The sequence below is a fragment of the Mesorhizobium sp. B2-6-4 genome (genome assembly GCF_006441495.1).
Taxonomy (GTDB): domain Bacteria; phylum Pseudomonadota; class Alphaproteobacteria; order Rhizobiales; family Rhizobiaceae; genus Mesorhizobium.
On sequence record NZ_VFUE01000012.1, the window covers coordinates 1 to 55,424 of the forward strand.

The following is a 55,424-nucleotide window of genomic DNA, read 5'->3' on the forward strand; positions in this document are numbered from 1 at the left end:
TAGCGTCGGAATTGCCGCTCCGACATGCCAAGCAACTCCCCTGCCTCCATCATCGAAAGATCGCCGCCATTCCAGCGGCTCAATACGTCCCGAAACTTTTGCATTCTCCGGTCCTGTAGCCATGCCGTCCGCTTCATCCCCAGCCTCCATCCGCTGGCGATAAAACCGGACAACTCACGTGCTACCTAATCCGGACAACTCATGTGCTTACGACACGGGTGAGCCAAGAATTGACATGGCCGTTTAAATAGCTTACAAGACCTTTGTCGATATTTGTTGACTGACTTTTGTTATCCGCGCTTTGCAGCGCGCCTTTGACGAACTTCCCACATCAAAAATCGAGACAAACGACGTTGTGCATCCGCATGACGGCGAACGAGTATTTGCCATGGAAAGGGTTCGTCATGAGCACCGGCACAGTTAAATGGTTCAACGCCACCAAAGGTTTTGGTTTTATTCAGCCTGACGACGGCTCTGCCGACGTTTTCGTCCACATCTCGGCCGTAGAGCGCGCCGGCATGCGTGACATCGTCGAGGGCCAGAAGCTCGGCTACGAGATGGTCCGCGACAACAAGTCCGGCAAGATGTCGGCCGACCAGTTGAAGGCGGCCTGAAAAAGGATTCAGCCTTCCCGGTGACCACGGATGTACTGGCACTGGTGAATGGCGAATTCGGGCGCATGGCGGCGGAAACCTGAGTTTTCGCACGCTGCGTGCCGGAGCGTCCTGTGCATCCACTGGATGCGCGACGCTCTCATGGAAGGTCAGGCGGTGCCTGGCCTTTTTCACTTTGTGGGTCTCGCCGCCGAAAATGCGCTGCGCGTCGGCCTGAACGTGCTAAGGGACGCTCCAGCAAGTTGAATCCGCCGCCCCAATGCTTTTGTGCGTGGGTCCTGACTGAAGACCGGTCTTGCCCTATCGGCACGAGACTCCTGACAGGAGAAAGATTTTGACCGCCAATTCGAAAACAGCTGCTGATCAGGCAGTGCCCTTGTTCAGCAAGACGCAAACCCAGTCGATGTCGCTCAACCGCATCATTTCCGAACGCGATGCCCTTACCCAGGCGCGTGAAGCCAAGACCGCGCGTTTGCGCGAACTGCGCCTGGAAAAAGAGGCAGATGAAATGGCTGCGGCGGCCGCACAGGCGGCGTTGCCGAAACGGGCCGGAAGACGCTGATGGCGACGAAGCGTGTGCCGGCGACACCAATCGCCGCTGATGCGACCATCGCCGATATGGTCGAAACATTGGACAAGCCAGTCGAATATGTCCGGCGTGTGCTGGAAAAACTCGAACGCTGCAAGCGCGTCCATGGCGATGCACAGGTGCGCGTCGGCGTGCGGGGCCGCGCCGAGTGCCCGAACTATTTGATCGAATATGTCCGCCAAGACGCCAAGACCCGCGAGCCGGTGACCCATCAGGACGCCGCCTACAGCGGCAGCACGCATCGCGAACTGGCGCCGCATCACATCGCGGAGGCGAGGAACTGGTCGCCTGAGGAAATGAACATAACGGCGGTTTCGGCCCTGATCGGCCGTTTGCGCAGTCCGCGCGCACCATCGCGCTTCGCCGACGAGGACTGAGATGGCCATAAAATTCTCCGCCAAGGACCAACCGCCGGCGCCCGCCGCCGCTGCAAAGCCAGTCAAGCCGGCTGCCGCGCCGAAGGCCGATGCAGCTGCCGAGGCCGCGACCGATCTATTCAAGTCGCCGGCCGAGGCGCCGTCGCGCAAGGCAGGCAAGAAGAAATAGCGCCTTGCCGCAAGACGCCGACCGCAATCCTGCTGCGCAGGGGCTGTTCAACCCGGTGGCCGCAGCCAGCCTTTCATCGTCGCAACGAGGCACCGTCCCGGCATTTGATTGCCAGAGCTGCGGCGCCTGTTGCTCCTACTCGGCCGAGTGGCCGCGCTTTTCCACCGAGGACGACGCGCACCTCGACCGTATCCCGGACAAGTATGTCGCGACCGATCTGTCGGGTATGCGTTGCGAGGGCCCGCGCTGTTCGGCCCTCTGTGGCGAAGTGGGCAAGGCAACCGCTTGCGGCATCTACGAGCTGCGCCCGGATGTCTGCCGCGCCTGCATGCCCGGCGACGAGGATTGCCTGATGGCGCGTCGGGCGCACGGGCTGCCTGTCCTCTGATCTGACGGCGCCGCGGCTTGTGCGCGGGGATTTCGCTGCTACGCTGCCCGCCGGGCAGCACAGCGGAGGACCAAATCGTGAGCATCGAATTCTTGTTGACGTCGCTGATCGTGGTGGCTTCGCCCGGCACCGGCGTCCTCTACACGCTGAGCGCCGGGCTTTCCCGCGGCGCCCGCGCCTCAATCGTCGCCGCTTTCGGCTGCACGCTCGGCATCATCCCGCATATGGCTGCCGCCATCACCGGCCTCGCCGCGCTCCTGCACACCAGCGCGGTCGCCTTCGAGACGCTGAAATATCTGGGCGTCGCCTACCTCCTTTACATGGCCTGGAACACGCTGAAGGAGAGGGGTGGTCTGAACGTCGAGGACAATGTCGCGCCGCGCTCCACCGGCAAGGTGATTGCGAGAGGCATCCTCGTCAATGTGCTCAACCCGAAGCTGTCGATCTTCTTCTTTGCCTTCCTGCCGCAGTTCGTCAGCACGACCGAGCCGCACGCGCTGTCGAAGATGCTGGAACTGAGCAGCGTCTTCATGCTTTTGACCTTCGTCATCTTCGTCGGCTATGGCATCTTCGCCGCCTCGATCCGCAGCCATGTCGCGTCGCGGCCGAGGGTGCTGACCTGGATGCGCCGCACGTTCGCCGGCGCTTTCGTCATGCTCGGCGCCAAGCTTGCGCTGGCGGACAGGTAGAATTCGTTCGCCTCGCCTTGGCACGAAATCGATGCCGAACAATGAGAAGGCGAGCCTTGGCCCGCCTTCTTTTGTTCTTCAACTCCGGACTAGCCGGCAATCATTTGTTCGCGCCGCCGAGCGCCTTCAATTTTTCGCAGAACGGGGCATACGGCTTGCTCATCGCCGCATCCTGACATTCCTTCATCATCATGGCTTGGTCGTCCTTGGACATTTTTGCCCAGGCGGCTTTCATCTCGGCGTCGGATTTCATCGTCTTCATGCTCGCATCGGTGAAGAACGGTTCCATCATCTTGGGCGAGTCGAGCGCTCCGGCAAGTGCCGTGCCGCTGAGAACGGTCAACGCGAGTGCTCCAAAGCAGGCGGTTCTGATGTTCATGACATTAGTCCTCCCTATGGTCTTTCTCGATCGTCGAATGGCGGTCGGACTCTATTCCTAGCACAAACCGATGTGTATTAGGAGTAACTCATATGGTGAAGCCGGCCTATCCCTTGACGTAGCCCATCGCCTCGACGATCCGCCCGCCCTCGACGCGCATCAGATTGACGCCGCGCAGCGAATTGCCGTCCGCCATCCAGTAGCGCCAGCGGATCGTCGCCCGCTCGCCGGCGACGAAGGTCTCCTCGATGTCGAAGCGCGTGCCGGGCTGGGTCGCGATCGCCGTCCATAGCCCGACGCAGGCCGCCTTGCCGGCATGGCGCGCACCGTCCGGTGCCGGCACGGTGTTTTCAATCACGCAGTCCTCGCCCACCAACTCGGCAAGCGCCGACGGATCGTGCAACTGGAACACATCGTTGAAGCGCCGCATGATCTCGGCTGTCCGCCGCGACTCTGGATGACCGTCCATGATGCTGCTCATCTCGTACTTCTCCTGATTCATTGTTGCGCGGCGGTACCCACGAGGGTCGCCTTGAGGTTGATCTGGGCCACGCCGGCCAGCGCGCGCGAAACGAGACAGCTCGCCTTGGCGGACTGGGCAAGGCGCTCGAACTGGTCTTCGGCGAGCCCCGCGACGTCCACCGCCGTTTCAAGGTCGATGCGGGTGATGGTCGGCCCGGCCTCCGTCGCTCCGAGGTGCACCCTGGCGATGGTGCGGATGTCCCGGGGAATATGACCTCCCTGGCCAAGGATGAAGGTCAGCGCCATCGAGAAGCAGCCGGCATGCGCGGCCGCAATCAGTTCTTCCGGGTTGGTGCCGGGGCCGTTCTCGAAACGCGACGGAAAGGAATAGGCGCCTTCGAACACACCACTGCCGAGCCGCAGCCGGCCTGAACCTTCCCTCAGCGTGCCTTGCCACTCGGCCGAAGCTTCACGAATTGTCATTGCTGTTCTCCCTTCTGGTTCGATCGATATGAAAGATCAGGCTCCGTCGATGACGACCTTCCCGAACACGTCGCCTTGCTGGAAATAGCGGTAGGCGTCGCGGGCCTCGGCGAAGGGGAAGACCTTGTCGATGACCGGTCTCAACCGGTGCGCCGAGACGGCGTTGAGCATCGTTTCGAGGTTTGCGCGGCTGCCGACGAACAGACGGCCGATTGTGACGAGGCTGCGCTGATAGACGGCGCCCGGGATCTGCACCGTTGCGCCCTTCGCATCCTGAATGGTGAGCAGCACGATGCGCCCGTAAAGCGCGCTGGCGATCAGCGACTGCGCGAAGGTCGGCGGGCCGCCGGTTTCGACGGTAAGGTCGATACCGCCGGTCTCGCCACGCACCATCGCCCCCCATTCCGGCATGTCGGTCGAGGAGACGACGAGGTCGGCCCCCATCGCCCGCAGCTTGCCGACCTTCTCGGCGCGAGAGGTGACGGCGACGACGCGGCAGCCGAGCAGCTTGGCGAACTGCAACGCGAACAGCGAGACGCCGCCCGAGCCTATGACTAGAACCCATTGGCCGGGCTTGGGAATCTCCGCCCCGGTCAGTGCGTTCCAGGCTGTCAGGCCGGCGCAGCTCAGCGTTGCCGCCTCGCGCCAGTCGAGATGCTCGGGAACTCGCACCGCCCATTGCTCGTCAAGCACGGCGTACTCGCCGAGCATGCCATCCAGCGTGCAGCCGAGCTGGTCGATCAGTCCGGCATTGATGCGGCCATCGATCCAGCGGGCGAAATAGCTGCCGGTGACACGGTCGCCGACGGCAAAGCGTGTGACATCATCGCCGATGGCGACGACCTCGCCGGCGCCGTCGCTGAGCGGAACGATCCCGCGGCGCGGTGTCAGGGGGTAGGTGCCATTGAGGATCATCGTATCGCGTCGGTTGAGCGAGGTGGCGCGCACCCGCACCACGATCTCCTGGGGACTTGGCTCCGGTCGCACCTCTTCCCGCATCACCAGACATTCGGTTCCGCCCAAACCCTCAAGACGATAGCTGCGCATTTCGGCTCTCGATTATATAGACTGATCTACATATTATGTAGACCAGTTGTCATATTTCTGGCAAGGCTTATAAGGATCTCTCCTGACAGAGGTTGACATGGCCAACGATACGAGAGCCCGCATACTCGAAACGACCGGATTGCTGCTCAGGCGGCGCGGCTATCACGGCACTTCGCTCAATGACATACTGAGCGCCAGCGGCGCCCCGCGCGGCTCGCTCTATTTCCACTTTCCCGGTGGCAAGGATCAGCTGGTCGTCGAAGTGACGCGCGCCAGCGTGGCCGAGGTGACTGAGAGGCTTGGCGCCGAGCTGGCGGCGGAAAGCGATCCGGCGGTTGCCGTTCACCACATTTACCAGTCGGTCGCTCGCATGCTGGAGGACAACGAATTCTCGCTCGGCTGCCCGATCGCGCCGGTCGTGCTCGATGCGCCGAACGACGTGCCGGACTTGGAGGAAATCTGCCGCTCCGCTTTCGAGCAGTGGATCGGCCTGCTGCGCCAGGCGTTTGTCAGGGCAGGGGTGGTCGAGCGCCGCGCACGGGCGCTGGCGCTGTTGGTCGAGTCCTCGCTGGAAGGCCTGATGGTGATTGCCCGCGCCACCCGCGATCGCTCATCGATCAACGTCGTGGCCGATGAGGTGGCTACCCTGATCGAGCAGGCAGTCCTCGCCGGCAAGGCGACGCGGCAAGCGGAGAGCACTGCTGTCTGACGCTGGTTCCAACCGACTACGCTGAAGCAAGGCCTGAATGTGCAAAGAAAAGGGCGGCATCGCTGCCGCCCTTTCCACATGCATAAAGCAGATGGCTGGATTAGAAGTCCATGCCGCCCATACCGCCCATGCCGCCGCCGCCCATGCCGCCAGGCATGCCGCCGCCAGCCGACTCCTTCTTCGGAGCCTCCGCGATCATGGCTTCGGTGGTGACCAGCAGGCCGGCGACCGAGGCCGCGTCCTGGAGAGCCGTACGCACGACCTTGACCGGATCGACGATACCCATGGCGATCATGTCGCCATATTCGCCGGTCTGGGCGTTGTAGCCGAAGGTCGCGCCCTTGTTCTCAAGGATCTTGCCAGCAACGATCGATGCTTCCGCACCGGCGTTGGCAGCGATCTGACGGGCCGGAGCCTGCAGCGCGCGGCGCACGATGTTGATGCCGGCGGCCTGGTCGGAGTTGACGCCGGTGGCCTTGAGGTTGCCCGAAGCGCGCAGCAGGGCCACGCCACCGCCGGCAACGATGCCTTCTTCCACGGCCGCGCGGGTCGCGTTGAGGGCGTCATCGACGCGGTCCTTCTTTTCCTTCACTTCCACTTCGGTCGCACCGCCGACGCGGATCACGGCAACACCGCCGGCGAGCTTGGCCAGGCGTTCCTGCAGCTTCTCCTTGTCGTAGTCCGAGGTGGTCTCCTCGATCTGCTGCTTGATCTGGGCAACGCGGCCCTGGATCTCGGCCTTCTTGCCGGCGCCGTCGACGATGGTGGTGTTCTCCTTCGAGATCGACACCTTCTTGGCGCGGCCGAGCATGTTGAGGCCGACATTCTCGAGCTTGATGCCGAGGTCTTCGGAGATGACCTGGCCACCGGTGAGGATGGCGATGTCTTCCAGCATGGCCTTGCGGCGGTCACCGAAGCCCGGAGCCTTGACGGCGGCGATCTTCAGGCCACCGCGCAGCTTGTTGACGACCAGCGTGGCCAGGGCCTCGCCTTCGACGTCTTCCGAGATGATGAGCAGCGGCTTGGAGGTCTGCACGACCGCTTCCAGGACCGGCAGCATGGCCTGCAGGTTGGAGAGCTTCTTCTCGTGGAGCAGGATGTAGGCGTCCTCGAGATCGGCAACCATCTTATCGGGGTTGGTGACGAAGTAGGGCGAGAGATAGCCGCGGTCGAACTGCATGCCTTCGACGACTTCCAGCTCGGTCTCGGCGGTCTTGGCTTCCTCGACGGTGATGACGCCTTCGTTGCCGACCTTCTGCATCGCTTCCGCGATCATCTTGCCGACCGACTCGTCGCCATTGGCCGAGATGGTGCCGACCTGGGCGACTTCCTCGGAGGTCTTGATCTTCTTGGCGGCCTTGCCGAGAGCTGCGACCACTTCGGTCACGGCCAGGTCGATGCCGCGCTTCAGGTCCATCGGGTTCATGCCGGCGGCAACCGCCTTGTGGCCTTCCTGGACGATCGACTGCGCCAGAACGGTCGCGGTCGTGGTGCCGTCGCCGGCGATGTCGTTGGTCTTCGAAGCGACTTCGCGGACCATCTGCGCGCCCATGTTCTCGAACTTGTCCTCAAGTTCGATTTCCTTGGCGACGGTGACGCCGTCCTTGGTGATGCGCGGTGCGCCGAACGACTTGTCGATGACGACGTTGCGGCCCTTGGGGCCGAGCGTGACCTTCACCGCGTCGGCGAGGATGTTGACGCCGCGCAGCATGCGCTCACGGGCGTCGCGGGAGAATTTTACGTCTTTGGCAGCCATGTTCAACTCCTGGCAGGGGCTCGGATCGAGCCCGAAGATTTAAGATTCAGTTGATGGGAAGGCCGATATTCAGCCGATGATGCCCATAATGTCGGATTCCTTCATGATCAGAAGGTCTTCGCCATTGAGCTTGACTTCGGTGCCCGACCACTTGCCGAACAGGATGCGGTCGCCAGCCTTGACGTCCAGGGGCACGAGCTTGCCAGCTTCGTCGCGGGCGCCGGAGCCGACGGCGATGATCTCGCCTTCCTGCGGCTTTTCCTTCGCCGTGTCGGGGATGATGATCCCGCCGGCGGTCTTGGATTCGGATTCGACCCGGCGTACGACCACGCGGTCATGAAGCGGGCGGAACTTCGACTTTGCCATGTTTTCTTCCTCGATGAGAACGGTGAGAAACAGTTCCTCCGTCCGGCGAAGCCGGACAATCTACAAAGCCCGGCGGTACCGGACCTGTGGTTAGCACTCACCCAGGGCGAGTGCTAACGTGGCGGTGAAATAGGCTGCTGGCTGGCGAGAGTCAAGGCGCGCGCGAGCGGGCAGCGGCGCGAAATTTTGTTTTCCGCGAAAGCCCGCTCGCAGAACGTGCCAGTTGCCGCTGGCCTTTCATGCGAAATGCGCCGGTTCCTCCCGCAATCGACGGCGAAACAAGGCGCGGAGGGGTGCTCCGCCGCTACCGGTCAGAGATCCTGCCGCCCGACACTTCGATACGCAAGAGGTGTTGATGTCACGGGAGAGAGGGGCGCGAAAGCCGCCGCCGAAAACTATAGAAACAGTCTCAGCTGCGTGTGGATGATGGACCTGTAGTCGTCGATCGTGCGCCGGCCTTCCTTCTCGTCCTGCGTCAGCGCTAGCCGCACGACGCCGCCGGCAAGCTGGAAGATCAGGAACACCACGCGCGCGAAGTCTTCGCGCCGGTCGGGCCGCAGCATCGGAGCGACGTGGTCGCAGAACATCTTGGCCTGGTGCCTTGTCTCAGCAATGTCGAGGTTCTGCAGCGCCTTGTCAGCCTGTATCGCGTTCTGCAGATCCTGGATGGCCGGGTCGTCGGCCACGCGCCGGTAATAGTCCTCGATCATGCGGTCCGCGGCAGCCGTCACGTCCTCAAGCCCACTTATTTCGGCGATGATCTCGCCGAAGCGTGCGCGGCTTTCCTCCGAGAAGCGCTCATAGAGCATCGCCAGGATCGCCGATTTGTTGGGGAAATAATGGTAGACGGTGGCGATCGGTCCGCCCGCCAGTGCGCCCACTTCCTTCATCGTCACCGCGTCGATGCCTTTTTCGCCGATCAGCCGCATGGTCGTCGAAAGGATCGCGTCGATGCGTTCGCGGCTCCGCTCCTGCTTGGGCCTGCGCCTCGGCGCCGTCGCCATCCGGCTTGCTTCTGCCATGCGCCCAATCTCTCGCGAGAGCTTCAAAATTCCCGGTTGACAAGAAACATGATCAAGTATCAGTTTCGTAGTGCTGACAAGTTGTCAGCTTTTTTATCGCACTGCAAGGACGTTGGGAGGCGCCTCGTGACTGCGACGCAAGCCGTACAAGCGGAAAATGGCGATTGGCTGGTCGGCAACCCGACCGGCGTCGAGCTCGGCTCCGCATTATGGATCGGCTCGGTCGGGCTGCTGATCCTCGGGCTTCAGCCCGTGCTGCTTGGCGCGCTCTACACCGAGGGCCATGTCAGCGGCGATGAACTGGCGCTGGTCGCCACGGCGGAGATGATCGCAATCGCCATCGGTTCAGCCGTGGTGGCGATGCTGCTTTCCGCGCGCAACATGCGCTGGAAAAGCGCCGTCCTTTTGATCCTGCTGGCCCTGGCGAATGTATGGACCGCCCATGCCGCAAGCGCCAATGCGCTGATCGCCGCCCGCGCCATCGCCGGGCTGGCTGAGGGCGGCCTGGTCGCGATCGCCACTGAACTGATCGCCCGTTCGCGCCGGGCGGAGCGCATCGGCGGCTATTTCGTGACGCTGCAGACCCTGGCGCAATGTGCGCTCGCTCTGCTTTTGGCACTCTATGTCATTCCCGAGGCGGGGTCGTCCGGCGGCTTCATCGTGCTTGCCGTCGTCTGCGTCGTCTCGCTGGCGGCCGCTTTCACCGTACCCGGTGACTACGCCGACCTGCCGAAAGGGGAGAACCTGGCCAATGTGCTGACGGTTCCGTCGATCACCGCGCTATTGTCGGTCTTCTGCTACTTCATGTTCTTCGGCGCGATCTGGGCCTTCCTGGAACCGCTCGGTGCGCAATATGGGATTGATAGCTGGACCGTCGGTCTGATCGTCTCGGCCAGCCTGGCGACGCAGGTCCTGGGCGCGATGACGGCGACCGTGTTCGAGGCGCGCATCGATTACCGCATTGCCATTACGGCCATCGGTGCCGTCGCGCTGGTCTCCTCCCTTGTTCTTGCCAGCGCACCTGGCCTGACGACATTCTGGATCGCCGCCTTGGTCATGGGCTTCATCCTGTTGTTCATCGTACCCTATCAGATCCGGCTGGCGATCACGGCCGACGAGACGCGTACCGCCGTGCTGCTGGTGCCGGCCGCACAGCTCTTCGGCTTGGCGATCGGGCCGGTGGCGGCGTCGCTGCTCATCAATGGCAAGGATTTCCGGCCCGTGCCGGAATTCGCCGCGGCAAGCGCGTTTGCCAGCGTGGCCCTGCTTGGCCTGTTCGTGGCCACTATGCGCCGTCGGCGCGTCTGACGGGACGGCTGGATGTCGACGATCACCGCGCGGAACTGGAGCAACTGGTCGGGCTTCGTGCGCGCCGAGCCGAAGCTGATCGCCACTCCAACCGACGCCGGCGAGCTTGCCGATCTGGTGCGCACGGCACCTGGGCCGCTGCGGGTGGCGGGTGCTGGCCACTCCTTCACGGCGCTGGTGGCATCGCAAGGCTCGATCGTTTCCCTGGAGAAGATCGAGGGGCTGGTCTCGCACGATATACAAAGCCATCGCGCGCGGGTGCGGGCAGGGACCCGGCTCGGCCCGCTAATGCACATGCTGCACGGCATCGGCCAGGGCCTGCCAAATATGGGCGACATCGACCGCCAGGCGATCGGCGGCGCGCTGGGCACCGCCACCCATGGTTCCGGGCTGACGCTGGGCGCTTATCACACCCAGTTGGAGACGGTGCAGATCGTGGACGGGCGGGGCGAGTTGCGCGAATTCGATCGGACCCGCGACCAGGATATGATCCATGCGATGGGGGTCGCTCTCGGCGCCTTCGGCATCTTGAGCGAAGTCACGCTGAACAACATCGCGACCTACCGGCTGCGCCGCCGCAAGTGGGTGCTGCCGATCGCCGACATGCTGCGCGATTTCGAGACGATGATGGCCGCGCACCGGTCGGCCGAATTCTACTACATCCCGTTTTCCGGCTACGCGCAGTTCATCGCCAGCGACCTCAGCGACGCGAACCCGACCACCAGGCCTACCGAGCACGACGAGGCCGGCCTGGCGACGCTACGCAAGCTGAGCAGGGCGCTGCGCCGGCTGCCATGGCTGCGCCGCTCTTTGATCCGCGGCGCCGTGAAGAAGGTGCCGGCCGAGGATTATGTGCAGGACTGGCTCAACGTCTATGCCAGCGACCGCCAGACCAAGTTCAACGAGATGGAGTATCATCTGCCTTTCGAGGAGGGGCCGAAGGTGATCACGCAGATCATCGAGCTGACCGAGAAGCACTTTCCGGAAGTCTATTTTCCGATGGAGGTGCGCTCGGTGGCACCCGACATGTTCTGGCTTTCGCCCTTCTACAAGCGTCTGACCTGCTCGATCGCCATTCACCACGATGCCGCCAACGACCCTGAGCCCTTCATGCGGGCGGCCGAGCCGATCTTTCGCAGGCATGGCGGCCGGCCGCATTGGGGCAAGATGCACAGCCTGAAGGCGGCGGATTTCAAAAAGCTCTATCCGCGCTGGGATGATGCGATGGCTGTTCGGCGAGACATCGATCCCGAGAACCGTTTCGTCTCGCCCTACATGGCCGGCCTGTTCGGCATCGGTCGATGAGCGGCTATTTCACCACGCTGTCGGATGCGTTGAGGGCGGCCGGCGTCTTTCAGCCTTGTCTGGTGCTCGACCGCGACCGGCTGGACCGCAACATCGACCTGGTGAAGCAGAGACTGGCGCCCGGCCTTGCCATGCGGCTGGTCGACAAGTCGCTTGCTTGCCTGCCGCTGCTTTCGCACATCGCCGAGGCGCTCGGCACCCATCGCTTCATGACGTTTCATCCGCCGATCACAAGGGCCGTGCTCGACGCTTTTCCCGATGCCGACATGCTCTATGGCAAGCCGATGCCGGTCGGCGCGGCAAGGCAAGCGATTTCAAGCGGCACCGCCGACTGGTCGCGCGTCTGCTGGCTGATCGACAGCGAAGAGAGACTGGCGGAATACGGCGCTCTGGCCGCCGAACTCGACGTCGGGTTGCGCATCGCTTTCGAGATCGATGTCGGGCTGCATCGGGGCGGGTTCGCGGAACCGCGCGCGCTGTCGAAGGCATTGAACGCGCTGCCCGCCCGGCTGCGCTGCGAAGGCGTCATGGCCTACGAGGCGCACGCGCCGCACATTCCCGGTCTGTTCGGCGGTCCCCAAAAGGCGCTGGCAGAGGCGTCGCAGCGGGCCGCGGCATTCATCGCGGCTCTCGGCGAGGACCAGCACCGAACGCTGAACATCGGCGGCTCGAAGACCGCGTTGCTTCATCGTGGCGGCATGGCCAACGAAGTGTCGATCGGGTCGGCCTTCGTGCTGCCCGGGGATTTCGATACGCCCGGCCTCGACGGCTTCCAGCCCGCGGCCTTCATCGCCACGCCTATCCTCAAGGTGGTCGAGCCGATGCTGCCCGGCCCGCCGGCGGTCACCCGCCTGCTGCAGACGATCGGCCGGTTTCCGCGCAAGGGCTGCTATCTCTATGGCGGCAAATGGATGGCCGAACCGGTGTTTCCCGAAGGCATGGAGACCAATGGCCTGCTTGGCCTTTCCTCGAACCAGCAGTTCATGGGCCTGCCCGGCGATGCCACCACCAGGTCAGGCGACTACGCCTTCCTGCGTCCGACGCAAAGCGAGGCGGTGCTGCAGCAGTTCGGATCGATCGCGGTCTTTTCGGGCGACAGGCTCGTGGACCGCTGGCCCGCGCTGCCAATGGGGTAGGGCATGGTGCCTCGTTATGATGAGGCCAAACCAGACGCTTCGATGTAACAGACCGACCGTCAACCCAAAGCCACGATGCGCTGGCGGCCAGCAGCCGCATGCTTGGAACAGTCAGCGAGCCTATCCGCCTCCAGACGGGGTCATCGTTGACCGGCCTTCTCGGCGAGATATCGAGTAGCCAACGCGATTGAATTGGGGATCGGTGTCGATCCTCTATAGTTGGCAATTTGGCGCCTGGAGATTTCCAACTGGAGCGCCATCCCCTCAAGCGAGAATTTCAGCAGATCGTCCATGATATGGCGGAATTCCCGGTTCTCCATACCAATTGAGGGCAGGGTATCGATCCATTCGGCTGTCAACTCGACTCCCCCGTCCCACTCGATTGCATTGCCGTCTTCGTTAACCCGCATGGTTCCAAACAGCTCGTCATTGTCGCGAAGCGGAATGAAGTGTCGATGGCTATTCAATACTGGATTCAGGTCAACCGTATTGGAGCGGCCGTCTCGCCAGGTGATGCGCACGCGGCGGCCATCAATCATGGTGACCGAGGCGATCCTGGGGAGCGGATTGCCGACTGTTACGATGTCGTCAACCATTGAGGCGGGTCCATTCATTGCGCAACTCCTCTTCATGCGAGTTAGCCCAAGCGATTACGGCATCGAGGTCTTTGCGATGCATTTGGCCACGCAACACGTTCCATGAGCCAATCCTGATCAGGACTTCATACTCACCCTTCAACGCGTGAAAGTGAGGCGGGTTATGGTCATCCGCAAAGACCTGAATCTTGATGCCGTCGAGAACCTTCAAAGTGGGCATGTGGCTGTTCCATCGCGCCAAATTTAATGCAGAGGGTGCACTAAATCAAGCGAAAGTGCACTGGGTGCACCCAAAGCGTCGCATTTCATCAGTTTGATCGATATTGCGCGTGACGTAAATCGACGACCCCGGCCCTGCGTTCTCGTCCGCGCGGCCGCCGTTGTAGCTACCGGATTGAGCTCGGACGGTCGCGCCGAACGGCCGGCCTTGGGTAGCGTTTCAGCGGTAGCGCGCCTGGTTCCAGCGGTGGCCAAGCAGCGACAGGATGATGATCAGCCCGTTGAAGAACTGCACATAGAAGCCGCTGAGGCCGGCAGCGACGACGCCGGTCTGGATGAACGCCACCGTCAGCGCGCCGATAGCGCCGCCAAGCACGGTACCGATGCCGCCCCAGGTCGGCGTGCCGCCGACGAACACCGAAGCCAGCACCGGCAACAGATAGCCGTCGCCGGCGGTTGGCCACCAGGTGAAGTTGATCATCGTCGAGAAGGTGCCGCCGATCGCGGCCCCGATACCGACGAAGACGAACACCTTGACCTTCACCCGCTTGACGTCGATGCCCATCTGCTGGGCGCTGTCGGGATTGTCGCCGACCACCTTCACCTGCGCGCCGAAGCGGTGGCGGTTGTAGAGCAGCGCGGCGAACACGACGAAGGCGAGCGCCCACAGGATCTGTACCGGAATCCCGTAAACCTGGCTGGAGAAGATCGTATAGGTCCAGCTTTGCCCGAGCGTCGGCAGCGCGGTCGACTTGCCTTCGTTGATGATCTGGATCAGCCCGCGCAGCAGGAAGTTCATGCCGAGCGTGGCGATCAGCGACGACAGGCTGCCATAGACGACCAGCACGCCGACCAGGAAGCCGAGCAGCATGCCGGTGGCGAGTGCTGCGACGATGCCGAGGAAGGGATCGTAGCCGGCCTGAACGACCAGCGCGAAAACCCAGGAGGCAAAACCCATCGTCGCCGGAAACGACAGGTCGATTTCGCCGGCGGTAACGACAAAGACCAGCGGCACGACCACGAACAGCGCCACCGGCAGCGTGGTCAGCACCGAGCTGTAGAGGAACCAGGTGGTGAACACCGTCGGATTGGCGATGGTGAAGGCGACCATCATCACCACGAAAACGCCGAGCGTGCCCAGCGCCGCGCGATTGTCGAGAACGAAGCCGCGCAGCAAATGATCCGACGGGTGCTTCCACGCCGCTTCGCCCATTTCGGTATGGGGCGAGGGAGCCTGGCGATTGGGCTCGGCGATGTTGCTCATGGCCTTGTGTCCTCCGCGCGCTGGGCTTCGCCCAAGCCGGGCAGTCCGCCGGGATGCGCGAGGTCTTCCATGAAATTGACGAGCGTGTCGGCCGACTTGATGTCGCGCTTGTCGGCCTGCAGCGCCACAGTGCCACGATCGAGCACGACGAAACGGTCGGCGATGTCGAAGACATGGTGGATGTTGTGGCCGATGAACAGGATCGAGCGCCCGCTCGCCCGCACCTGGCGCACGAAGTGGAAGACCTTGGCGGTTTCGGTCAGCGACAGAGCCGTTGTCGGCTCGTCGAGGATGATCAGGTCGGCCTGCTTGTAGATGGCGCGCGCGATCGCCACGCCCTGGCGCTCGCCGCCGGAAAGCTGGCCGACGACGGACTGCGGCGTGAACACTTTCGAAGTGAAGCCGATCTCGCGCATAAGCCGGCTCGCCTCCCTGATTTCGGTGCCGACTTTCAGCCAGCCGAGGAAGCCGGTGAGTTCGCGTCCCATGAAGATATTGCGCACGATGGTCTGCTGCACGGCCAGCGCCCGGTCCTGGAACACGGTCTCGATGCCGGCGTCGCGCGAGCGCGCCGCGTTCCAGCCGGTGACCGGCTTGCCGCGAACGAGGATCTCGCCGTTGGTCGGCTTGACCGCGCCGGCGAGGATCTTGATCAGCGTCGACTTGCCGGCGCCATTGTCGCCGATCAGTCCGACCACCTCGCCGCGGTCGACGCTGAGATTGACCCCGCCAAGCGCGTAAACCTGGCCGTAGGATTTCGTGATGTCGCGCAGTTCGATGATGCGTTCGGCCATCGGGTCCTCGCTTGCTTGTCGCATGCCGGGCCTCGCCGGCGGTCCCGCCGGCCGGGCCTGAGCCCCCGGCCGGCGGCTTGGGAGGTCAGCGCAGTGCCTGCTTGGCCAGTTCGGCGACGATCTTGTAATTCTCAGGCGTGACGAAGCCGGCGCCGGTATCGACATTCATCGGTGCCAGCCCCAGCACCACTTGCTGGCAGAGGCTGAGGATCGGCAGATAGCCCTGCATGAACGGCTGCTGATCGGCGGTCAGCTGCACCCAGCCGCCCTTGAAGGCCTCGACGATCTGCGGGCTGGTGTCGAAGCCGAAATTGAAGATGTCGCCCGGCTTCCGGCCCGCCGCCGTCATATAGGTCTGGACGTTGCCGAGCATCTGTCCGCCGGGGTAGCCGACGGCCTTTACGCCGGGGTTGTTGAGCAAGGCGGCGGTGATCACCGGGATCGCCAGATTCGGATCGGCCGCCCATTCGGTTGCGGAATTGATTTGAACGACATCGATGCCGGCCTCTTTCAAGGCGGAGACGGTCCCACGCTCGCGGGCGCCGCGGCTCTCATTCTCGAACGGGCCGATCATGATCGCCTTGTCACCGGCCTTGAGCTTGGCCAGCTTGAAGGCTTCCGCGCCGAGCGCGCGGCCCTGCTGTTCCTGCTGCGCGCCGACATAGCCCCCGCCGAAGGCCGCCACCACCGTCGGCACCGGCACGTTCTGGTACATCATCTTGATGCCGTCCTTATGCGCCTGTTCGGCCAGCGGCATGATGGCGGCGTCGCCGGGGTGGCCCATCATGGCAATACCGTTGGGCTTGACGGCGACCGCCTCGCGCAGCTGCTGGACCATCTTCTCGATGTCCCAGCCTGAGAAGATGTAGTCGACCTTCGGTCCGAGGTCGGCCGCCGCCTGCCTGGCGCCATTGTAGACAATGGTGCCGAAGGCGTCGCCCTCGGCGCCGCCGACGAAGAAACGGATGTGGACGTCCTTGCACCATTGCGCGTCGAGCGCCTGTGCCGGCAAGGTGGAGATGGCGGCGGCGAGCGCCGTGGCGGCCGCCACGACAGTCGTGCGCAGAAGTGTCGTTCTCTTGGCGATGCTCATGCACGTTCCTCCCTTTTGTCCTCGCGAGCGAGGGTTTCGACATCTGCTTCGGCAATCGCGGCCGGCTCCTCCCGCCGGCCAATCCTCACGTCGGGTTCGGCAGGTAGCTGACGCCTCCCCTGCATTGCTGGAGGTATTCCAGCGCGCGGACCTGGCCTGTCATCTCGAGGTCGTCGCGATAGACCGGGTCGTGCCAGCCTTCGATGTCGATGGCGCCGCGATAGCCGGCCAGCCGCAATTCGCTGATCACCCGCGTCCAGTCGCTGTCGCCGAAGCCGGGCGTGCGCATCTGCACGAAGGGCAGGCGGCCGAAGACGCCGTGCTCGCGTATGACATCCCAGCGCACCGTCGCGTCCTTGCCGTGGATATGGAAGATGCGCGGCGCCCATTTGCGGATCTGCGGGATCGGGTCGATCAGATAGACCAACTGATGGCAGGGCTCCCATTCCAGACCCAGATTCTCATCCGGCAATTCGTTGAACATCAGCTCCCAGGCGTCCGGATTATGGGCGATGTTCCAGTCGCCGGCGGCCCAGTTGCCATCCATGGCGCAATTCTCGAAGGCGATGCGCACGCCCTTGTCGGCCGCGCGTTTGGCCAATTCGCCCCAGACTTCGCGGTAGCGCGGCAGGCTGTCGGTCAGCTGCTTGCCGCGGATGCGGCCGGTAAAACCGCTGACCAGATTGGTGCCGAACAGATGCGCGCTGTCGATCACCGTTTCCCAGGCCTTGAGCACGCCGCGGTCGGTGTCGCCGCTCTCGAGTGGATTGCCGAACACGCCGATCGAGCTGACGCTGACATCGGCATCGCCGATGGCGTCGCGGATCTCGCCGGCGAGCCGCCCTAGGTCCTTGCCGCCCAGCGTCTGCCAGAAGAAGGGCTGGACGCTCTCGAAACCGAGCGGCAGGATCTGCCTGACATAGGCGGCCGGATCTTCGAGATTGGCCCGCACCATGGTGCCGATCCTGATGTCGAGAAGCGGGTCCGCCATGGTCATCCTTCCTGCCTGGGGATTTCGATCCGGCGCCCGGTCTCGGCGCTTTCGATCGCCGCGAAAACCATGGCCAGGCTCTTGATATTGTCGGCGCCGCGCGTCTCCGGCTCGGTGCCGGTTTCCACGGCGCGGACGAAATCTTCCATGACGCCGAGATGCCCGCCGATGCGGTCGGCAGGGTCGAGCGGCGGCACCGCTACCGGCACGACCTTGTCGAGGAGGCCTTCGCGTTCCGGCAGCACGGCTTCGGCCTTCAACTCGTCATGACCATCCCAGGTCAGGCTGCCGCGTTCGCCGACGATGCGCCAACTGCCTTCCCAACTGGTGCGGAAACCGTCGGCGCACCAACTGCCGCGATAGGTGAACATCTTGCCCTGGCCAAGCTCGAAGGTGGCGCTTGCCGACGATCCCTGCCGGTACCAGGAATTGGACGGCTCCCATTCCCGGCAATACACTTCGGTCGGCTCGCCATCGACCATGTAGCGGGCGGCGTCGAATGTATGGATCGCCATGTCGAGCAGCAGCACATGGCGCATGCCTTCGCGGAAACCGCCGAAATGCGGCGCAATGAAAAAATCGGCATGGATGCTGGTCGCAGCGCCGATGGCGCCGGAGCCGAGGAAGCGCCGGATGCGCCGGACGTTGGCGACGTAGCGGCGGTTCTGCACCACGGCATGGACGCGTCGCGCGCGCCGCGCATCGTCGATGATGGCGCGCGCATTGTCCGGGCTGTCGGCCAGCGGCTTTTCCGTCAACAGATGACAGCCATGGGCAAAGGCCGAATTCGCCACGGCGCGACGGGCGGCAGGCACGACCACGTCGAACACCGCATCGGGTCTGGTCTGGGAGAGAACGACGTCGAGATCGGTCCCGATCGCGACCCCGGCGAGGTCGTATTCGCGTGCCCGCTGGCGCGCCCTGTCGGCGTCGAGGTCGACGAGACCGACGATCTTGACGGCAGGGGATTGGCTGATGGCCTCGAGCCAGGATTTGCTCATGGCTCCGCACCCGACCAGGACGACGTGCATCATCCAGCGCTCCTCCGGCCAACCCCTCCTGGCTGGCACCCACGGCAGTCCGTAAATAGCTTCCGTAAACGTTTACGATGACACACCCGATGGCGTATATTGTCAATCGGATTTGTACCGTCGGCTCTGAAACGCCTTGGCCGCAAGACCGGCTGGTGCTAGCCAGAAGCAGGAGGGGGAGGCCTTGGCGTCCAGCATTCACGATCTTGCACGGCACCTGAACATTTCGATCGGTACGGTCTCGCGCGCGCTTAACGGGCGCGCCGACGTGAACGCCGAGACACGCCAGCGCGTGCTCGAGGCGGCCCGGAAGCTCAATTATTCACCGAACCACTCGGGCAGGAACCTACGCCGCGGCACCACCCATGCCGTGGCTTTCATGCTGCAGCCGCATCCGGGCGACCAGCAGTATGGCGAGCCGTTCTTCATTCCGTTCCTCACCGGACTGCAAGCGACATTGGCCGAGTGCGGGCTGGACCTGATCATCGTCATGGGCGCGCCGGCGGATTATCAGCAGGAGCGGCTGCGCCGCGTCGTCGAGACGCGTCGTGCCGATGCCGTCGTACTGGCCTGGACGCGGCGCGAGGACGATCGCATCGACTATCTGAGCAAGGCCGGCTTTCCCTTCGCGACGCTCGGCCGAAGCCGGTCCGGCGACGACAGCTATCCCTCTCTGGATCTGGATTTCGAGAAGGCGGGCGCCGATGCGGTCGACCGGCTGGTTGCGCGCGGCCACCGCCGCATCGCCGCCATCCGGCCGTCGCTTGACCTGAATTTCGGTTATCTGTTTCTGGAGGGTTATTGCAAGGCGCTGCGGCGGCACGGCATCGAAGTCGATCCCGGCCTGATTGTGGACGGTTTTATCAACGAAGCCGGTGGCTACGCGGTGACACCGCAAGTCATGCGGTCGAAGGATCCGCCGACCGCGATTATCTTCAACAACGACTCGATGGCGCTCGGCGGCTGCAAAGCGCTCGCCGAAATGGGGATCAAGCCCGGGCAGGATGTCGCGGTGATCGTCATCGTCGACACGCCGCTCTGCCGTTATTTCTCGCCGGCGCTGACCGGCTTTCGCCCGAGCCTGGATCCGATGGGGCGGCGCCTCGGCGAAATCCTGCTCGCCTCGCTCCCGGCTTTCGCCGGCGCGAAAGGGCCAGAGATCATTCGCGAGGTCTGGCCGCTGGAACTGGTGGCGCGCGATAGCGATTGACCAGACGATTGTATTGTTATAACAGAACATACATCGACCTTGCCTTGACGCTGCCTGCATCCTAGGCTGCGACTCGTGATGGTCCCCGCGCCGCAAGGCGAGGGGTGAAAAGGGAACATGGTGAGGCCCGATTTTCGGGTCGAAGCCATGGCTGCCCCCGCAACTGTAAGCGGCGAGCAAAATCCGAGAAGCCACTGGCCGGCAAGGCTGGGAAGGCAGGATGGCGCAACGACCCGCGAGCCAGGAGACCTGCCATCTGCATGAGTTGACCGGACGGGGTGTGCCGGGAGGAGACGCGGGGTTCGGTCTTGTCGACCGGTTCAAGCCAGCTTCCTTCCGTCGCCATTTTTGAAAGTGACGGAAGTTGGACGGCTCCATCGATCGCATTCACTGCATTCCCATGCATCGCATCATCGTGTGCACGCTTTGCCGCGATATCGCCACCGAGGTGAATTCAGGCCAGCGTCCGGCAGGATTGGCAAGCAAGACGCTGGCCCGTATTCCGGCAGGCCCTGCAAGGAATTGCCCATGACCGCGCCGCTTCTCGAGGCCCGCGACCTGGCCGCGGCGGCGGATGGCCTGCATCTGGTGCATCCGGTCAGCCTTTCGGTGGCGGCGGGCGACCGTCTCGCCATCATCGGTCCCAACGGCGCCGGCAAGACGACATTGCTGCGCATGCTGTCGGGCATGCTGCGGCCGAGTTCGGGCGAAGTGAAGCTCACCGGGCGCCTGCTGGACAGGATTTCGACCGCCGAGCGGGCGCTGCACATCGCCGTCGTCGGCCAGACCGATCAACCGGATCCACGGCTGGCGGTGATCGATTATGTCGAGCTCGGCCGGGTTCCGCATACCGGCCGCAGGCACAGGAGCGAGGAACGCGACATTGTCGTCGAGGCGCTGCGCCGGACCGGGCTGTTGCCGCTGCTTGGCCGCACCATCGGCTCGCTGTCGGGCGGCGAGCGCCAGCGCGCCCAGCTTGCCCGCGCCATCGCACAGGAGCCGAAGATCCTGTTCCTCGACGAGCCGACCAACCATCTCGACCCGCGGGCGCGCAGCGAGTTGCTCGAACTGGTTGCAGGCCTCGGCATGACCGTGATCGCGGTGCTGCACGATCTGGCGCTGGTGACGCCTTTCGCCACCAGGGTCGCGGTGATGAGCCATGGCCGGTTGCATGTGCTGGCGCCGCCACGCGAAGCACTCACTCAGCAGCTGATCCGCGAGATCTTCGGTGTCGACGTCTTTAGGTTGCGCCACCCGATGGAGGACCGCGAGCTGACGGTGTTCGAGGTTCCGAACCGTGCCGCGCCATCTTCGTGAGCGCAGATCCAATTCCCGTGCAACGAAGGAGCAACATCCGTGAAACGCCTTGCCGTATCTCTTGCCTTCTCCCTGCTGGCCTCTACGGCCTTCGCCTTTCCGGTGACGGTCGACAGCTGCGGCAAGTCGCTGACCTTCGACGCGCCTCCAAAGCGCGCTGTCATTCACGATCTCAACATGGCCGAGATGGCCTTCGCCCTGAAGCTGCAGCCGTCGATCGTCGGCCTGACCGGCATCACCGGATGGTACAAGGTCGGCCCCGAATTCAAGGCCGAGCAAGGCTCGATCCCGGAACTGGCGCCCAAATATCCGACGCTGGAAAACCTGGTCGCTGTCGAGCCCGACTTCTTCTTCGCCGGTTGGTACTACGGCATGAAGCCGGGCGGCGAGGTGACGCCCGATACGCTGGCGCAACACGGCATCAAGACCCTGGTGCTGACGGAAAGCTGCGTCCATCTCGACAAGAACCGCCCCGCCGCTTCGATGGACCTGCTCTATGGCGATGTCGAGAAGCTGGGCAAGATCTTCGGCAAGGAGGCCGAAGCGGATAAGCTCGTCTCCGGCTGGAAGGCGCAGCTCGCCGAAATCACGGCCAAGGTCGGCGCCCGCAGGGGAACGCGCGTGTTCCTCTATGATTCCGGCGAGGACAAGCCGTTCACATCAGGCAAGTTCGCCATTCCCAACGCCATGATTTCCGCGGCCGGCGGCGACAACATCATGGCCGACATGGACACCAGCTGGGGCAACACGGATTGGGAGACGGTGGCCTCGCGCAATCCGCAATTCCTCATCCTGCTCGACTATCAGGATGGCGGCGGCTACCGGAAGCTGCTCGATTTCCTGAAAGCGCATCCGGCAATGAAGGAGACGGACGCGGTCAGGAACGAACGCTTCGTGGCGCTTCGCTATGCCGAACTGACACCCGGGCCGGCCAATATCGACGCGATCGGCAAGATTGCCAGGGCGATGCATCCGGAAGCGTTTTAACCGGGAACATGACTTTGCGGCACAAGGCATTCCTATTGGCCATGACGGCGGCGGCGTTGGCAATCGCCGCGTTCGCGCTGCTGTCGATCGCCTATGGCTCGACGATGATTCCGTTGGGCGACGTCGTTGCAGCACTTGGCCATGCGATCGGATTGAAGGGGCATGACGTGTCCGGCCCGGTCGGCAGGATCGTCGTCGACCTCAGATTGCCGCGCATAATCCTGGCCATCTGTGTCGGCGGCGGCCTGGGCGTGGTCGGCGCGCTGTTACAGACGGTGACGCGCAACGATCTTGCCGATCCGTTCCTGTTCGGCCTCTCGTCGGGAGCCGCCGCCGGCGCTGTCTCCGTCATCACCGTCTTCGGCGACAGTTTCGGGATCTGGACGCTACCGATCGCTGCGTTCACCGGCGGTATTCTGGCGGCTTGCGTTGTGCTTTTGCTGGTTGCGCGGGTGAGGGGACAAGGCCCCGAACGGCTGATCCTCGCCGGACTTGCGGTCTCCTTCATGTTCACCGCATTGACCAATTACCTGGTCTTTGCCGGTGACCAGCGCGCCGCCCATTCGGTGCTGTTCTGGACGATGGGCGGGCTCGGCCTTGCGCGGTGGGACAATATCTGGCTGGGTGCGCTTGGGGCCGGCACGATTGCGGCGTACGGGCTGTGGAATCATCGCCGGCTGGACGCTTTCCTGGCCGGCGAAAATGCCGCCGAAAGTCTTGGCGTGCCGGTGGCGCGAATGCGACGGACGACGTTTCTGGTCGCCGCTTTTTCGACCGCGGTCCTGGTTTCGGTCGCTGGCGTCATCGGCTTCGTCGGCCTCATGATCCCGCATCTGTCGCGGCCGCTGGCCGGCGCGCTGCATCTGCGCCTGATCGTAAGTTGCGCGCTGTTCGGGGCGGTGCTGTTGCTGGCAAGCGACCTTCTGGCGCGCACATTGCTGCCGCCGCAGGAACTGCCGATCGGCATCATCACCAGCTCGCTCGGCGCCTTCTTCGTTGTCACCATGCTGATCCGCAACCGCTTGTAATGGGTGTCGCGGCGGCCGAGATCATCGGACGCAGCCATGATTGTGCTGCACGGCTGCCATGCACGTTTGCCGGCTTCTGGAACAATGCCGGACTTGAATGATAAGCACGCTTATTATATATGCCACTCATGGTTTCCGAAGGCGTAGACAGATTGGGATTTTTGATCCACGACGTGCAGCGGCTGATGCGAAAGCGCTTCGAAGCGCGCGCCAGCGGCCTTGGCCTGTCCTCGGCGCAATGGCGCCTGATGGTTCGCGTCGCCAAGGAAGCGGGCGTTTCGCAGGCGCGGCTTGCCGAACTGCTTGAAATCGAGCCGATCAGCGTCTCGCGGCTGGTTGACCGGATGGAGGAGGGCGGCTGGATCGAGCGCCGCTCCGACGCCGCCGACCGCCGCGTGCGCATGATCTTCCCAACTCCCAAGGCAAGTGCCGCGTATGCGGAGGTCAAGAGCCTCGCCGGCGAAGTCTATGAGGAGTCGCTGACCGGCGTTTCGCCAGACGATCGCCGCGTCCTGATCAGGGCATTGGATGCGATGGCACAGAATCTCGCGGATGGCGATTCACCGTCCTGCGACAAGGTCAAGAATACGGAAGGCGCAGCAGCATGAACGCGGTAGCCAAGGTCGACGAAAACGCCGCCAAAGTGGAAATGGAAGCGCCGCAGCAGCCGGCCGCGGCCCCTGTTACAATGACACCTCCGGCAGAGCCGACGCCGGTGCCAAAGAAGAAGCGCCGTCTCGGCCGCTTCTTGTTGATGTTCGCCCTGCCGGCGGCGTTGGTCATTGGTGGCGGCTATGTCTGGGTCACTGGAGGGCGCTACCAGGAGACGGAGAACGCCAACCTGCAGCAGGCCAAGGTATCGATCGCCTCGGACACGGCGGGCCGCATCGTTCAGGTTGCGATCTCGGACAATCAGAGGGTGAAGCAAGGCGATCTTCTCTTCGCCATTGACCCCGAGCCTTACCGGATCGCACTTGCGCAGGCCGACGCGGCGGTGGCCGCCGCGCGGCTCAACGTCGAACAGCTGCGCGCCGCCTACAGCCAGGCCATGGCGCAGGAGAAATCCGCCAGCAGCGAAGTTGCCTATGCCCAGTCGCAATACGACCGTGCCGCCGATCTCGCCCAGAAAGGTATCAACGCCAAGTCTTCGCTCGATGAGGCCAGGAACGATCTCGATAAGGCAAAGCAGCAGCTTGCCGTCGCCCAACAGGGCATCGTCAGCGCCAAGGCGGCGCTGGGCGGCAATCCCGATATCGAGACCGACAAACATCCGACCGTGATGTCGGCGCTCGCAGCGCGCGACAAGGCTGCCTACGACCTGGCGCAGACCACGGTGAAGGCGCCTGCCGATGGCGTCGTCTACCAGGCCGCGTCCTTCAAGGTCGGCCAGTATGTCGGCTCCGGCACGCCGCTGTTCTCGCTGGTCGAGACCGGCGATACCTGGATCGACGCCAATTTCAAGGAAACACAGCTGACCAATATGAAGCCGGGCCAGAAGGCAGAAATCGTGGTCGACACCTATCCGGGCAGGACCTTCGAAGCGACCGTCAAGGCTATCGGCGCCGGCACCGGAGCGGACTTCTCGCTTCTGCCCGCCCAGAACGCTACCGGCAACTGGGTCAAGGTCACCCAGCGCATTCCGGTCCGCCTGGAGCTGAGCGATCCCGACGCCAAGATGATGCTGCGCACAGGCATGAGCGCGGCCGTTACCGTCGACACGGGCGTGGCGCGCGGCCTGCCTGGCATTTTCGGCCACGCCACGGCTGGCGAGGTCGCGAAGTAAATCAGCGGAAGCCCGCGGGGATCATGCGGGTGGACGCACTGAGCAGGGGGATTGGTCTGATGGGAGGAGTGGAAGGGTCAGCCTTCGGGGCAAACCGCATCGCGGCTTGATCGAAAGCTGAAATCTTCGACACGGACCCGTCGGTCCTCATGTTTCCGGGCGGCAGGCATCCGCTCAATCGAGACTTTCGGTCGATGTAACCCCCACATCGATAATCGCGTCCCACCGCGATGAGGGTCTCTCAACGGAAGGCTTTGCCGCCCGGAAACCCTGTGTACACGTTTTTGTTACCGGCTGGAAGTTCCGCATCATGAGCACGCCAGAACCTTTCAAAGAAGTGCCGCATCGTGGCCTGATCACGGTTGCGCTCATGCTGGCGACGATCATGCAGGCGCTCGACACCACGATCGCCAACGTCGCGCTGCCGACCATGACCGGCGATCTCGGCGCCTCGCCCGACAACATCAACTGGGTGCTGACCTCCTACATCGTGGCGGCAGCGATCATGACGCCGGTCACCGGCTGGCTTGCGGACCGTTTCGGCCGCAAGGAACTGTTCCTGACGGCGGTGGTCGGCTTCACCATCTTCTCGATGCTGTGCGGTCTGGCCTGGAGCCTTGAAACCATCGTGTTGTTCCGGCTCATGCAAGGCGTGTTCGGCGCCGCGATCGTGCCTCTGTCGCAGACCTTCCTGCTCGACATCAACCCGAAGGAACGCCACGGCCAGGCAATGGCCATCTGGGGCGCCGGCATCATGCTGGGGCCGATTCTGGGTCCCACGCTTGGTGGCTGGCTGACCGAGAATTTCAGCTGGCGCTGGGTGTTCTTTATCAACCTGCCGGTCGGCATCGTCGCCTTCCTTGGCATGGCCGCTTATCTGCCGGCCATTGCGCGGCGGGTGCGAAGCTTCGATTTCTTCGGCTTCGCCATGATATCGCTCGGCGTCGGCGCTCTGCAGCTGCTGCTCGATCGTGGTGGCGAGGTCGACTGGTTCTCGTCGGTCGAGATCTGGATCGAGCTTGGCCTTTCGATAACCGGCTTCTGGGTGTTCATCATCCACACGATGACGGCAGAGCATCCCTTCATCGACCCCAAGATCTTCCTCGACCGCAATTTCGTGACCGGGCTGGCGTTCATCTTCGTCATGGGCGTGCTCATCCTGGCGAGCATGTCGCTGCTGCCGCCGATGCTGTCGACCATCTTCGGCTATCCGACCATCACCATCGGCATCGTGATCGGGCCGCGCGGCGTGGGGACGATGATCTCGATGCTCGTCGTCGGCCGGCTCATGAGCAAGGTCGACGCCAGAATCCTCGTCGTCATCGGCTTCCTCCTGACCGCGCAGTCGCTCTACACGATGGCCGGCTTCTCGCCCCAGATGGACAACTGGCTGATCATCACTTCCGGCATCATCCAGGGCCTGGGAATGGGAATGGTATTCGTGCCGCTGTCGACGGTGGCCTTCGCCACGCTTGACGTGCGCTTCCGCACCGATGCCACGGCTTTGTTCAGCCTTGTGCGCAACCTCGGCTCGTCCATCGGCGTATCGGTCGTGACGGTGCTCATGGTGCGCAATACACAGATAAATCACGCCGAGCTTTCCACCTTTATCAATCCGTTCAACCCCAATCTGTGGGCGGTTTCGCCGGCGGCGGCCGGCGGCGACCAGATGGCATTGTCCCAGGTCGACAGGATGGTGAACATCCAGGCGATGATGATCTCTTACGTCAACGACTTCAAAATCCTGATGATAATGACGCTGGCCGCCATTCCGTTCGTGATCCTGCTGCGCAAGCCGAAGACGGCGCCGGCTGGCGGCGCGCCGGCGGCACATATGGATTGATATTCGCCGACGGCTGTCCGCTGCCGGCGATGGCTTTGCTACCTTCCGAGCACCAGGGCCCAGTAGCGGAGGCTGGGGTCGCGGCCGTCGCGGACATAGGCAAGCCCGAAACGGCTGAAGTCCGGATCGAGTATGTTGCGCCGGTGGCCGGTCGAATGCATCCAGATGTCGAACAGTTTCTGCTGGTCGAAGCGGCCTTCGGCGATGTTCTCGGCCGCAGCGCCGTGCACGCCATTGTCCTTCATGCGCGAGGCGAAATCCTTGCCCCAGCCGGTGGTGTGGCTCATGCGCGTCCGCGACGCCATGTAGCCGGCCTGCTGCAACGCCGCCTGTTCGAGCTGGGTGTCCGCGGTCAGCGGACTCCGCCCGGCCGCGGCGCGCAAGTTGGCCAGGGTGGCCGTGGCGGAGGAAGAGACACCTGCGCCCTCACCGGTGGGCACGGAAACGGTGCTGCAGGCGGCAAGCCCGGCTATGGCCGCAAGACCGATCAGCAAGGAGCGCCTTGTCCGGAGCGGTTCTGGAGGGAGGTCGATGACAATGCTCATTCCTACCTGCATAGTCGCGATCATGGCTTTTGACGGGCAAGCCGAAAAAACTGTCGAGGAAATTGATGCCCTGGCCTTCGCTGATCGCACCGCGCAGTCTTGAAGCGTTGCGTTCGGCCATCCAGCTCCGAATGGCCCATCATCCGAGAAATCCGATGCCGAAGATCGCGCGGCTTCTGCCGGGCAGCGATGACAATCCCGTGATGGCCTGTCCGGAACCATCGATTTGGCGACAGCCCCTGGCAAATCGGGTATGCTGTTACATCTACTAGTGGCAGCTACGGGCGGCCATCACGGTGGTGACCGCCCCCGACAACGGGAGGAAGCTTATGGCCAGCTTTCATGTCATGGCGGACGCGCGCGGAATGCATGTGCAGCCCACGGTGCGCCACATCACCACATCGGACCTCTGGGATGCGCTGCGGCTCGGCGCCGAGGATTTCTGGGCAAAACCGTCTCACTACGTTTTCCTGTGCCTGATCTATCCCATCGTCGGCCTGATCCTGACGCAGTGGACGTCTGGCTCCAACGCCATTCAGCTCGTCTATCCCTTGATGTCGGGTTTCGCCCTTGTCGGCCCTTTCGCCGCGCTCGGCCTCTACGAGATCAGCCGCCGGCGCGAGCTCGGCATGAACACCAACTGGCGGCATGCCCTCGATGTCCGCCACTCGCCTGCGGTGCCTTCGATCGCGGTCATCGGCATCATGCTTTTCGTGCTGTTCCTGTTGTGGCTGTTCACCGCGCAGTCGATCTACACCAGCCTGTTCGGCGACCAGCCGCCGGCTTCGATCGGCGCCTTTGTCCGCGACGTGCTGACGACCAGCAAAGGCTGGACGTTGATCCTTCTCGGCAACGCCGCCGGCTTCGTTTTCGCCGTGATCGTGTTGGCCACCACTGTCGTCGCCTTCCCGTTGCTGCTCGACCGTGACGTCGGCGCCGTTTCGGCCATAGAAACCTCGGCGCGGGCGGTGATGGCAAATCCGCTGCAGATGGCTCTTTGGGGCCTGACGGTCGCGGTGCTGCTGGTGATCGGTTCGATCCCGCTGTTTGCCGGGCTCGCGGTCGTTATGCCTATCCTTGGCCATGCCACCTGGCACCTCTACCGCAAGGTGGTGGAACCGGAGCGGACCCAGCAGACAAGGCGGCCGATGTAAACCAACGCCGGGACCGCCGCCCTCAGCGCTGTGCGTCGGTCGCCATCTTCAGCGCCAGCGCCGTCAGCACGCCTCCCATCATCCAGCGCTGGATGACCAGCCACAAAGGCCGCCCGGCGAGAAACGCGGCGATCGAGCCGGCCGTCACCGCGATGATGGCATTCACGGTCAGGCTGATCGAAATCTGCGTCGCGCCGAGCACAAGAAGCTGAGACAGGACATGGCCTTTGCCAATGCTGATGAATTGCGGCAGCAGCGACAAATAGAGCACCGCCACCTTCGGATTGAGCAGATTGGTCATCAGGCCCATGGCGAACAGCTTGCGCGGCCCGTCTTTCGGCAGGTCGCGCACCTGGAATGGCGAGCGTCCGCCCGGCTTCACGGCCTGCCAGGCCAGCCACAGGAGATAGAGCACGCCGGCAAAGCGCAGCGCGTCATAGGCGAAGGGCACGGCCAGCAGCAGCGCCGTGATGCCGAATGCCGCCGACAGCACATAGAAGACAAAACCGACGGCGACCCCGCCAAGCGAGATCAGTCCGGCCTTCGGCCCTTGCGACAGGGAGCGCGAGATCAGGTAGATCATGTTTGGACCCGGCGTCAGCACCATGCCCAGGCAGACCAGCGCGAAGGCGAGGTGGTTGGCGGTATCGGGCATTGTTCGTCCCCAGGCGTGCCGCGATGGATGCGATCCAGCGTGCGGCATTATGTGCCTGTTGCGGCAGGCGCCCACAAGGGCTTGGCGGCGTCAGGCGTTGCGCCAGAGTCCGGTTAACCGACCACGCGCAGGTTCGACAATTCGTTGCCGATTTCCTTGAAATCGTTGGACAGGCTGGCGCCCGTCGCATTCCAGAACAGCTTGGCGGGTTTGCTCGGATCCGCCGGGTCCTTGCGGAAGCGCGAGTCCGACGAGCATGATTTCAGCGCATCGATGGCGTTCTTGTCGGTGGTCTTGGTCGTGGACAGGTCGAGAGCCACCGTCATCACCATGATGTCGGCCGCCTTGGCGTTGTTGCAAAGCGTCGTCATCTGCTCGTTGAGCGCGCTGGTGTAATTGCCGTTCGAATAGTCGAACTGGCCGATGGCGCTGGATGTACCCATGAACAGGCGCCCGACCGAGGTGCCGGCATAGCCGGGCTTGAGATAGCCGTAGGACGCGTAGGTCGACTTCGAATCGGCGGGGTCGGAATAGCTGAGCGAGGAAGGCGTGTAATAGGTGTTGGCGCCGTCGGTCAGCACGATCACCACCTTGTCGTTGCCTTTTTCTGTTTCCGGGCGCCCCTGCGTGAACGGCTCGCCGCTCGAGACCACCCGCCAGCCCCAGCCCATGCCCTCGGGAACATTGGTGCCGCCATCCGGCTGCATCAGGTCGATCGCGGCTTTGATCGTGGCGAGCCCATCGGCGACGCTGACGTCGGTCAGCGGCGTGATCGGGTTGGTGGTGCAACTGTAGTTCGGGCCGTTGCCTGCGGGCAATACCGGCGCATCGATCGGCCGCGGCTGGAAATATTTGGTCATGTTGCGCAGCCGGGCTTGGCCGCTGCTGCTTGAAGGATCGTCGTTCCACCAGCTGTTGATGGCGCCGTAGGTCTTTGGTGCGGCTTCGTTGGGATCCTGGGTGATCTTCCAGTGATTGCCGGGTTCATCCGGGGCGAACATCGGCACGAACATCGTCGCCGGATCGCCCACGCCTATCCCGGTATTGGCCGAGCCGCCGGACGGCGGGGCGTCGTTGACATTGTAGGGGTAGGGCCGGGCTTCGACACAGCCTTGCCAGCTGGCGAACGGACCGTAGGAATCGACATAGTCGTATGCGTCGTAACTGCGCTTGCAGGTATTGTTCCAGTTGTATTCAGCACAAACAACGTGCTTGCTGTTTTTAACACGCTCATGGCTGGTGACGACCTTCATGTCGCGGTAGAGCGAAAACCGGGTCAGCATCTGGCCTTCCTCGTCGCCCCAGCCGGTGCCGCGTTTGTACCAGATGCCGTTGGTCTGCTGGGCGTATTTGTTGGCGGCGTTCAGCGTCGACCAGTCGAAATTCTCGTTCGACACCGGTGACAGGCCCTCGGTGTCCATCCAGGACGCGTTGCCGTTGCCAGGACCGACATTGACCGAGGCGGCAAAGGGTACGAGGCCGAACTGCACCGGCTTGTCGACCTGCTTGATCATCGCGGCCTGCTGGGCAAGCGTGTCGACCAACTGCTTCGCCGCGGTCTTGAGGAGATCGATGCGCTTCTGCCCCGAGCCGGTTCCGGGCGTGACCATCGAACCGGAATTGTCCAGCACCAGCGCCACTTCGAGCGTGTTCTTCAGCCGCACCTCAGAGCATGCGGTGAAGCCGATATTGGTGGCGCCGGTGCCGCCGAGCAGTACCTTCGCCGTCGGCAGGAAGTAAGGATTATAGGTCAAGGTGCCGCAAAGCTTCATTGTTCCGCCGCCAGCGGCGTTGCTGGGCAAAGTGAGGTTGAGCGTCGTGTTGGCGGGATCGACATCGTTCAGATTGGCGTTGAAGAAGTCGAGCGCATAGGCTCTCAGCTGGTCGTCGGTGGCGCCTTCCGTCAGGCGGCGCGCGGTGGCGAAGTTGGCGGCGTCGAGCGCGTTCAACACCGTCTGCTTTTCGCGGTTCATTTCCGTGAAGTCGACCGCGAGCGCCAGCCCGCCCATCAGCGGGACCATCGCGAAGGCCGTCATGAGAGCATAGTTGCCGCGCCTGTCGCGGCGGAACTGACGCCAGATTTCACGCATGTCTTGCAGCGGCCCCCGCCGGCGGATTCTCGATCGACGCCAGCTTTCCACAAAACGCTGAAGGACGGGTTTGGGAAACCGCTCGATTGCTTGGTTCGCGCTTCACCAAGCACTAACCAATCTGGAGCGGCCCCCCGGTGCCTCCAAAAAACGACACCCCGCCGGATGCAGGGCGTCGACGTGGAATTCGTCGGATCAGCTGACGATGCGCAGGTTGGACAGCTCGTTGCCGATCGCCTTGAAATCGTCGGACAGCGTTGCGCCCGTCGAATTCCAGAACAGCTTCATCGGCTTGCTCGGATCGGTCTTGTCCTTGCTGAAGCGGGAATCCGAAGAACAGGCCTTCAGCGCATCCATCTGCGTTTTCTCCGCTGTCTTGGTGGCGTCCAGATCAAGCGCGATGGTCATGACCATGACCCCGGCGGCCTTGGCGTTGTTACACAGGGCGGTGAAATGCTCGTTCATCGCTTTGGTGTAGTTGGCGTTGCTGTAGTCGTCCTTGGTGACATCCGTGCCGAGGAACATGCGGCCATAGGTATAGCTTTTGATGAAAGGTACGGCGTATCCGAGAGCCGAATAGATCGCCTTGCTGCCAGCCATGTCGTTGCCGCCAGAACTCCAATTGGTTCCAGAGTAGGTCTGCGCCGTCACCGACGTTGGCGTGTAGTAGGTATTGGCGCCGTCGGTCAGCACGATCAGCACCTTGTCATTGCCTCTTTCCGTCTCGGGCCGTCCCTCGGTGAAGGGTGCGGTGCTGGACAGGGTTCGCCAGCCCCAGGCCATGCCTTCCGGCACGTTGGTGGCGCCGTCAGCGGCCATGGCGTCGATGGCGGCTTTGACCGCGTCGGCGCCGGCCGTCGTGGAGACGTCGGTCAGCGGCTTGATCGCCGTTGTGCTGCAACTCGTGTTGGGACCGGCATCCATGCCATAGCCTGATGTCACCGTAGTCCCCGGATCATTGAAATATTTCGGCATGTAGCGCTGGCGTTCGGCGCTGGTGACTGGCGGCACAAGTGTCCCCGACGGCACGTCGGCACGCCAATTGTTGTTGGCCGGCCGGCTGCTGCTGTCGATGAGATCGGTTTCATCGGGCGCGAACATCGGCACGAACAGGGTAGCGGGTGTGGACGCTGCGGTATCCTGGATGTTGTATGGATATGGCCGAGATTCGACACAGCCTCCCCAGTTGGCAACCGTATCGTAGGTGTAGGTCCTGCAACTGCCGTCCCGGTTCCTTGAACTGCACCCCGTGGTGCGTTTCATCTGTTTGTAGATCGAGAACCGGGTCAGCGGCTGGTCTTTCTGGCTCGCGTCCCAGCCGGTGCCTTTCGCATACCAGATGCCGGCGATGTTTTGCGCGTATTTGGTCGTCCCCCACGGCGACTTTTCCTGCGTCATGGTGTTCGTCCAGTCGAAATTCTCGTGATGGATCGGCGAGATGCCGGTCGTGTCCATCCACGCCGCCGAGGCGTTGCCCGGACCGACATTCACCGAGGCGGCGAAAGGAACGAGGCTGAACTGGACCGGCTTGGTGACCTGCCTCATCTGCTGGGCCTGGCCGGCCAACTGGTCGACCAACTGCTTGGCGGCGCTCTTGAGAAGGTCGAACCGCACCTTGTTCGAGCCTTTGCCGAGCTCCTTCATCGAACCGGAATTATCAAGCACCAGCGACACTTCCAACGTGTTCTTCAGGCGTACTTCGGAGCAGGTGCTGAAGCCGATATCGGTGCTGCCGGCGCTGCCGCCCAGCAGTAGTTTAGCCGTCGGCTCGAAATAGGGCTTGTAGACCAAGGTCGCGCAGAGCTTCAGCGTCCCGCCGCCTGTGTTGTTGTTGGGCAGCGTCACGGCCAGCGTGGTGTTGGCCGGATCGATATGCGCGAGATTGGCTTCGAAGAAATTCTTGGCATAGGCCACGGCGTCGGCGTCGCTGGCGCCGGCAACGATCTGCTGGGCCGTGGCGAAGCCGGCCGCGTCCAAGGCGTTCAAGGCGTTTTGCCTTTGGCCCACCATTTCCGTATAGTCGACGGCGATCGCCACGGCGCCCATCAGCGGCACCATGGCGAGCACGGTCATCAGCGCATAATTGCCACGCCGGTCGCGTCCGAATCTTCGGATCATTGTCACACCTGCCCCGCCAAATCGATAGTCAGTGGGGACGGTGTCATAAATCGTTAAATTTCAGGTTTCTGGAATATATCCAAGGTCAGCTTGCACTTTCAAAGCTCGTTAACCAACCAGTGAACGGTGGTGGATGCCGGTACAGGCGGGCGAAAGCTGGTGACAGGCTGGGCCGGTTCGGATAATTCCAACCGGCTGCGGCGAACCGTCGGCTGCGGCACCGCAACGATCATGACTGAAGGATACGGCATGGCGGCCTCGCCTGACATCATCGGTTCGCTCGAAGACGTGTCGAAGAACTATTCGGCCATTCTCTGCGATGTCTGGGGCGTGGTGCACAATGGCGAAAGGCATTTTCCCGCGGCTGCGTCGGCGCTGGCGACTGCCCGTACGGCCGGCATTCCCGTCGTCCTGATCACCAATTCGCCGCGCCGCAGCGCCGACGTCGTGGCCCAGATGAACGTCATCGGCGTTCCCCCATCGGCCTACGACCGCGTGGTCACCTCGGGCGACGTGACCCGCGACCTAATCGTGGAAGGCCCGCGAAAGATCTTCCATGTCGGCGCCGAGCGAGACTTGACCCTCTATGACGGGCTCGACGTCGATCTCGTCGAGGAGTTCGAGGCATCCGGCGTCGTCTGCACCGGCCTGTTCGATGACGAAGTGGAGAAGCCCGAAGATTATGCGGAGCTGCTGCGGCGGTTGCGCGCCAGGAACTTGCCTTTCATCTGCGCCAACCCGGATATCATGGTCGAGCGCGGCGAACGCATCATCTGGTGCGCCGGCGCCCTGGCACGCGACTACGCGCAGCTCGGCGGCCGCACGCTGATAGCCGGAAAGCCATATGCGCCGGTCTATGATGTGGCGATGAAGGAGGTGGCGGAGATCCTTGGCCGGCCGGTCGAGCGCCGCCAGGTGCTGGCCATCGGCGACGGCATGCTGACCGATATCAAGGGCGCGGCCGGCAACGGTTTCGACGTTCTCTATGTCTCGGGCGGCATCCATGCCCGCGACTATGGCGATGCATCGCAGCCGGATCCGGCAAGGCTCGCCGCGTTTCTTGACAGGCACGGCTATCATCCAGTAGCCGTCATTCCCAGGCTGCGGTAGATGGCGATGGACGCTTTCCAGCACCTTTCGGCAACCGCGCCGCTGCCCGCCGATTTGCGCGGCGGCGTTGTCGCGATCGGCAATTTCGACGGTGTCCATCGCGGTCATCAGGCGGTGCTCGAACGGGCATTGGCGGAGGCGCGGCGGCGTGGCGTGCCGGCGCTGGTGCTGACTTTCGAACCGCACCCGCGAAAGATATTCAGGCCCGAGATACCGCTGTTCGTGCTGACGCCGCCGCCGATGAAGGCGCGGCTCCTGTCGCTGCTGGGCTTTGCCGCGCTCGTCGAACAGCCTTTCACGCGCGACTTCGCCTCGCTGTCGGCGGAAGCTTTCGTGACCGACGTGCTGGAGAGAACGCTTGGCATCACCCATGCCGTGACCGGCTTCGATTTTCATTTCGGCAAGGACCGCCAGGGCGGGCCGGCCTATCTGATGGCGGCTGGCGAGCGCCATGGCTTCGGCGTCACGCTGGTCGATGCATTTCGGGACGAAAGCGCCGAGGTGGTTTCATCGAGCCGCATCCGCGCCTTGCTTTGCGAAGGCGCGGTGGCCGAGGCCGCCGGCCTGCTCGGCTATCGCTTCACGGTGGAGAGCGAAGTCGTGGACGGCCAGAAGCTAGGGCGAACGCTCGGCTTTCCGACCGCCAACATGAGGCTTCCCGCCGAGGCGACCCTCAGGGAAGGCATCTATGCCGTTCGCTTTCGCCGCGCCGACGGAAGGCTGCATGACGGAGTTGCCAGCTTTGGCCGCCGTCCGACCGTCGACGATGATGGCGCGCCGCTTCTGGAAACCTTCGTCTTCGATTTTTCCGGTGACCTCTATGGCGAGATCTGCCAGGTGTCGTTCTTCGGTTACCTGCGCAGCGAGGTCAAGTTCGACGGGCTTGATGCGCTGGTCGCGCAGATGAAGCGCGACGAGGCCGAGGCGAGAGCACTGCTGGCCGGCGTCAAGCCGCTTTCGCAACTCGACGCGGCCATGGCTTTTTGAAGCATGGTCCCGAAAAGTGGCGCCCGGTTTTCGGGTTAGATCATGCTCGAACCAGACGTTACTTTTTCAGCGCCAGACCGACGGCGATGAAGGTCCAGCCCTGGAAGATCAGGTCGATTGCCAGGAACAGGCCGAGCACCCATACGCTGTTGACCGGCCAGCCCATGGCTATGATCAATCCTGCGATCGCGCTGATGGCGCCGGCCGCGACGATCCAGCCCCAGCCGCGCTCAGGCCGGTGGCTGTAGCCGACCCAGGCGCGCAGCACGCCGGAAGCGACGAGCGCCACGGCCAGCAGGAAGGTCAGCACCGCCGAGGCCAGCAGCGGGTTGTCGAAGGCGAAAAAGCCCGCGACCGCGTAGAGCAATCCGCTGAGCAGCCAGTAGAAGAAGCGGCCCCACGTCTTGACCCCGAAGGCATGCATGATCTCGATGATGCCGGCCACCAGCATCAGCCACCCCACGACATAGACGGAAGCCACCGTGGCAATGAAGAGGTTGCCGAACGCAATGCCGCCGAGGATCAGCAGCAACACGCCCAGGCCAACAAACCACCCCCACTTTGCTCGCGTCTGTCCGATCGCGTTCTTCAGTGCATCGCCGTGCAAGGTCATGTCGCCACCTCCATCGAGGACCGCCAGCAGGGAATGAAGTTACCCTTGGTGCCGACCCGCGTCCAGCCGACGGCGGCCGGATGGTGAGCAATGCGAGCCGGACGTCTCGACCTTAAATCAAATTTTACCAAAGCCTCTTCAAAGCTGTGACCGAAAGACAGTCGTATCGTGTTAATGGGGTAGTCATGAGTCCGGTCGGGAAAATTTCTGCAGCCTTGGCTACCGTCATGCTGGCTACCTCGGGTGCGGCCGATGCCGGCGAGGGCGCCTTCGGCTGGCTGTCCGGCGATTGGTATCTGACGGTCGGCGCCACCGGCATGGTGGCGCCTAATTTCGAGGGCGGCAAGAAGTACCTGCTCAGCGCCTCGCCGATCATCTCCTTGGGCAAGGCTGGCCCGGCGGCCCGCTTCACCTCACGCAACGACAACATTTCGCTGGCGCTGGTCGATGACGGCGGCGTTCGCGCCGGCCTGACCGGCAAGTTCCTGTTCTCGCGCGACGATGGCGATGCCGACGAGTTGAAGGGCCTCGATCCGGTCCGCTGGGGCGGCGAGGTGGGCGGCTTCTTCGAATTCTATCCGACGGACTGGATACGTGCGCGTGCCGAGTTGCGGCACGGCATCCGCGCCCATAACGGCTTCGTCGCCGACATCGCCGCCGACGCCTTCTACGATGTGACGCCAACCGTCAGGATCTCTGGCGGGCCGCGCGTCTCGTTCGCCTCCGCCAAATATTTCGACGCCTATTACGGCGTCGACGCGCAGGAAGCCGTGGCCTCGGGGTTGAACCAGTATAATCCCGGCGGCGGCCTGAAATCGGTCGGCCTTGGCGGTGCGGTGACGTGGAAGGTGACCGACCCGATGACCGCCAGCCTGTTCGGGGAATATTCACGCCTCGAAGGCCCGGCCGCCGATTCCAGCCTGGTCAAGGAGCGCGGCGACCGCAACCAGTTCATGATCGGCGTATCGACGACCTATCGCTTCGATTTCAAGATGTAGCCGGTATCGGCCTTATTCCAGCAATCGCGTATCGATCTGTTGACTTGTGGTGCCGACGATGGCGATGCCTTCGCGTTCCAGCAAGGCGGGATTGAGAATATAGTTTCTGGCGAAGGGAACGATCACGCAAGGAACTTCCATGACTGGATGGCTGGCGGCACTGACAAAATCGCTGCCAATCTCGCGTGTCTTGGCCGGATTGTCTTTCCAGCCCTCGGGCAAATCGCGGACGGCAATGGAGACGCCGTCAGGCACTTCGATTTCCAGGAGCTGGAACGTGGGCGGCAAATCTTCCACGTCGACATGAACGAGAATTTCAAGAAGCGCCGTGGCGGGATGATCCGCACAGTACACAATGGCGGTGCCCTTGATGTTCCAACGGCCGGAGCTGAGCATGCCGCCCCGGCCGGACAGGTCGGCGAAGTTGGAGATACGCCATAGACGCATCGTCAGGCGAAAATGCCATAATCGATGCGATGCAGTTCCTCTTCCACCAGGGAAGCACCGGTTTCCGACTGCAGGAGCGTGATAGGCGCTTCGTTGAGCACCCGGCTGCGTTTGCGCAACCAACGTTGCGCTTTTTCGTGGTCTCCGAAAACACGATCCGCCATTGTGGAAATGCGCTCGATGCGCATGACGCGATCGGACTCGGCAATACTCAGTTTCTCATTGCGTTCTTTCCTGCGCGCCAAAGTGCGCCGCGATCCTACGATCTTGTAGATTTCGTCATTGCTGAACCCACGGTGGCGGAGTTCTTCCACCTTGGTGAAGCTGACCAGGAATTGCCCCGTTGCGGCATCCCGGACCAAGCCATCCTGCGCACGCTCGACCTTCTCCTTACGGGCGGCCCGTCTGGCAGCCGGCACGTGGACCTTGCGATGCGGATTGGACATGACGCGCCTCCGGTGCCATTTGCCTAACATATATGCGCAATTGGCACAAGCGGCAAGGCGAGTGCCTTGGAGTTCGGGCTTTCCAAGCTGGCCCACCTCGTTTAAAAGCGCGGCCATGACAGTGGTCTCGCGTTCCGTCGCGATTACGATACGAATTACCAGCCCGGTGTTCCGGACGGCCTGAGAGCTGTCGGAGCCGCCGGGAATCTTGCGCGCGACCCCTCGCGCTTTTTCCAGATCATGATAGTTCAGGCCCGAGCTCCCTTGCCGCCGGGCAATCCACAATGGCAGACCAATGACCGATACAGCTGAAACGATCGACTATTCCAAGACGCTTTACCTGCCGCAGACGGATTTCCCGATGCGTGCCGGTTTGCCCGAGAAGGAGCCGGTGCTGGTCAAGCGCTGGCAGGAGATGGATCTCTACCGCAAGCTGCGCGAGGCCTCCGCCGGTCGCCCGAAATACGTGCTGCATGACGGCCCGCCTTATGCCAACGGCAACATCCATATCGGCCATGCGCTGAACAAGATCCTCAAGGACGTCATCAACCGCTCCTTCCAGATGCGCGGCCGCGACGCCAATTACGTGCCCGGCTGGGACTGCCACGGCCTGCCGATCGAATGGAAGATCGAGGAGCAGTACCGCGCCAAGGGCAAGAACAAGGATGAGGTGCCGGTCAACGAGTTCCGCAAGGAATGCCGGGATTTCGCCGCTCACTGGATCGGCGTTCAGGGGGCGGAATTCCAGCGCCTTGGCGTCATCGGCGACTTCAAGAACCCGTATACGACCATGGCCTTCCACGCCGAGGCGCGTATCGCCGGCGAACTGTTGAAATTCGCCATGTCGGGCCAGCTCTATCGCGGCTCCAAGCCGGTGATGTGGAGTGTCGTCGAGCGCACCGCGCTCGCCGAGGCCGAGATCGAATACCAGGACTACGAGTCGGATACGATCTGGGCGAAGTTCCCGGTCGCCAGTCTGGTGCGCCCCGTGGCTGACGGAGAGGCCGCACTGACCGAGGGCGCTCTCGATCTGCTGCAGGCCCATGTCATCATCTGGACGACGACGCCTTGGACGATCCCCGGCAACCGTGCCGTCAACTATTCGCCGCGCATCGACTACGGTCTCTACGAGGTTACGGCAGCCGAGAACGCCTTCGGCCCGCAGCCGGGCGAAAAGCTGATCTTTGCCGATACGCTGGCCGAAGAGGCTTCGGTCAAGGCCAAAGTCACCTTGAATCGTCTTCGCAGCGTGTCGGCGCAAGAGCTTGGAAGTCTTACGCTTTCGCATCCCTTCAAGGGTCTTGGCGGCGGTTACGAGTTTCCGGTGCCCATGCTTGCCGGCGACCATGTCACCGATGATGCGGGCACCGGGTTCGTTCACACGGCGCCGGGCCATGGTCGCGAGGATTTCGACGCCTGGATGGAGGCGGCCCCGGACCTGCGTGCGCGCGGCGTCGACACCGCGATCCCGTTCACCGTCGACGATGCCGGCTTTTTCACCAAGGACGCGCCGGGCTTCGGTCCGGATCGTGAGGGTGGCGCGGCGCGCGTCCTTGACGACAACGGCAAGAAGGGCAATGCCAACCAAGCGGTCATCGATGAGCTGATCAAGCGCAACGCGTTGTTCGCGCGCGGTCGGCTGAAACACTCCTATCCGCATTCCTGGCGGTCGAAGAAACCGGTCATCTTCCGCAACACGCCGCAATGGTTCGTTTACATGGACAAGGACCTCGGCGACGGCACGACGCTGCGCAGCCGTGCGCTGAAGGCGATCGACGACACCCGTTTCGTGCCGGGGGCGGGGCAGAACCGCATTCGCGCCATGATCGAGGAACGGCCCGACTGGGTGCTGTCGCGCCAGCGCGCCTGGGGCGTGCCGATCGCGGTCTTCGCCGACGCCGACGGCAATGTGCTCCAGGACGAGGCGGTCAACCAGCGCATCATGGACGCTTTCGAGAAAGAAGGCGCCGATGCCTGGTTCGCCGCCGGTGCCAAGGACCGTTTCCTCGGCAATCACGATGCCTCCAGATGGAAGCAGGTGACGGACATCCTCGACGTCTGGTTCGATTCAGGCTCGACCCACGTTTTCACGCTGGAGGATCGTCCCGATCTCAAATGGCCGGCCGACGTTTATCTCGAAGGCTCCGACCAGCATCGCGGCTGGTTCCACTCCTCACTGCTCGAAAGCTGCGGCACCAGGGGCAGGGCGCCTTACGACACCGTCGTCACCCATGGTTTCACCATGGACGAGGACGGCCGCAAGATGTCGAAGTCACTCGGCAACACCGTCGTCCCGCAGGACGTGATCAAGCAGTCCGGCGCGGACATCCTGCGCCTGTGGGTGGTGACGACTGACTATTGGGAAGACCAGCGCCTCGGCAAGAACGTGCTGCAAACCAACATCGACGCCTACCGCAAGCTGCGCAACACCATCCGCTGGATGCTGGGCACGCTCGCCCACGACGATGGCGAGGAGGTGCCGCTGGAAGGGATGCCGGAGCTGGAACGGCTGATGCTGCATCGCCTCGCCGAACTCGATGAGGTGGTGCGCCAGGGCTACGATGCCTTCGAGTTCAAGCGCATCACCCGTGCGCTCCTCGATTTCATGGTGGTCGAGTTGTCGGCCTTCTATTTCGATATTCGCAAGGACGCGCTCTACTGCGATGCGCCGTCGAGCGCGAAGCGCAAGGCCTCGGTGCAGGTGGTGCGCCACCTTTTCGACTGCCTGGTAAGATGGCTGGCGCCGATGCTGCCCTTCACCATGGAAGAGGCCTGGCTCGACCGCCATCCCGATGCCGTCTCGGTGCATCTCGATCAGTTCCCGGCGATCCCGGAAAACTGGAAGAACGAGGCGCTGGCGGAGAAATGGCGTAAGGTGCGGCAGGTGCGCCGCGTCGTCACCGGTGCGCTGGAAATCGCGCGTGCCCAGAAGGTGATCGGCTCGTCGCTGGAAGCGGTTCCCGTCGTTACCATCGACGATGCGGCGCTCGAAGCCGCGATATCGGATGTCGACATGGCCGAAATGGCGATCACCAGCGATCTCGTCATCGCCCATGGCGAGGCGCAACAAGGCGCCTTCACGCTCGAAGACGTGAAGGGCATCGCCGTGGTGATCGAAAAAGCCGAGGACCGCGGCCTGGTCAAATGCGCGCGGTCGTGGCGTTACACCGCCGATGTCGGGCAGGATCCTGCCTTTCCCGATGTCTCGGCGCGCGACGCCGCCGTGCTGCATGAGCTTAAGGCGCTCGGCCGGCTTTGAAGGCCAGGCATATCGGTGCACAAATGCCACGCCGGTCGGTGCAAATCCGTCCGCGCGTTGCCCTTAACGAGTGGTTGAGGTAAACACGCGAAACTCCGGAAGACAAATTGTCGCCGGATTTTCGTCGCAAGTGCTTGGACACGGGGACCGGACCTTGGGGCCGGCGGCGATCGAGAGGCTGTCTAGAGTGGGACTTTTTGGCATGACCGAGAGATTTAATGCGCGCCTCGCGCTGTTGGCGCCGCTTGTCGCATCGGGGCTCGCTCTGTCCGGATGTGTCGGTTCTCCGACCTACGGCACCGACAAGACCGCCGGCGAACAATTGGCCGGCGATCTCACGGGCGCTTTTTCGTTCGCGCCGAAGCGCAAGGAACACATCGATTACAAGCCGCGTCCGACCCTGGTGAAGCCGGCGCCTGGTCAGAAGGAAGCGCTGCCGGCGCCACAGGATAGCATCGAGACCGCAAGCGCCGAATGGCCAGAATCGCCCGAGCAGCGCCGTGCCCGCCTGCGCGCCGACGCCACCGCACACCAGGATGATCCGTCCTACCAGTCGCAGATCGTCGACGACGTGCAGACGGATCCCGCCTCGGTGAAGAAGGCGATGGAGGAATCCGGATCGAGTCACCCGCCGCGTTGGACGCCTGCCGATTCCGACAAGGGCCGCGCCGCCGATATCCAGCGCCGCCTTGCCGAAAGCAAGCAGGGCGATCCGAATACCCGCAAATATCTGAGCGAGCCGCCCCTTGCCTATCGCGTCGCATCCGGCACGGCGCCGCAAAACGAACTCGGCGAAGACGAGTACAAAAAGGAACGCCGCCTGAAGAGAGAGGCGGAAGGCAAGAAGGGCGGCTGGTTCGACTGGCTGCCGTCCCTGTAAAAAGCGGGGCGCATTTGCTTTGCTGACGGGTATCGCACCCCGTTCAGTCGCGGCGTTCCCGAAAGAAATCCTTCAGCAGCAGGGCCGATTCGGCCTCCGCGATGCCCGCATAGATGTCAGGCGTGTGATGGCAGGTCGGCGAAGCGAAGAAGCGCACGCCGTTGACCACCGCGCCGCCCTTTTCGTCCGCGGCGCCAAAGTAGAGCCGGCGCAACCTGGCGAAGGAGATGGCGCCGGCGCACATGGCGCAAGGCTCCAGCGTCACATAGAGATCGTGTCCGGAGAGCCGCTCGCTCGACAGCCTTCGGCAGGCTTCGCGGATGGCCAGCATCTCGGCATGGGCCGTCGGATCGGCAAGCTCCCGGGTGCGGTTGCCGGCACTGGCAATGACCGTGCCGGCGCTGGCGATGACGGCGCCGACCGGCACTTCGCCGCGCGAGGCTGCCGCTTGCGCCTCCTCCAGCGCCAGCGCCATGAAATCGGGCCGCTTCACGCGGGTTTCCATTCCGATTATCTCCTCGCCACTCGACGGTGATCCTGTTATTGAGCGCATAACCTCGAAAATCGGGTACGGTTTTCGGAAATGATCATGCGCCAAATCAAAAATGCTACAGCGTTCGTTGCGCGCCCGAAAGGATGCGCCACGCTGTAGCAGCGCAAACGGACAAAGGCCACATGGACGACAACGACAAGAAAACTCCGCGCCAGAAGGGTCCGGGCAAAAGCGGTCCGAAACCGGCGGGCGCGCGTGGGCGCGATGCCGGCAAAGGCGGCAAGCCAGCCTTCGGCGCCAAGAAACCGTTTGCCAAGCGTGGCGACGGCGGCAAGCCCTTCGAAAAGCACGAAGGGCCGCGCAAACCCTACGCGCCGCGCGGTGAGCGGCCGATGGCCGCCGATGGCGAACGGCCCCAGAAGCGTGAGTACAAGCCGCGCGAAGGCGGCGAAGGCGGGCGCCCGGAGCGGCCCTTCAACAAGGGTCCGCGTCCGCAAGGCAAGCCTTATGAAAACCGCGAAGGCCCGCGGAAGCCCTACGCACCGCGTGGCGAGCGTCCAATGGCCGCCGATGGCGAACGGCCACAGAAGCGTGAGTACAAGCCGCGCGAGGGCGGGGAAGGCGGGCGCTCGGAGCGGCCCTTCAACAAGGGTCCGCGTCCGCAAGGCAAGCCTTATGAAAACCGCGAAGGCCCGCGCAAGCCGTATGCACCGCGCGGCGAGCGGCCAATGGCGGCTGAAGGTGCGACGGGTGAAAGACGCTTCGATCGTCCTAAGCGTGATTTTGCCGATCGGCCCAAGCCCGACTTCTCTGACCGTCCGAAGCGCGATTTCGCAGACCGTCCGAAGCGCGATTTCGCTGCCGACCGGCCGCAAGGCGGTTTCAAGTCCCGTCCGCGTCCTGCGGAGGCGCCCGAGGAAGCCGGCGAGCGGATCGCCAAGCGGCTGGCTCGCGCCGGGCTTGCCTCGCGCCGCGACGCCGAGGAGTTGATCGCGGCCGGCCGCGTCAAGGTCAACGGCCGGGTTCTGTCTTCGCCGGCTTTCAATGTGATGCCGGGCGACATCATCCATCTCGACGGCATGGAGATCCCGCCGATCGAGCGCACTCGGCTGTTCCTGTTCCACAAGCCTGCCGGTGTCGTGACCACCAACCGCGACCCCGAGGGCCGCAAGACCGTCTTCGACGTGCTGCCGGCTGAATTGCCCCGGCTGATGACCATCGGCCGGCTCGACATCAACACCGAAGGCCTGCTGCTGCTGACCAATGATGGCGGCCTGTCTCGCGTGCTCGAACTGCCGGCCACCGGCTGGCTGCGCCGTTACCGGGTGCGCGTCCATGGCAAGGTCGAGGAAAGTGCGCTTGCGGGTTTGCGCGAAGGCATTGCCGTGGACGGCGTCTTCTATGGCGCCATCGAGGCGAGCCTCGATCGCGAGCAAGGCTCGAACGCCTGGCTGACGATCGGCTTGCGCGAGGGCAAAAACCGCGAGGTCAAGAACATTCTCGGCGCGCTCGGCCTCGACGTGACGCGGCTGATCCGCATCTCCTACGGCCCGTTCCAGCTCGACGAGCTCCCCGAAGGCCATGTGCTGGAGATCAAGGGCAAGGTGTTGCGCGATCAGCTCGGCGAACGCCTGATAGAGGAATCCGGTGCCAATTTCGATGCCGAGATAACAAAGCCGTTTTCCAACTTGCCGGTGCGGCGGTTCGAGCCGCGGCGTGAGGAGGCCGAGCGGCCGAGATTTTCGCGCGAGGGTGACCACCGGCCGATCGGCGAGGGCGGCCTGATCAAGAACCGCAAGCGCCGCGAAGGCAGCCGTGACGAGGCGCTGGGCAAACTGTCGACCAGCCCCGACAGAGGCGCGAGGCCGGAAAAAAGCTTTGGCGACCGCGGCCCGAGACCCGAACGCGGTAGCTTCGGCGACAAGCCGCGCGGTGGTTTTGGCGGCAAACCGGGCGGCAAGAAATCCGAGCGCGAGCAGCGGCCGATCGAGCCGCCCGGCCAGCGCAAGGCCAATGTCTGGATGGCGCCGGGCGCGCGCCCAATCGGCAAGGGCAGGGCGGAGGCGGATGCTGCCAAAGCCGCTGAGGCCAAGGCCCGTAAGGCGTCTTTCAAGCCGGCCTATGGCAAGCCCGGCGGCAAGCCGGGCGGCCCCAAGCCGTTCGGCAAGCCGCGTGGCGAACGTCCGGGCGGCGGCGGCGAGCGGCCGCGCGGCGGTTTCAAGGGTCCAAGGGCGAAATGAGGATCGTCGGCGGCGAGTTTCGCGGGCGCCCGCTGGCGACGCCCCGCGGCAGCGCCATCCGCCCCACCACTGACCGCACCCGCGAGGCTGTTTTCAATGTGCTGGCGCATCGCTTTGCCGATCGGTTGCAGGGCGCGCGCGTGCTCGACCTGTTCGCAGGCACGGGCGCTCTCGGGCTCGAGGCGCTGTCGCGCGGCGCGTCCTATGGCGTCTTCATCGAGGAGTCGGCCGAAGGCCGCGGCCTGATCCGCGACAATGTCGAGGCCTTCGGCCTGACCGGCCGCACCAAGATATTCCGGCGCGATGCGACGGCTCTGGGCGAGGCCGGCACGCTGGCGCCGTTCGACCTCGTTTTCGCCGATCCACCTTACGGCAAGGGTCTTGGCGAACGCGCGCTGAGGTCGGCCAAGCAAGGCGGCTGGCTGCGTCCCGGCGCGCTGTGCGTGGTCGAGGAGGCAGCGGCGGCGCCTTTCGAGCCGGGACCGGGATTTTCAGTTGTCGACGAGCGCCACTATGGCGAGACGCTGATCCGGCTTGTCGAGGCCGCCTGAGTTAAGCTTCATTTGCGGGCGAAGATGGAATGCGAGCCCTCTTCCCAGGGGAGCAGGTCGTGCCATGCCAGTAATCAACAATTCACTTTCACAACATCGGCTCGCCGCCTATCGTCCGTCATGAGAAACCGGAGCCATTGATGACATTTCAGGCTGAATGGCTGCGCAAGACGCTCTTGGCCACATCGCTGGCTTTGGTCATTGCCGGACTGGCCCCGGCGACCTTCGCCGCCGACAAGCGGCCGGCCGAGTTCAAGGTAACGGATTTTCTGCTCGACAATGGCATGGAAGTGGTCGTCATTCCCGACCATCGCTCACCGATCGTCACCCATATGGTGTGGTATAAGGTGGGCAGCGCCGACGAGCCGCCAGGCAAATCCGGCATCGCCCATTTCTTCGAGCATCTGATGTTCAAGGCGACGGCCAATCGCGCCGCCGGCGAGTTCGACCGCGCCGTCTCCGACATAGGCGGCTCCAACAATGCCTTCACCTCCTACGACTACACCGCCTTCCACGAGACGGTGGCGCCGTCGGCGCTCGAGCTGATGATGAGCTTCGAGGCCGACCGCATGCGCAACCTCATCCTCACCGACGATGTCATCAAGACCGAGCGCGACGTCATCCTGGAGGAGCGCCGTTCGCGCATCGACAACAGTCCCGAGGCGGTGCTCGAAGAGGAACTCGACGCCACGCTGTGGCAGAACCAGCCCTACCGAATTCCGGTCATTGGCTGGATGCAGGAGATGGAGCAGTTGAACCGCACCGACGCCATCGCCTTCTACAACAAATACTACCAGCCCAACAACGCGGTGCTGATCGTGGCCGGTGACGTCGAGCCCGACACGGTCAAGGCTCTGGCCGAGAAAACCTACGGCAAGATCGCGCGCGGGCCCGACCTGCCGCCGCGCGTCCGCCCGGTCGAGCCGGAGCAGAACACCAGGCGCACGGTGACGCTGTCCGACGCCCGCGTCAGCGTGCCGAATTTCTCCACCCAATGGGTGGTGCCGTCCTACCACACGGCCAAGCCCGGCGAAGCCGAGGCGCTCGACCTGCTGGCGGAAATACTGGGCGGCGGCAACCGCAGCCGGCTGTATCAGGCGCTGGTGGTCAGGCAAGGCATCGCTTCCAACGCCGGGGCCTATTTCCAGGGCACCATGCTGGACGACACCAACTTCACCGTCTATGGCACGCCGCGCGGCGACGCCAGGCTCGTCGATGTCGAGGCGGCCGTCGACGCGGAGGTCGTGCGCATCGCCAGGGAAGGCGTCACCGTCAAGGAGCTGGACAAGGCCAAGGACCGCTATGTCCGCTCGATGGTTTTCGCCCGCGACAAACAGGATTCGATGGCCAATATCTATGGCGCCGAGCTTGCCACCGGCGGCAATGTGCAGGACATCGAGCAATGGCCGGAGCGCATCCGCAACATCACTCCCGGCGAGATCAAGGCCGTCGCCGCGCGCTATCTGGTGCTGGCCCGGTCGACGACCGGCTATCTCTTGCCGCAGCAACAGGCGGGGAATTGATGATGAAGAGCGAGCAACACGGCTCTTTCCCGTCTCCCAAACGGGGAGAAGGGAGGGCACGCGCAGCGCTTGTCACTTTGCTCCTTTCCATCTTCTTCCTGGTCCTGCCGGCGCTTGCCGCCCGCGCCATGGACATCCAGCAGGTCACCTCGCCCAAGGGCGTCACCGCCTGGCTGGTCGAAGACTATTCGGTGCCGATGGTGGCCATCCGTTTCGTCTTTGGGGGCGGCTCGACGCAGGATCCGCCGGGCAAGGAAGGGCTGGCCAATCTGATGACCGGTCTGTTCGACGAAGGCGCAGGCCCTCTGGACAGCGACGCCTTCCAGGTGAAGCTCGACGACGCCGGCGCCGAGATGAGCTTCGAGGAGACCCGCGACGGCATCTACGGTTCCATGCGCATGTTGGCCGAGCAGCGCGACGAGGCGTTCGACCTGCTGCGGCTGGCGGTCAACGAGCCGCGTTTCGACCAGGCGCCGATCGATCGCATCGGCGCTCAGATCCTGTCCGGCATCATCGCCGGAGAGAACGACCCCGACACGATCGCGCAGGACAGATGGGCGCGCGCGCTCTATGGCGATCATCCTTATTCGCGCTCCGATCAGGGCACCAGGCAGAGCATCGCCGCCATCACGCGGGACGATCTGAAGGCGCTGCACAAGGCGGTCTTCGCGCGGAGCGGGCTGCATGTCGCGGTGGTCGGCGCCATCGACCCGGAAACGCTGAAGAAGAAACTGGACATGGTGTTCGGCGGGCTGCCGCAGAACCAGGCGCTCGCGCCGGTTGCCGACGTCGAGCCGAATCTGGCGCGGCATATCGAGGTCGACTACGACCTGCCGCAGACCTCGCTTCAGCTTGCCTGGCCTGGCGTGAAGCGCAAGGCGGCGGATTTCTTCCCTGCGGTTCTGATGAACGAGATTCTCGGCGGCGGCACCTTCACCTCGCGCCTGTTCCAGGAGGTGCGCGAGAAGCGCGGGCTGGCCTACAGCGTCAATTCCTCGCTGATCAACCAGGACCATGCCGACGCGCTGATCGTCACCACCGGCACACGATCGGACCGGGCCGCCGAAACCCTTGGCATCGTGCGGGACGTGGTCAAGCGGCTTGCCGAGGACGGCCCGACCGACGCGGAACTGGCGGCGACCAAGAAATACATGATCGGCGCCTACGCCATCAACAACCTGGATTCCTCCAGCGCCATCGCCGCGACCCTGGTCGAGCTGCAGCTCGACGACCTCGGCGTCGATTACATTCAGCGCCGCACCGGCCTCATCAACGCGGTGACACTCGACCAGGTCAAGGCCGCGGCGAAGAAGCTTTTGTCGGCCGAGCCGACCATCATGGTCGTCGGACCGCCCTTGGCCGGAGCCAATAAGGGATGAGCCTCACCTTCGGCATCGCCTTTGGCGGCGGCGGCGCGCGCGGTCTGGCGCACATCCATGTCATCGAGGCGCTGGACGAACTGGGCATCAGGCCGGTCGCAATCGCCGGCTCGTCGATCGGCGCCATCATGGGCGCCGGCATGGCCTCCGGCATGACCGGCAAGGACATCCACGATTATGCCCGCTCGATCCTCGGCCGTCGCGCCGAGGTGGCGAGCCGCATGTGGCGGGCGCGGCCCGGCACCATCGCCGAGGCCATGCAGGCCGGCATCCGCGTCAGCCAGTTCAATGTCGAACGCATCCTCAAGGCATTCCTGCCCGAAGCCATTCCCGAAACCTTCGCCGAGCTGAAAATCCCGCTGAAGGTGACGGCGACGGACTATTTCGGCCACAAGCTGGCCGTGTTCGCCGAAGGCGACCTGCATTCGGCGCTCGCGGCGTCAGCGGCCATTCCTGCCGTGTTCCGCCCGGTGATGCGCGACGGCCGGCTGCTGATCGATGGCGGCATCTACAACCCCGTGCCCTTCGACCTTATCGAGGATGATGCCGACATCATCATCGGCGTCGACGTGGTCGGCGCGCCGGAAGAGGCCGACCACAGGCGGCCGACCTCCGTCGACCTGATGTTCGGCGCCACTCAATTGATGATGCAGTCGATCATCGCCAACAAGCTGAAGCAGTGCCAGCCCGACATCCTGATCCGCCCGGCGGTGTCCAAATACCGCGTGCTCGACTTCCTCAAGATCGAGGTCCTGATGACCGAGACGGCGGATATCAAGGACCAGCTGAAGCGCGAGGTGGAGAGGGTTGTGGAGGCTAGGGAAAGTGCTGCTGTCGAGCAAAGACGGGGAAAGCAGACCGGGTGACGCGAGGTCCACACGTTGCCTCACGTCACCGCTATAGTTTTGATCCCGAAAGCCAGGCGCCCTCCAGTCCTCTCTGGAAGAAGGGCACTCTAACCGATTACGATTTCGCCAGCACCGGCGCATACTCCAGCGCCACCACCCCATTGCTGAATGGCTTGGCGGAAATCAACTCAAGCGACACCGGATCGCCGGCCGGAAACAGCTTTTTGCCTTGGCCAACGGTGCCGGGGTAGCTCAGCAGCCTGACGCGGTCGACCAGACCATGGCGCAACAGTTCCTGTGCGACGCTGAGGCTGCCATGCACATAGATGTTGCCGCCGCTACCTAGCTTCAGTGTCCTGACCGCCTCCGGCAGCGGCCCCCTGAGCAGCTCGGCCGGTTTCCAGTCGAGCACCTTCAAACTGCTGGACGCGACGTATTTCGGCAGCGCGTTGAACCGGTCGGCGAAGTCTCCGGTTTCGCTCGGCCACGAGCCGGCGAAAATCTCGTAGGTTGTGCGTCCCAAAAGCATGGCGCCGCTGTCAGCCAGCTCGTCCTCCTTGAACCTGTTCATCTCGTCGTTCCAGGTCACGCCAGGCAGTTTCTCGACTTCGGCGATGCCATCGACGCTGATGAATTCGGTGACGATAAGCTTTCTCATTGGCGTTCTCCTTCTTCACCCAAAGGACGAACTGCGCGAGCCATTTGCGACAGCTCTGTAAAAATCCGGGGAAGTTTATCGGAGAGGGGAGTTTCTCAAGGTAGAGTAAGCTCCCAAGATCGAGTTTTGGTGCTACATCTCCACGGGTATCCCCCAAGCTGCAGGAAGATAATGGGATTCGGGGTCTTCATTCACCGGTCAGATTCGATCTACGATGACAGTCCCGCTGAGCGATATCAGTTTCCTAGCCAGTATCTGCGTCGTGTGGAAGCATGCGTCGGTGACTGGATCATCTACTACGAACCTAGCAAAGTAGACGATACCCGTGGCTATTTCGCCGTAGCCAAGGTCCAGCAGGTTCTCCCAGATCCAGTAGCGCTTGGTATGTATCTGGCTCTGATTGAGCCGGGAACCTACCTCGATTTGGCCACTCCTGTTCCCTTCAATGGGACGGATGGTCTCGTTGAACGCGGCCTGCTTAACGACCAAGGAAGGATTTCTGGTCGCGCCCAATCGGCCGTCCGACCAATCAGTCCAAGCGACTTCAATCGCATTATCGATCTGGGCTTTGACGACCATGAGCCGTTGCTGCCACGTGTGGATCAGATCGGCATTTCATCCGGGTTTCAGGACGAAAAGGCTCCATTCCAGTTCGAGGAGGGCCGTAGTCGTGTAAGCTATATCGGATCGCGAATTGTGCGGGATCGCATTTTTCGTCGCGTTGTCTTGCGCGCCTATGACGAGCGTTGCGCGATCTCAGGTCTCAAGTTGATAAATGGCGGCGGCCGGGCGGAAGTTTCTGCCGCCCACATTCGACCGGTTGAAAAGAACGGACCCGACATCGTCAACAATGGCATCGCGCTATCCGGCACAGCGCATTGGATGTTCGATCGCGGATTGATCAGCCTGTCCGATGATCTGGAAATACTGGTATCAAGGCAGGTTAACGACCTGGAGAGTGTGCAGGGATTCATAAACAGGAGCCGCCGCGCGCTTCCACCCCGTCGGCAGGTCGAGCGCCCACATCCTCGCTTCCTGCAATGGCATCGCGAACACTGTTTCAAACAGTGAGGCGGCGCTGGCTTCCGGGTAGACGTAAGAGTTCGCCTCAGTCCTTCGCGCGCTCCACATAGGACCCATCGGCCGTCATCACCACCACGCGGGTGCCTGGCGCGATATGCGGCGGCACGGCGGTGCGCACGCCGTTGGAGAGCAGGGCGGGCTTGTAGGAAGAGGACGCCGTCTGGCCCTTGGTCGTGGGCTCGGTCTCGACCACTTCGAAGGTGGCCCGCTGCGGCAGCACCAGGGAGATGGCGATGCCGTTGAACTGCGAGACCTGAACCGGCATGCCTTCCTGCAAATAGGGGGCGGCATCGCCGACGACGGCTTCCGACACCGCCACCTGGTCGTAGGTCTCGGGGTTCATGAAGTGATAGCCTTCGCCGTCGGCGTAGAGGAAGGTGTGCTCGCGCTCCTCGACATAGGCGCGCTCCACCTGTTCGGTGGTGCGGTAGCGTTCCGAAACCTTCACCCCGTCGCCGATGCGGCGCATGTCGAGCTGCGTCACGGGCGTGCCCTTGCCTGGGTGGATGTTTTCGGCAAAGAGGATCACATAAAGCTTGCCGTCCTTGTCGACGACATTGCCTTTGCGGAGCGAACTGGCGATGACTTTCACCACGGTTTTTTATCCTGCGAGAGTTGACGGGCGTTTGCCGGCTTGCGCGGCGCTGGATGGGGGCCTAGCGCATCTCGGCGCGAACCGCCAGCCCCCAACGCGAACCAGCGCGCCTTCAAACCGCCCATGACCGCCGCTTCGCCCTGGTGGACGCCGCATGTGCATGCCGATCGCCGTTCGCGCCTGATGCTGCGCAACGGCCTTGCCGCCGCCTTGCGCGACTGGTTCGCCCGTCGCGATTTCATCGAGGTGCAGGCATCGGCCCTGCAGATATCGCCCGGCAACGAGGCGCATCTGGCGGCCTTCGCAACCGAGGCGGTCGCGCCGGACGGGCAGCGCAAGCCGCTCTATCTGCACACGTCGCCGGAATTCGCCTGCAAGAAGCTGCTCGCTGCCGGCGAGACCAGGATCTTCAGCTTCGGCCCGGTCTATCGCAACCGCGAGCGTGGCCCTTTGCACCATCCCGAATTCACCATGCTCGAATGGTACAGGGTCGGCGAAACCTATGAGAGCCTGATGCGGGATTGCGCGGATCTGCTGGCGCTGGCCGCGACAAGGGCAGGGGCCACGCGCTTCAGCTTTCGCGGCCGCGACTGCGATCCTTTCGCGGAGCCGGAGCGGCTGACGGTGGCGGACGCCTTCGCGCACCATGCCGGGATCGATCTGCTTGCGACGGTCAGCGCCGACGGCATCACCGACCGCGATTCGCTCCATCAGGCCCTGACCGGTGCCGGCCTGCGTACCGCGCCCGACGACGGCTGGGCCGACCTGTTCAGCCGGGTGATGGTGGAGAAGATCGAGCCCAATCTCGGAATCGGCCGCGCGACCATCCTTTGCGAGTACCCGGTCGCCGAGGCGGCTCTGGCGCGACCGAGCCCACGCGACCCCCGCGTCGCCGAGCGCTTCGAGCTCTATTGCTGCGGCGTCGAACTTGCCAACGGCTTCGGCGAGTTGACGGACGCCGAGGAGCAGCGCCGGCGCTTCATCATGGAAATGGACGAGAAAGAGCGCGTCTATGGCGAGCGCTATCCGCTGGACGAGGATTTTCTCGCGGCACTCGCGGTCATGCCACAGGCCAGCGGCATCGCGCTCGGCTTCGACAGGCTGGCGATGCTGGCCACGGGCGCGCAAAAAATCGAGGATGTGATCTGGACGCCTGTTGCCGGGTCCTGAGTCCGCGCGCCACGGCTTGCACCATGTCAATGCGCGAAAATCTGCTCCAGCGAACGAAAGCCCTTGAATTCCAGCGCGTTGCCCGAGGGATCGCGGATGAACAGCGTCGCCTGTTCGCCGGGCTCTCCCTTGAAGCGGATCATCGGCCGCTCCAGCCAGTCTATGTCGGCGCGTGCTTCCAGCCGCGCGGCAAGCCGCTGCCAGTCATCCATCAAAAGCACGGCGCCGAAATGCGGGATCGGCACCGCCATGCCGTCGACCTTGCCGTCGCTGGCAGCCGGCGCGGCCGGTGGCCGCAGATGCGCCGACATCTGGTGGCCGAACAGGTCGAAATCGACCCAGGTCTCCGAAGAGCGGCCGATGGCGCAACCCAGCACCTCGCCATAGAAAGCGCGTGTTTCATCGAGATCACGGACCGGGAAGGCAAGATGGAAAGGCGTCATTGGAAATGCTCCGTGCTGGCGATGCGGTGCCGCGCTTCGCGATGGGCGGCTGAACCGATGCATTTTGATTGAAGCTTGTGCCATTGCACAAGCCGGACCGGAACAATAGATGGGGGACGGCGGCTCCCAGGCCAGCCGCAACAGCAGGATCACGCGTATGAGCGATATATCGGACGCATCAAGATTGACCGACCGCGTCGCGGCCCTGGTCGAGGCTGCCAAAAAAGCTGGCGCCGATGCCGCGGATGCCGTCGCGGTGCGTGGCCGCTCGACCGGTGTGTCGGTGCGGCTGGGCAAGGTCGAAAACACCGAGGCCTCGGAAGGCGACGACGTTTCGCTGCGTGTCTTTGTCGGCCAGCGGGTGGCAAGTGTTTCCGCGACTGCCGCGTCCGACCCGAAGGCGCTTGCCGAACGTGCCGTCGCCATGGCCAGGGTCTCTCCCGAAGATCCCAACCAGGGCCTCGCGGATCCGGCGCTGCTGGCCAGGCAGACGCGCGATCTCGACCTGTTCGATGCAACAGAAGTATCGGCCGACCAGTTGAAGGAAGCGGCACTGGCCGCGGAAGCGGCGGCTCTGGCCGTCAAAGGCGTGACCAATTCGGCGGGCAGCAATGCCAGCGCCGGGCTCGGAGGGCTGGTATTGGCCACCTCGCACGGCTTCCTCGGCCATTATGTCGCCTCGCGCTTCTCGCGCTCCACGAGCGTCATCGCCGGCGAGGGTACCGGCATGGAGCGCGATTATGAATTCTCCTCGCGCCAGCATTTTGCCGACCTGGATGCGCCGGAAGACATAGGCCGCAAGGCCGGGGAACGCGCCGTGCGCCGGCTCGGCGCGCGCAAGGCCGCGACCGGGCCGGTCGACGTGGTGTTCGATCCGCGCGTGGCGCGCGGCATTGCCGGCCATCTCGCGGGCGCCATCAACGGCGCTGCCGTCGCGCGCAAGACGTCGTTCCTGCGCGACATGATGGGCAAAAAGGTGGCTGCATCGGCCATTACCGTCACCGACGAGCCGCTGAGGCGGCGCGGCCAGGCCTCGCGTCCGTTCGACGGCGAAGGCGTCGAAGGCGACAAGCTTTTGATGATCGAGAACGGTGTGCTCAACCACTGGTTCCTGTCGACCTCGGCGGCGCGGGAACTGGGTCTCGTTACCAATGGACGCGGTTCGCGCAGCGGCTCGTCCGTCTCGCCGTCTTCGACCAATCTTGCCATCGAGCCGGGCGAGCGCTCGCCGGAAGAACTGATCGCCTCGCTCAAGACGGGCTTCTACGTCACCGAGGTGTTCGGGCAAGGTGTCGACATGGTGACCGGCGAATACAGCCGCGGCGCTTCCGGGTTCTGGATCGACAACGGCCAGCTTGCCTACCCCGTCGCCGAAGTCACGATCGCCTCCAACCTGAAGACGATGTTCCTCAACATGGTGCCGGCAAGCGATCTCGATCGCAATTTCGGCACCGCCGCCCCCACGTTGCTGATCGAAGGCATGACCCTTGCCGGAGCATGATCTGACCACGACTGGCGCCACGGAGGATCTGCCGCTGCTGCGCGACGCTGCCCGCGAGGCCGGCGTCATCGCCATGCGTTACTTCGGGAACAGCCCGCAGGTCTGGATGAAGGGCGGGACCTCGCCGGTCAGCGAGGCCGATCACGCCGCCGATGCGTATTTGCGCCAGACCCTGCTTGCGGCGCGGCCGGATTATGGCTGGCTGTCCGAGGAGACGGTCGACGATCCAGTGCGGCTTTCGGCGCGCCGAACCTTTGTCGTCGATCCGATCGACGGCACCCGCGGCTTCCTGGAAGGCCAGCGCACCTGGTGCGTCAGCGTCGCCGTCGTCGAGCATGGCCGCTCGCTTGCCGGCGTGCTCGAATGTCCGGCGCTTAACGAGACTTATTGGGCCCTGCCTGGCCAGGGCGCCTTCCGCAACGGCAGCCGCATCGCGGTGCGCCAGCCCGGCGACAAGGCCGAAATTTCCGGGTTGAAGCAGTTGCTCGACAGGATACCGGCCGGCTGGCAGGAACGGCTGAAGCGGGCGCCCTACAGCCCTTCGCTTGCCTATCGCCTGGCAATGATCGCCAACGGCACGCTCGATGCCACTTTCGTAAAGCCGAACGCGCACGACTGGGATATCGCCGCCGCCGACCTTATTCTGCGCGAGGCAGGCGGCCAGTTGCTCGACCCGTATGGCC

The 55,424-nt window shown here is 63.5% G+C and carries 57 protein-coding genes and 1 riboswitch (1 of these 58 running past the window's edge); of the genes, 32 read left to right on the plus strand and 25 right to left on the minus strand.

What is annotated here, in order from left to right:
- The first annotated feature begins 404 nt into the window (after positions 1 to 404).
- From FJ426_RS17545 to FJ426_RS17565, 6 genes are all read left to right on the plus strand, one after another.
- Positions 405 to 614 (plus strand): cold-shock protein, encoded by a 210-nt coding sequence (locus tag FJ426_RS17545; RefSeq protein WP_010915421.1) that lies wholly within the window; start codon positions 405 to 407, stop codon positions 612 to 614.
- Positions 615 to 948: 334 nt separating this feature from the next.
- On the plus strand, positions 949 to 1,176 hold the full coding sequence (locus tag FJ426_RS17550; RefSeq protein ID WP_140515521.1) for a hypothetical protein: 228 nt from the start codon (positions 949 to 951) through the stop codon (positions 1,174 to 1,176).
- A complete protein-coding gene (locus tag FJ426_RS17555) occupies positions 1,176 to 1,580 on the plus strand; it encodes a hypothetical protein (protein WP_140494290.1) in 405 nt (134 codons plus the stop codon). Before FJ426_RS17550 ends, FJ426_RS17555 begins: the two co-directional genes overlap by 1 nt.
- Position 1,581: 1 nt before the next feature.
- Positions 1,582 to 1,749, plus strand: a complete 168-nt coding sequence (locus FJ426_RS31405) for a hypothetical protein (RefSeq protein WP_181167560.1) — start codon at positions 1,582 to 1,584, stop codon at positions 1,747 to 1,749.
- A gap of 4 nt (positions 1,750 to 1,753) precedes the next feature.
- Positions 1,754 to 2,137, plus strand: a complete 384-nt coding sequence (locus tag FJ426_RS17560; RefSeq protein WP_140521623.1) for a YkgJ family cysteine cluster protein — start codon at positions 1,754 to 1,756, stop codon at positions 2,135 to 2,137.
- Positions 2,138 to 2,214: 77 nt separating this feature from the next.
- Entirely contained in the window at positions 2,215 to 2,826 is a 612-nt protein-coding gene (locus FJ426_RS17565) for a LysE family translocator (protein ID WP_140494286.1), read from the plus strand.
- Between the two features lie 100 nt (positions 2,827 to 2,926).
- Here the strand turns inward: FJ426_RS17565 and FJ426_RS17570 are convergent, their stop codons facing one another.
- The 4 genes from FJ426_RS17570 to FJ426_RS17585 form a co-directional block, all read right to left on the minus strand.
- On the minus strand, positions 2,927 to 3,205 hold the full coding sequence (locus FJ426_RS17570) for a hypothetical protein (RefSeq protein WP_140494284.1): 279 nt from the start codon (positions 3,203 to 3,205) through the stop codon (positions 2,927 to 2,929).
- Between the two features lie 106 nt (positions 3,206 to 3,311).
- A complete protein-coding gene (locus tag FJ426_RS17575; RefSeq protein WP_140494282.1) occupies positions 3,312 to 3,686 on the minus strand; it encodes a nuclear transport factor 2 family protein in 375 nt (124 codons plus the stop codon).
- Positions 3,687 to 3,703: 17 nt separating this feature from the next.
- On the minus strand, positions 3,704 to 4,150 hold the full coding sequence (locus FJ426_RS17580; RefSeq protein ID WP_140560507.1) for an OsmC family protein: 447 nt from the start codon (positions 4,148 to 4,150) through the stop codon (positions 3,704 to 3,706).
- Positions 4,151 to 4,186: 36 nt separating this feature from the next.
- The gene (locus tag FJ426_RS17585; protein ID WP_140494278.1) at positions 4,187 to 5,197 is read right to left on the minus strand and encodes an NAD(P)-dependent alcohol dehydrogenase; all 1,011 of its coding nucleotides are present in this window, start codon (positions 5,195 to 5,197) and stop codon (positions 4,187 to 4,189) included.
- A 97-nt stretch (positions 5,198 to 5,294) separates the two neighbouring features.
- Between FJ426_RS17585 and FJ426_RS17590 the strand changes: the two genes are divergently transcribed.
- Entirely contained in the window at positions 5,295 to 5,906 is a 612-nt protein-coding gene (locus FJ426_RS17590; RefSeq protein ID WP_140494276.1) for a TetR/AcrR family transcriptional regulator, read from the plus strand.
- Between the two features lie 100 nt (positions 5,907 to 6,006).
- Here the strand turns inward: FJ426_RS17590 and groL are convergent, their stop codons facing one another.
- The 3 genes from groL to FJ426_RS17605 form a co-directional block, all read right to left on the minus strand.
- Positions 6,007 to 7,662 (minus strand): chaperonin GroEL, encoded by a 1,656-nt coding sequence (gene groL, locus FJ426_RS17595; RefSeq protein WP_140494274.1) that lies wholly within the window; start codon positions 7,660 to 7,662, stop codon positions 6,007 to 6,009.
- Between the two features lie 69 nt (positions 7,663 to 7,731).
- Positions 7,732 to 8,028, minus strand: coding sequence for a co-chaperone GroES (gene groES, locus FJ426_RS17600; protein ID WP_006203049.1), 297 nt, complete (start codon positions 8,026 to 8,028; stop codon positions 7,732 to 7,734).
- 395 nt (positions 8,029 to 8,423) lie between these two features.
- Positions 8,424 to 9,050, minus strand: coding sequence for a TetR/AcrR family transcriptional regulator (locus FJ426_RS17605; RefSeq protein WP_224519165.1), 627 nt, complete (start codon positions 9,048 to 9,050; stop codon positions 8,424 to 8,426).
- 126 nt (positions 9,051 to 9,176) lie between these two features.
- Here FJ426_RS17605 and FJ426_RS17610 point away from each other — a divergent pair, with 126 nt between their 5' ends.
- From FJ426_RS17610 to FJ426_RS17620, 3 genes are read left to right on the plus strand one after another with little or no spacing between them, the layout of a single operon-like run.
- Positions 9,177 to 10,358 carry an MFS transporter gene (locus FJ426_RS17610; RefSeq protein WP_140557121.1) on the plus strand — a complete coding sequence of 394 codons (1,182 nt, stop codon included), beginning with the start codon at positions 9,177 to 9,179 and terminating at the stop codon, positions 10,356 to 10,358.
- Between the two features lie 12 nt (positions 10,359 to 10,370).
- Positions 10,371 to 11,663 (plus strand): D-arabinono-1,4-lactone oxidase, encoded by a 1,293-nt coding sequence (locus tag FJ426_RS17615; protein WP_140560508.1) that lies wholly within the window; start codon positions 10,371 to 10,373, stop codon positions 11,661 to 11,663.
- Positions 11,660 to 12,799, plus strand: a complete 1,140-nt coding sequence (locus tag FJ426_RS17620; protein ID WP_140560509.1) for a DSD1 family PLP-dependent enzyme — start codon at positions 11,660 to 11,662, stop codon at positions 12,797 to 12,799. The genes FJ426_RS17615 and FJ426_RS17620 overlap by 4 nt, the downstream gene beginning before the upstream one ends.
- Positions 12,800 to 12,939: 140 nt before the next feature.
- Here the strand turns inward: FJ426_RS17620 and FJ426_RS17625 are convergent, their stop codons facing one another.
- From FJ426_RS17625 to FJ426_RS17655, 7 genes are all read right to left on the minus strand, one after another.
- Positions 12,940 to 13,395 (minus strand): DUF2442 domain-containing protein, encoded by a 456-nt coding sequence (locus FJ426_RS17625; RefSeq protein WP_181167562.1) that lies wholly within the window; start codon positions 13,393 to 13,395, stop codon positions 12,940 to 12,942.
- Entirely contained in the window at positions 13,388 to 13,615 is a 228-nt protein-coding gene (locus FJ426_RS17630; RefSeq protein WP_140515532.1) for a DUF4160 domain-containing protein, read from the minus strand. The genes FJ426_RS17625 and FJ426_RS17630 overlap by 8 nt, the downstream gene beginning before the upstream one ends.
- 219 nt (positions 13,616 to 13,834) lie before the next feature.
- A complete protein-coding gene (locus FJ426_RS17635) occupies positions 13,835 to 14,878 on the minus strand; it encodes an ABC transporter permease (protein ID WP_140557115.1) in 1,044 nt (347 codons plus the stop codon).
- Entirely contained in the window at positions 14,875 to 15,672 is a 798-nt protein-coding gene (locus FJ426_RS17640; RefSeq protein ID WP_140560600.1) for an ATP-binding cassette domain-containing protein, read from the minus strand. The genes FJ426_RS17635 and FJ426_RS17640 overlap by 4 nt, the downstream gene beginning before the upstream one ends.
- A gap of 85 nt (positions 15,673 to 15,757) precedes the next feature.
- Positions 15,758 to 16,765, minus strand: coding sequence for a substrate-binding domain-containing protein (locus FJ426_RS17645; RefSeq protein WP_140560510.1), 1,008 nt, complete (start codon positions 16,763 to 16,765; stop codon positions 15,758 to 15,760).
- An 85-nt stretch (positions 16,766 to 16,850) separates the two neighbouring features.
- Complete coding sequence (locus FJ426_RS17650; protein ID WP_210242335.1) at positions 16,851 to 17,756, minus strand: sugar phosphate isomerase/epimerase; 906 nt, start codon at positions 17,754 to 17,756, stop codon at positions 16,851 to 16,853.
- A gap of 2 nt (positions 17,757 to 17,758) precedes the next feature.
- Positions 17,759 to 18,790: a Gfo/Idh/MocA family oxidoreductase gene (locus tag FJ426_RS17655; RefSeq protein ID WP_140560512.1), complete on the minus strand. Its 1,032-nt coding sequence runs from the start codon at positions 18,788 to 18,790 to the stop codon at positions 17,759 to 17,761.
- A gap of 181 nt (positions 18,791 to 18,971) precedes the next feature.
- Between FJ426_RS17655 and FJ426_RS17660 the strand changes: the two genes are divergently transcribed.
- From FJ426_RS17660 to FJ426_RS17690, 7 genes are all read left to right on the plus strand, one after another.
- A complete protein-coding gene (locus tag FJ426_RS17660; protein WP_140494255.1) occupies positions 18,972 to 19,997 on the plus strand; it encodes a LacI family DNA-binding transcriptional regulator in 1,026 nt (341 codons plus the stop codon).
- Between the two features lie 62 nt (positions 19,998 to 20,059).
- Positions 20,060 to 20,269, plus strand: a riboswitch (cobalamin riboswitch).
- A gap of 256 nt (positions 20,270 to 20,525) precedes the next feature.
- Entirely contained in the window at positions 20,526 to 21,314 is a 789-nt protein-coding gene (locus FJ426_RS17665; protein WP_140560513.1) for an ABC transporter ATP-binding protein, read from the plus strand.
- A gap of 39 nt (positions 21,315 to 21,353) precedes the next feature.
- A complete protein-coding gene (locus FJ426_RS17670) occupies positions 21,354 to 22,301 on the plus strand; it encodes an ABC transporter substrate-binding protein (protein ID WP_140521643.1) in 948 nt (315 codons plus the stop codon).
- 8 nt (positions 22,302 to 22,309) lie between these two features.
- Entirely contained in the window at positions 22,310 to 23,329 is a 1,020-nt protein-coding gene (locus FJ426_RS17675) for an iron ABC transporter permease (protein WP_181172756.1), read from the plus strand.
- 128 nt (positions 23,330 to 23,457) lie between these two features.
- On the plus strand, positions 23,458 to 23,937 hold the full coding sequence (locus FJ426_RS17680; RefSeq protein ID WP_140495025.1) for a MarR family winged helix-turn-helix transcriptional regulator: 480 nt from the start codon (positions 23,458 to 23,460) through the stop codon (positions 23,935 to 23,937).
- Positions 23,934 to 25,112 (plus strand): HlyD family secretion protein, encoded by a 1,179-nt coding sequence (locus FJ426_RS17685; protein WP_140560514.1) that lies wholly within the window; start codon positions 23,934 to 23,936, stop codon positions 25,110 to 25,112. Before FJ426_RS17680 ends, FJ426_RS17685 begins: the two co-directional genes overlap by 4 nt.
- A gap of 310 nt (positions 25,113 to 25,422) precedes the next feature.
- Positions 25,423 to 26,955 (plus strand): DHA2 family efflux MFS transporter permease subunit, encoded by a 1,533-nt coding sequence (locus FJ426_RS17690; RefSeq protein WP_140494247.1) that lies wholly within the window; start codon positions 25,423 to 25,425, stop codon positions 26,953 to 26,955.
- Positions 26,956 to 26,993: 38 nt separating this feature from the next.
- On the opposite strand, the gene FJ426_RS17695 is transcribed toward FJ426_RS17690, so the two are convergent.
- Complete coding sequence (locus FJ426_RS17695) at positions 26,994 to 27,500, minus strand: CAP domain-containing protein (RefSeq protein ID WP_140560515.1); 507 nt, start codon at positions 27,498 to 27,500, stop codon at positions 26,994 to 26,996.
- A 329-nt stretch (positions 27,501 to 27,829) separates the two neighbouring features.
- On the opposite strand from FJ426_RS17695, the gene FJ426_RS17700 reads away from it, so the two are divergent.
- Entirely contained in the window at positions 27,830 to 28,654 is an 825-nt protein-coding gene (locus FJ426_RS17700; protein ID WP_140515546.1) for a DUF2189 domain-containing protein, read from the plus strand.
- Positions 28,655 to 28,676: 22 nt separating this feature from the next.
- Here the strand turns inward: FJ426_RS17700 and FJ426_RS17705 are convergent, their stop codons facing one another.
- From FJ426_RS17705 to FJ426_RS17715, 3 genes are all read right to left on the minus strand, one after another.
- A complete protein-coding gene (locus FJ426_RS17705; protein WP_140560516.1) occupies positions 28,677 to 29,309 on the minus strand; it encodes a LysE family translocator in 633 nt (210 codons plus the stop codon).
- A gap of 113 nt (positions 29,310 to 29,422) precedes the next feature.
- Entirely contained in the window at positions 29,423 to 31,399 is a 1,977-nt protein-coding gene (locus FJ426_RS17710) for a TadE/TadG family type IV pilus assembly protein (RefSeq protein WP_181172757.1), read from the minus strand.
- A gap of 195 nt (positions 31,400 to 31,594) precedes the next feature.
- Positions 31,595 to 33,517: a pilus assembly protein gene (locus tag FJ426_RS17715; RefSeq protein ID WP_140560517.1), complete on the minus strand. Its 1,923-nt coding sequence runs from the start codon at positions 33,515 to 33,517 to the stop codon at positions 31,595 to 31,597.
- 249 nt (positions 33,518 to 33,766) lie between these two features.
- Between FJ426_RS17715 and FJ426_RS17720 the strand changes: the two genes are divergently transcribed.
- Complete coding sequence (locus tag FJ426_RS17720; RefSeq protein WP_140825488.1) at positions 33,767 to 34,627, plus strand: TIGR01459 family HAD-type hydrolase; 861 nt, start codon at positions 33,767 to 33,769, stop codon at positions 34,625 to 34,627.
- 6 nt (positions 34,628 to 34,633) lie between these two features.
- On the plus strand, positions 34,634 to 35,614 hold the full coding sequence (locus tag FJ426_RS17725; RefSeq protein ID WP_140817303.1) for a bifunctional riboflavin kinase/FAD synthetase: 981 nt from the start codon (positions 34,634 to 34,636) through the stop codon (positions 35,612 to 35,614).
- Between the two features lie 58 nt (positions 35,615 to 35,672).
- Here FJ426_RS17725 and FJ426_RS17730 read toward each other — a convergent pair whose 3' ends face one another.
- Positions 35,673 to 36,227 (minus strand): HdeD family acid-resistance protein, encoded by a 555-nt coding sequence (locus tag FJ426_RS17730; RefSeq protein ID WP_140494237.1) that lies wholly within the window; start codon positions 36,225 to 36,227, stop codon positions 35,673 to 35,675.
- Between the two features lie 227 nt (positions 36,228 to 36,454).
- Between FJ426_RS17730 and FJ426_RS17735 the strand changes: the two genes are divergently transcribed.
- On the plus strand, positions 36,455 to 37,225 hold the full coding sequence (locus tag FJ426_RS17735; protein ID WP_224519163.1) for a MipA/OmpV family protein: 771 nt from the start codon (positions 36,455 to 36,457) through the stop codon (positions 37,223 to 37,225).
- A gap of 12 nt (positions 37,226 to 37,237) precedes the next feature.
- On the opposite strand, the gene FJ426_RS17740 is transcribed toward FJ426_RS17735, so the two are convergent.
- The gene (locus FJ426_RS17740; RefSeq protein WP_140816999.1) at positions 37,238 to 37,672 is read right to left on the minus strand and encodes an RES family NAD+ phosphorylase; all 435 of its coding nucleotides are present in this window, start codon (positions 37,670 to 37,672) and stop codon (positions 37,238 to 37,240) included.
- A gap of 2 nt (positions 37,673 to 37,674) precedes the next feature.
- Positions 37,675 to 38,118: an antitoxin Xre/MbcA/ParS toxin-binding domain-containing protein gene (locus tag FJ426_RS17745; protein ID WP_140494231.1), complete on the minus strand. Its 444-nt coding sequence runs from the start codon at positions 38,116 to 38,118 to the stop codon at positions 37,675 to 37,677.
- 295 nt (positions 38,119 to 38,413) lie between these two features.
- Here FJ426_RS17745 and ileS point away from each other — a divergent pair, with 295 nt between their 5' ends.
- Together ileS and FJ426_RS17755 are read left to right on the plus strand one after the other, a co-directional pair.
- Positions 38,414 to 41,377 carry an isoleucine--tRNA ligase gene (ileS, locus tag FJ426_RS17750; RefSeq protein ID WP_140583797.1) on the plus strand — a complete coding sequence of 988 codons (2,964 nt, stop codon included), beginning with the start codon at positions 38,414 to 38,416 and terminating at the stop codon, positions 41,375 to 41,377.
- 202 nt (positions 41,378 to 41,579) lie between these two features.
- The gene (locus FJ426_RS17755) at positions 41,580 to 42,257 is read left to right on the plus strand and encodes a hypothetical protein (protein WP_140494227.1); all 678 of its coding nucleotides are present in this window, start codon (positions 41,580 to 41,582) and stop codon (positions 42,255 to 42,257) included.
- Between the two features lie 43 nt (positions 42,258 to 42,300).
- On the opposite strand, the gene FJ426_RS17760 is transcribed toward FJ426_RS17755, so the two are convergent.
- A complete protein-coding gene (locus tag FJ426_RS17760; protein ID WP_140495017.1) occupies positions 42,301 to 42,750 on the minus strand; it encodes a nucleoside deaminase in 450 nt (149 codons plus the stop codon).
- A 182-nt stretch (positions 42,751 to 42,932) separates the two neighbouring features.
- On the opposite strand from FJ426_RS17760, the gene FJ426_RS17765 reads away from it, so the two are divergent.
- The 5 genes from FJ426_RS17765 to FJ426_RS17785 all read left to right on the plus strand — a co-directional run bounded on the left by FJ426_RS17765 (position 42,933) and on the right by FJ426_RS17785 (position 49,309).
- A complete protein-coding gene (locus tag FJ426_RS17765; protein ID WP_140624604.1) occupies positions 42,933 to 44,990 on the plus strand; it encodes a pseudouridine synthase in 2,058 nt (685 codons plus the stop codon).
- On the plus strand, positions 44,987 to 45,541 hold the full coding sequence (rsmD, locus tag FJ426_RS17770) for a 16S rRNA (guanine(966)-N(2))-methyltransferase RsmD (RefSeq protein WP_140624605.1): 555 nt from the start codon (positions 44,987 to 44,989) through the stop codon (positions 45,539 to 45,541). The genes FJ426_RS17765 and rsmD overlap by 4 nt, the downstream gene beginning before the upstream one ends.
- 140 nt (positions 45,542 to 45,681) lie before the next feature.
- A complete protein-coding gene (locus tag FJ426_RS17775) occupies positions 45,682 to 47,064 on the plus strand; it encodes a pitrilysin family protein (RefSeq protein ID WP_140624606.1) in 1,383 nt (460 codons plus the stop codon).
- A gap of 2 nt (positions 47,065 to 47,066) precedes the next feature.
- The gene (locus FJ426_RS17780; protein WP_181167395.1) at positions 47,067 to 48,443 is read left to right on the plus strand and encodes a pitrilysin family protein; all 1,377 of its coding nucleotides are present in this window, start codon (positions 47,067 to 47,069) and stop codon (positions 48,441 to 48,443) included.
- Positions 48,440 to 49,309: a patatin-like phospholipase family protein gene (locus FJ426_RS17785; RefSeq protein WP_140494217.1), complete on the plus strand. Its 870-nt coding sequence runs from the start codon at positions 48,440 to 48,442 to the stop codon at positions 49,307 to 49,309. The genes FJ426_RS17780 and FJ426_RS17785 overlap by 4 nt, the downstream gene beginning before the upstream one ends.
- Positions 49,310 to 49,406: 97 nt before the next feature.
- On the opposite strand, the gene FJ426_RS17790 is transcribed toward FJ426_RS17785, so the two are convergent.
- On the minus strand, positions 49,407 to 49,949 hold the full coding sequence (locus tag FJ426_RS17790) for a dihydrofolate reductase family protein (RefSeq protein ID WP_140624607.1): 543 nt from the start codon (positions 49,947 to 49,949) through the stop codon (positions 49,407 to 49,409).
- 171 nt (positions 49,950 to 50,120) lie between these two features.
- Here FJ426_RS17790 and FJ426_RS17795 point away from each other — a divergent pair, with 171 nt between their 5' ends.
- On the plus strand, positions 50,121 to 51,020 hold the full coding sequence (locus FJ426_RS17795; protein WP_140624608.1) for an HNH endonuclease: 900 nt from the start codon (positions 50,121 to 50,123) through the stop codon (positions 51,018 to 51,020).
- A gap of 37 nt (positions 51,021 to 51,057) precedes the next feature.
- On the opposite strand, the gene efp is transcribed toward FJ426_RS17795, so the two are convergent.
- Positions 51,058 to 51,627 carry an elongation factor P gene (gene efp / locus FJ426_RS17800; protein ID WP_140494213.1) on the minus strand — a complete coding sequence of 190 codons (570 nt, stop codon included), beginning with the start codon at positions 51,625 to 51,627 and terminating at the stop codon, positions 51,058 to 51,060.
- A gap of 123 nt (positions 51,628 to 51,750) precedes the next feature.
- Between efp and epmA the strand changes: the two genes are divergently transcribed.
- Complete coding sequence (gene epmA / locus FJ426_RS17805) at positions 51,751 to 52,797, plus strand: EF-P lysine aminoacylase EpmA (RefSeq protein WP_140560524.1); 1,047 nt, start codon at positions 51,751 to 51,753, stop codon at positions 52,795 to 52,797.
- Between the two features lie 26 nt (positions 52,798 to 52,823).
- Here the strand turns inward: epmA and FJ426_RS17810 are convergent, their stop codons facing one another.
- Positions 52,824 to 53,240, minus strand: coding sequence for a VOC family protein (locus FJ426_RS17810; RefSeq protein ID WP_140494209.1), 417 nt, complete (start codon positions 53,238 to 53,240; stop codon positions 52,824 to 52,826).
- Between the two features lie 157 nt (positions 53,241 to 53,397).
- On the opposite strand from FJ426_RS17810, the gene FJ426_RS17815 reads away from it, so the two are divergent.
- Positions 53,398 to 54,741 (plus strand): TldD/PmbA family protein, encoded by a 1,344-nt coding sequence (locus FJ426_RS17815; protein ID WP_140494207.1) that lies wholly within the window; start codon positions 53,398 to 53,400, stop codon positions 54,739 to 54,741.
- Positions 54,728 to 55,424: the 5' portion of a 3'(2'),5'-bisphosphate nucleotidase CysQ gene (locus FJ426_RS17820; protein ID WP_140560525.1), read on the plus strand. The gene runs 107 nt beyond the window's last position; 697 of the gene's 804 nt are visible here — the first part of the coding sequence; it begins with the start codon at positions 54,728 to 54,730; its stop codon lies off the right edge, out of view. The genes FJ426_RS17815 and FJ426_RS17820 overlap by 14 nt, the downstream gene beginning before the upstream one ends.

Excerpts from the sequence above, each read along its gene's own strand:
- FJ426_RS17545 (WP_010915421.1), top strand. The coding sequence starts at position 405 with ATGAGCACCGGCACAGTTAAATGGTTCAACGCCACCAAAGGTTTTGGT.
- FJ426_RS17555 (WP_140494290.1), top strand. The coding sequence starts at position 1,176 with ATGGCGACGAAGCGTGTGCCGGCGACACCAATCGCCGCTGATGCGACC.
- FJ426_RS31405 (WP_181167560.1), top strand. The coding sequence starts at position 1,582 with ATGGCCATAAAATTCTCCGCCAAGGACCAACCGCCGGCGCCCGCCGCC.
- FJ426_RS17570 (WP_140494284.1), bottom strand. The coding sequence starts at position 3,205 with ATGAACATCAGAACCGCCTGCTTTGGAGCACTCGCGTTGACCGTTCTC.
- FJ426_RS17575 (WP_140494282.1), bottom strand. The coding sequence starts at position 3,686 with ATGAGCAGCATCATGGACGGTCATCCAGAGTCGCGGCGGACAGCCGAG.
- FJ426_RS17580 (WP_140560507.1), bottom strand. The coding sequence starts at position 4,150 with ATGACAATTCGTGAAGCTTCGGCCGAGTGGCAAGGCACGCTGAGGGAA.
- FJ426_RS17585 (WP_140494278.1), bottom strand. The coding sequence starts at position 5,197 with ATGCGCAGCTATCGTCTTGAGGGTTTGGGCGGAACCGAATGTCTGGTG.
- FJ426_RS17590 (WP_140494276.1), top strand. The coding sequence starts at position 5,295 with ATGGCCAACGATACGAGAGCCCGCATACTCGAAACGACCGGATTGCTG.
- groL (WP_140494274.1), bottom strand. The coding sequence starts at position 7,662 with ATGGCTGCCAAAGACGTAAAATTCTCCCGCGACGCCCGTGAGCGCATG.
- groES (WP_006203049.1), bottom strand. The coding sequence starts at position 8,028 with ATGGCAAAGTCGAAGTTCCGCCCGCTTCATGACCGCGTGGTCGTACGC.
- FJ426_RS17605 (WP_224519165.1), bottom strand. The coding sequence starts at position 9,050 with ATGGCAGAAGCAAGCCGGATGGCGACGGCGCCGAGGCGCAGGCCCAAG.
- FJ426_RS17615 (WP_140560508.1), top strand. The coding sequence starts at position 10,371 with ATGTCGACGATCACCGCGCGGAACTGGAGCAACTGGTCGGGCTTCGTG.
- FJ426_RS17620 (WP_140560509.1), top strand. The coding sequence starts at position 11,660 with ATGAGCGGCTATTTCACCACGCTGTCGGATGCGTTGAGGGCGGCCGGC.
- FJ426_RS17625 (WP_181167562.1), bottom strand. The coding sequence starts at position 13,395 with ATGGTTGACGACATCGTAACAGTCGGCAATCCGCTCCCCAGGATCGCC.
- FJ426_RS17630 (WP_140515532.1), bottom strand. The coding sequence starts at position 13,615 with ATGCCCACTTTGAAGGTTCTCGACGGCATCAAGATTCAGGTCTTTGCG.
- FJ426_RS17635 (WP_140557115.1), bottom strand. The coding sequence starts at position 14,878 with ATGAGCAACATCGCCGAGCCCAATCGCCAGGCTCCCTCGCCCCATACC.
- FJ426_RS17640 (WP_140560600.1), bottom strand. The coding sequence starts at position 15,672 with ATGGCCGAACGCATCATCGAACTGCGCGACATCACGAAATCCTACGGC.
- FJ426_RS17645 (WP_140560510.1), bottom strand. The coding sequence starts at position 16,765 with ATGAGCATCGCCAAGAGAACGACACTTCTGCGCACGACTGTCGTGGCG.
- FJ426_RS17650 (WP_210242335.1), bottom strand. The coding sequence starts at position 17,756 with ATGGCGGACCCGCTTCTCGACATCAGGATCGGCACCATGGTGCGGGCC.
- FJ426_RS17655 (WP_140560512.1), bottom strand. The coding sequence starts at position 18,790 with ATGATGCACGTCGTCCTGGTCGGGTGCGGAGCCATGAGCAAATCCTGG.
- FJ426_RS17665 (WP_140560513.1), top strand. The coding sequence starts at position 20,526 with ATGACCGCGCCGCTTCTCGAGGCCCGCGACCTGGCCGCGGCGGCGGAT.
- FJ426_RS17675 (WP_181172756.1), top strand. The coding sequence starts at position 22,310 with ATGACTTTGCGGCACAAGGCATTCCTATTGGCCATGACGGCGGCGGCG.
- FJ426_RS17680 (WP_140495025.1), top strand. The coding sequence starts at position 23,458 with ATGGTTTCCGAAGGCGTAGACAGATTGGGATTTTTGATCCACGACGTG.
- FJ426_RS17685 (WP_140560514.1), top strand. The coding sequence starts at position 23,934 with ATGAACGCGGTAGCCAAGGTCGACGAAAACGCCGCCAAAGTGGAAATG.
- FJ426_RS17690 (WP_140494247.1), top strand. The coding sequence starts at position 25,423 with ATGAGCACGCCAGAACCTTTCAAAGAAGTGCCGCATCGTGGCCTGATC.
- FJ426_RS17695 (WP_140560515.1), bottom strand. The coding sequence starts at position 27,500 with ATGAGCATTGTCATCGACCTCCCTCCAGAACCGCTCCGGACAAGGCGC.
- FJ426_RS17700 (WP_140515546.1), top strand. The coding sequence starts at position 27,830 with ATGGCCAGCTTTCATGTCATGGCGGACGCGCGCGGAATGCATGTGCAG.
- FJ426_RS17705 (WP_140560516.1), bottom strand. The coding sequence starts at position 29,309 with ATGCCCGATACCGCCAACCACCTCGCCTTCGCGCTGGTCTGCCTGGGC.
- FJ426_RS17710 (WP_181172757.1), bottom strand. The coding sequence starts at position 31,399 with ATGCGTGAAATCTGGCGTCAGTTCCGCCGCGACAGGCGCGGCAACTAT.
- FJ426_RS17715 (WP_140560517.1), bottom strand. The coding sequence starts at position 33,517 with ATGATCCGAAGATTCGGACGCGACCGGCGTGGCAATTATGCGCTGATG.
- FJ426_RS17720 (WP_140825488.1), top strand. The coding sequence starts at position 33,767 with ATGGCGGCCTCGCCTGACATCATCGGTTCGCTCGAAGACGTGTCGAAG.
- FJ426_RS17725 (WP_140817303.1), top strand. The coding sequence starts at position 34,634 with ATGGACGCTTTCCAGCACCTTTCGGCAACCGCGCCGCTGCCCGCCGAT.
- FJ426_RS17730 (WP_140494237.1), bottom strand. The coding sequence starts at position 36,227 with ATGACCTTGCACGGCGATGCACTGAAGAACGCGATCGGACAGACGCGA.
- FJ426_RS17735 (WP_224519163.1), top strand. The coding sequence starts at position 36,455 with ATGCTGGCTACCTCGGGTGCGGCCGATGCCGGCGAGGGCGCCTTCGGC.
- FJ426_RS17740 (WP_140816999.1), bottom strand. The coding sequence starts at position 37,672 with ATGCGTCTATGGCGTATCTCCAACTTCGCCGACCTGTCCGGCCGGGGC.
- FJ426_RS17745 (WP_140494231.1), bottom strand. The coding sequence starts at position 38,118 with ATGTCCAATCCGCATCGCAAGGTCCACGTGCCGGCTGCCAGACGGGCC.
- ileS (WP_140583797.1), top strand. The coding sequence starts at position 38,414 with ATGACCGATACAGCTGAAACGATCGACTATTCCAAGACGCTTTACCTG.
- FJ426_RS17755 (WP_140494227.1), top strand. The coding sequence starts at position 41,580 with ATGACCGAGAGATTTAATGCGCGCCTCGCGCTGTTGGCGCCGCTTGTC.
- FJ426_RS17765 (WP_140624604.1), top strand. The coding sequence starts at position 42,933 with ATGGACGACAACGACAAGAAAACTCCGCGCCAGAAGGGTCCGGGCAAA.
- rsmD (WP_140624605.1), top strand. The coding sequence starts at position 44,987 with ATGAGGATCGTCGGCGGCGAGTTTCGCGGGCGCCCGCTGGCGACGCCC.
- FJ426_RS17775 (WP_140624606.1), top strand. The coding sequence starts at position 45,682 with ATGACATTTCAGGCTGAATGGCTGCGCAAGACGCTCTTGGCCACATCG.
- FJ426_RS17780 (WP_181167395.1), top strand. The coding sequence starts at position 47,067 with ATGAAGAGCGAGCAACACGGCTCTTTCCCGTCTCCCAAACGGGGAGAA.
- FJ426_RS17785 (WP_140494217.1), top strand. The coding sequence starts at position 48,440 with ATGAGCCTCACCTTCGGCATCGCCTTTGGCGGCGGCGGCGCGCGCGGT.
- FJ426_RS17790 (WP_140624607.1), bottom strand. The coding sequence starts at position 49,949 with ATGAGAAAGCTTATCGTCACCGAATTCATCAGCGTCGATGGCATCGCC.
- FJ426_RS17795 (WP_140624608.1), top strand. The coding sequence starts at position 50,121 with ATGGGATTCGGGGTCTTCATTCACCGGTCAGATTCGATCTACGATGAC.
- epmA (WP_140560524.1), top strand. The coding sequence starts at position 51,751 with ATGACCGCCGCTTCGCCCTGGTGGACGCCGCATGTGCATGCCGATCGC.
- FJ426_RS17810 (WP_140494209.1), bottom strand. The coding sequence starts at position 53,240 with ATGACGCCTTTCCATCTTGCCTTCCCGGTCCGTGATCTCGATGAAACA.
- FJ426_RS17815 (WP_140494207.1), top strand. The coding sequence starts at position 53,398 with ATGAGCGATATATCGGACGCATCAAGATTGACCGACCGCGTCGCGGCC.